The 56,489-nt window shown below is 46.3% G+C and carries 65 protein-coding genes and 1 tRNA gene (2 of these 66 only partly in view); 60 read left to right on the plus strand and 6 right to left on the minus strand.

From position 1 onward, the window contains the following. The 40 genes from HW447_RS08760 to HW447_RS08955 all read left to right on the plus strand — a co-directional run. A protein-coding gene (locus HW447_RS08760; protein WP_176254933.1) for a cell wall-binding protein crosses the window boundary here: on the plus strand, nt 1-1,019 show its 3' portion. 352 nt of this gene lie to the left of the window's left edge; the window shows 1,019 of its 1,371 coding nt (coding positions 353-1,371); its start codon lies off the left edge, out of view; its stop codon occupies nt 1,017-1,019. A gap of 493 nt (nt 1,020-1,512) precedes the next feature. Then, the gene (gene rpsJ, locus HW447_RS08765; RefSeq protein ID WP_002566515.1) at nt 1,513-1,830 is read left to right on the plus strand and encodes a 30S ribosomal protein S10; all 318 of its coding nucleotides are present in this window, start codon (nt 1,513-1,515) and stop codon (nt 1,828-1,830) included. Between the two features lie 184 nt (nt 1,831-2,014). Continuing rightward, a complete protein-coding gene (gene rplC, locus HW447_RS08770) occupies nt 2,015-2,650 on the plus strand; it encodes a 50S ribosomal protein L3 (RefSeq protein WP_176254934.1) in 636 nt (211 codons plus the stop codon). A gap of 28 nt (nt 2,651-2,678) precedes the next feature. Continuing rightward, a complete protein-coding gene (rplD, locus tag HW447_RS08775) occupies nt 2,679-3,299 on the plus strand; it encodes a 50S ribosomal protein L4 (RefSeq protein WP_176254935.1) in 621 nt (206 codons plus the stop codon). Next, nucleotides 3,299-3,598, plus strand: coding sequence for a 50S ribosomal protein L23 (gene rplW / locus HW447_RS08780; RefSeq protein ID WP_176254936.1), 300 nt, complete (start codon nt 3,299-3,301; stop codon nt 3,596-3,598). The genes rplD and rplW overlap by 1 nt, the downstream gene beginning before the upstream one ends. 111 nt (nt 3,599-3,709) lie before the next feature. After that, on the plus strand, nt 3,710-4,555 hold the full coding sequence (rplB, locus tag HW447_RS08785) for a 50S ribosomal protein L2 (RefSeq protein WP_176254937.1): 846 nt from the start codon (nt 3,710-3,712) through the stop codon (nt 4,553-4,555). 19 nt (nt 4,556-4,574) lie between these two features. After that, complete coding sequence (rpsS, locus tag HW447_RS08790; RefSeq protein WP_002566510.1) at nt 4,575-4,859, plus strand: 30S ribosomal protein S19; 285 nt, start codon at nt 4,575-4,577, stop codon at nt 4,857-4,859. A 33-nt stretch (nt 4,860-4,892) separates the two neighbouring features. Beyond that, the gene (gene rplV / locus HW447_RS08795) at nt 4,893-5,279 is read left to right on the plus strand and encodes a 50S ribosomal protein L22 (protein ID WP_176254938.1); all 387 of its coding nucleotides are present in this window, start codon (nt 4,893-4,895) and stop codon (nt 5,277-5,279) included. Nucleotides 5,280-5,288: 9 nt separating this feature from the next. Beyond that, nucleotides 5,289-5,945 carry a 30S ribosomal protein S3 gene (gene rpsC / locus HW447_RS08800; RefSeq protein ID WP_176254939.1) on the plus strand — a complete coding sequence of 219 codons (657 nt, stop codon included), beginning with the start codon at nt 5,289-5,291 and terminating at the stop codon, nt 5,943-5,945. Continuing rightward, entirely contained in the window at nt 5,945-6,382 is a 438-nt protein-coding gene (gene rplP / locus HW447_RS08805) for a 50S ribosomal protein L16 (protein WP_021869425.1), read from the plus strand. Before rpsC ends, rplP begins: the two co-directional genes overlap by 1 nt. Next, nucleotides 6,372-6,575, plus strand: a complete 204-nt coding sequence (gene rpmC / locus HW447_RS08810; protein ID WP_002566506.1) for a 50S ribosomal protein L29 — start codon at nt 6,372-6,374, stop codon at nt 6,573-6,575. The genes rplP and rpmC overlap by 11 nt, the downstream gene beginning before the upstream one ends. A 17-nt stretch (nt 6,576-6,592) precedes the next feature. Next, a complete protein-coding gene (gene rpsQ, locus HW447_RS08815; protein ID WP_279285677.1) occupies nt 6,593-6,847 on the plus strand; it encodes a 30S ribosomal protein S17 in 255 nt (84 codons plus the stop codon). A gap of 21 nt (nt 6,848-6,868) precedes the next feature. Continuing rightward, entirely contained in the window at nt 6,869-7,237 is a 369-nt protein-coding gene (gene rplN / locus HW447_RS08820) for a 50S ribosomal protein L14 (protein ID WP_066550084.1), read from the plus strand. A 14-nt stretch (nt 7,238-7,251) separates the two neighbouring features. Further along, complete coding sequence (rplX, locus tag HW447_RS08825) at nt 7,252-7,557, plus strand: 50S ribosomal protein L24 (RefSeq protein ID WP_176254941.1); 306 nt, start codon at nt 7,252-7,254, stop codon at nt 7,555-7,557. Nucleotides 7,558-7,580: 23 nt separating this feature from the next. Beyond that, a complete protein-coding gene (rplE, locus tag HW447_RS08830) occupies nt 7,581-8,120 on the plus strand; it encodes a 50S ribosomal protein L5 (RefSeq protein ID WP_176254942.1) in 540 nt (179 codons plus the stop codon). Nucleotides 8,121-8,136: 16 nt separating this feature from the next. After that, nucleotides 8,137-8,322, plus strand: a complete 186-nt coding sequence (locus tag HW447_RS08835; RefSeq protein WP_002566501.1) for a type Z 30S ribosomal protein S14 — start codon at nt 8,137-8,139, stop codon at nt 8,320-8,322. Between the two features lie 34 nt (nt 8,323-8,356). Next, on the plus strand, nt 8,357-8,758 hold the full coding sequence (gene rpsH / locus HW447_RS08840; RefSeq protein ID WP_176254943.1) for a 30S ribosomal protein S8: 402 nt from the start codon (nt 8,357-8,359) through the stop codon (nt 8,756-8,758). A gap of 162 nt (nt 8,759-8,920) precedes the next feature. Next, nucleotides 8,921-9,463: a 50S ribosomal protein L6 gene (gene rplF, locus HW447_RS08845; protein ID WP_176254944.1), complete on the plus strand. Its 543-nt coding sequence runs from the start codon at nt 8,921-8,923 to the stop codon at nt 9,461-9,463. Between the two features lie 17 nt (nt 9,464-9,480). After that, nucleotides 9,481-9,849: a 50S ribosomal protein L18 gene (rplR, locus tag HW447_RS08850; protein ID WP_021869277.1), complete on the plus strand. Its 369-nt coding sequence runs from the start codon at nt 9,481-9,483 to the stop codon at nt 9,847-9,849. Between the two features lie 17 nt (nt 9,850-9,866). Then, nucleotides 9,867-10,376, plus strand: a complete 510-nt coding sequence (gene rpsE / locus HW447_RS08855; RefSeq protein ID WP_176254945.1) for a 30S ribosomal protein S5 — start codon at nt 9,867-9,869, stop codon at nt 10,374-10,376. 15 nt (nt 10,377-10,391) lie between these two features. Next, nucleotides 10,392-10,574 (plus strand): 50S ribosomal protein L30, encoded by a 183-nt coding sequence (gene rpmD / locus HW447_RS08860; protein WP_176254946.1) that lies wholly within the window; start codon nt 10,392-10,394, stop codon nt 10,572-10,574. A 27-nt stretch (nt 10,575-10,601) separates the two neighbouring features. After that, entirely contained in the window at nt 10,602-11,042 is a 441-nt protein-coding gene (gene rplO, locus HW447_RS08865) for a 50S ribosomal protein L15 (protein WP_176254947.1), read from the plus strand. Beyond that, complete coding sequence (gene secY, locus HW447_RS08870; protein ID WP_176254948.1) at nt 11,042-12,358, plus strand: preprotein translocase subunit SecY; 1,317 nt, start codon at nt 11,042-11,044, stop codon at nt 12,356-12,358. Before rplO ends, secY begins: the two co-directional genes overlap by 1 nt. Nucleotides 12,359-12,443: 85 nt before the next feature. Next, on the plus strand, nt 12,444-13,088 hold the full coding sequence (locus HW447_RS08875; RefSeq protein ID WP_176254949.1) for an adenylate kinase: 645 nt from the start codon (nt 12,444-12,446) through the stop codon (nt 13,086-13,088). A 3-nt stretch (nt 13,089-13,091) separates the two neighbouring features. Then, nucleotides 13,092-13,838, plus strand: coding sequence for a type I methionyl aminopeptidase (map, locus tag HW447_RS08880; RefSeq protein WP_176254950.1), 747 nt, complete (start codon nt 13,092-13,094; stop codon nt 13,836-13,838). Between the two features lie 12 nt (nt 13,839-13,850). Next, entirely contained in the window at nt 13,851-14,147 is a 297-nt protein-coding gene (locus HW447_RS08885) for a KOW domain-containing RNA-binding protein (RefSeq protein ID WP_176254951.1), read from the plus strand. Further along, nucleotides 14,129-14,347 (plus strand): translation initiation factor IF-1, encoded by a 219-nt coding sequence (infA, locus tag HW447_RS08890; RefSeq protein ID WP_021869270.1) that lies wholly within the window; start codon nt 14,129-14,131, stop codon nt 14,345-14,347. Before HW447_RS08885 ends, infA begins: the two co-directional genes overlap by 19 nt. A 103-nt stretch (nt 14,348-14,450) precedes the next feature. Then, entirely contained in the window at nt 14,451-14,564 is a 114-nt protein-coding gene (gene rpmJ / locus HW447_RS08895) for a 50S ribosomal protein L36 (RefSeq protein ID WP_003497809.1), read from the plus strand. Nucleotides 14,565-14,590: 26 nt separating this feature from the next. Further along, a complete protein-coding gene (gene rpsM, locus HW447_RS08900) occupies nt 14,591-14,959 on the plus strand; it encodes a 30S ribosomal protein S13 (protein WP_176254952.1) in 369 nt (122 codons plus the stop codon). A 91-nt stretch (nt 14,960-15,050) separates the two neighbouring features. Then, entirely contained in the window at nt 15,051-15,455 is a 405-nt protein-coding gene (rpsK, locus tag HW447_RS08905; protein ID WP_176254953.1) for a 30S ribosomal protein S11, read from the plus strand. A 26-nt stretch (nt 15,456-15,481) separates the two neighbouring features. After that, entirely contained in the window at nt 15,482-16,075 is a 594-nt protein-coding gene (gene rpsD, locus HW447_RS08910) for a 30S ribosomal protein S4 (protein WP_176254954.1), read from the plus strand. Nucleotides 16,076-16,231: 156 nt separating this feature from the next. Then, nucleotides 16,232-17,194 (plus strand): DNA-directed RNA polymerase subunit alpha, encoded by a 963-nt coding sequence (locus HW447_RS08915; protein ID WP_176254955.1) that lies wholly within the window; start codon nt 16,232-16,234, stop codon nt 17,192-17,194. Between the two features lie 148 nt (nt 17,195-17,342). Next, a complete protein-coding gene (locus HW447_RS08920) occupies nt 17,343-17,879 on the plus strand; it encodes a bL17 family ribosomal protein (protein WP_176254956.1) in 537 nt (178 codons plus the stop codon). A gap of 241 nt (nt 17,880-18,120) precedes the next feature. Next, nucleotides 18,121-19,380 carry an N-acetylmuramoyl-L-alanine amidase family protein gene (locus HW447_RS08925; RefSeq protein WP_176254957.1) on the plus strand — a complete coding sequence of 420 codons (1,260 nt, stop codon included), beginning with the start codon at nt 18,121-18,123 and terminating at the stop codon, nt 19,378-19,380. Nucleotides 19,381-19,574: 194 nt separating this feature from the next. Continuing rightward, nucleotides 19,575-20,426: an energy-coupling factor transporter ATPase gene (locus HW447_RS08930; RefSeq protein ID WP_176254958.1), complete on the plus strand. Its 852-nt coding sequence runs from the start codon at nt 19,575-19,577 to the stop codon at nt 20,424-20,426. Between the two features lie 68 nt (nt 20,427-20,494). After that, complete coding sequence (locus HW447_RS08935; protein ID WP_176254959.1) at nt 20,495-21,364, plus strand: energy-coupling factor transporter ATPase; 870 nt, start codon at nt 20,495-20,497, stop codon at nt 21,362-21,364. Continuing rightward, nucleotides 21,364-22,164, plus strand: a complete 801-nt coding sequence (locus HW447_RS08940; protein WP_176254960.1) for an energy-coupling factor transporter transmembrane component T family protein — start codon at nt 21,364-21,366, stop codon at nt 22,162-22,164. Before HW447_RS08935 ends, HW447_RS08940 begins: the two co-directional genes overlap by 1 nt. A gap of 12 nt (nt 22,165-22,176) precedes the next feature. Further along, nucleotides 22,177-22,929 carry a tRNA pseudouridine(38-40) synthase TruA gene (gene truA, locus HW447_RS08945; RefSeq protein ID WP_176254961.1) on the plus strand — a complete coding sequence of 251 codons (753 nt, stop codon included), beginning with the start codon at nt 22,177-22,179 and terminating at the stop codon, nt 22,927-22,929. A gap of 183 nt (nt 22,930-23,112) precedes the next feature. After that, the gene (locus tag HW447_RS08950) at nt 23,113-23,754 is read left to right on the plus strand and encodes a TetR/AcrR family transcriptional regulator (RefSeq protein ID WP_176254962.1); all 642 of its coding nucleotides are present in this window, start codon (nt 23,113-23,115) and stop codon (nt 23,752-23,754) included. Nucleotides 23,755-23,799: 45 nt separating this feature from the next. Continuing rightward, nucleotides 23,800-25,032: a cation:proton antiporter gene (locus HW447_RS08955; protein ID WP_176254963.1), complete on the plus strand. Its 1,233-nt coding sequence runs from the start codon at nt 23,800-23,802 to the stop codon at nt 25,030-25,032. 95 nt (nt 25,033-25,127) lie between these two features. On the opposite strand, the gene HW447_RS08960 is transcribed toward HW447_RS08955, so the two are convergent. Then, on the minus strand, nt 25,128-25,580 hold the full coding sequence (locus tag HW447_RS08960; RefSeq protein ID WP_176254964.1) for a hypothetical protein: 453 nt from the start codon (nt 25,578-25,580) through the stop codon (nt 25,128-25,130). Between the two features lie 172 nt (nt 25,581-25,752). After that, entirely contained in the window at nt 25,753-26,484 is a 732-nt protein-coding gene (gene ymfI / locus HW447_RS08965) for an elongation factor P 5-aminopentanone reductase (protein ID WP_176254965.1), read from the minus strand. A 248-nt stretch (nt 26,485-26,732) separates the two neighbouring features. On the opposite strand from ymfI, the gene trxB reads away from it, so the two are divergent. The 7 genes from trxB to HW447_RS09000 all read left to right on the plus strand — a co-directional run bounded on the left by trxB (nt 26,733) and on the right by HW447_RS09000 (nt 34,534). Further along, nucleotides 26,733-27,647, plus strand: a complete 915-nt coding sequence (gene trxB, locus HW447_RS08970) for a thioredoxin-disulfide reductase (RefSeq protein ID WP_176254966.1) — start codon at nt 26,733-26,735, stop codon at nt 27,645-27,647. Between the two features lie 15 nt (nt 27,648-27,662). Next, nucleotides 27,663-28,847, plus strand: a complete 1,185-nt coding sequence (locus HW447_RS08975) for a C40 family peptidase (RefSeq protein ID WP_176254967.1) — start codon at nt 27,663-27,665, stop codon at nt 28,845-28,847. A 444-nt stretch (nt 28,848-29,291) separates the two neighbouring features. Continuing rightward, nucleotides 29,292-30,716: an ABC transporter substrate-binding protein gene (locus HW447_RS08980; protein ID WP_176254968.1), complete on the plus strand. Its 1,425-nt coding sequence runs from the start codon at nt 29,292-29,294 to the stop codon at nt 30,714-30,716. Nucleotides 30,717-30,850: 134 nt separating this feature from the next. Continuing rightward, nucleotides 30,851-31,741, plus strand: a complete 891-nt coding sequence (locus tag HW447_RS08985; RefSeq protein WP_176254969.1) for a carbohydrate ABC transporter permease — start codon at nt 30,851-30,853, stop codon at nt 31,739-31,741. Continuing rightward, nucleotides 31,731-32,555 (plus strand): carbohydrate ABC transporter permease, encoded by an 825-nt coding sequence (locus HW447_RS08990; RefSeq protein WP_176254970.1) that lies wholly within the window; start codon nt 31,731-31,733, stop codon nt 32,553-32,555. Before HW447_RS08985 ends, HW447_RS08990 begins: the two co-directional genes overlap by 11 nt. 40 nt (nt 32,556-32,595) lie before the next feature. Then, entirely contained in the window at nt 32,596-33,774 is a 1,179-nt protein-coding gene (locus tag HW447_RS08995) for an ABC transporter ATP-binding protein (protein ID WP_176254971.1), read from the plus strand. Further along, nucleotides 33,743-34,534, plus strand: a complete 792-nt coding sequence (locus HW447_RS09000; RefSeq protein ID WP_176254972.1) for a sugar phosphate isomerase/epimerase family protein — start codon at nt 33,743-33,745, stop codon at nt 34,532-34,534. Before HW447_RS08995 ends, HW447_RS09000 begins: the two co-directional genes overlap by 32 nt. Before the next feature lie 326 nt (nt 34,535-34,860). Here the strand turns inward: HW447_RS09000 and HW447_RS09005 are convergent. Then, nucleotides 34,861-34,934 (minus strand) — tRNA-Pro (locus HW447_RS09005). A 252-nt stretch (nt 34,935-35,186) separates the two neighbouring features. Between HW447_RS09005 and HW447_RS09010 the strand changes: the two genes are divergently transcribed. The 4 genes from HW447_RS09010 to rlmD all read left to right on the plus strand — a co-directional run bounded on the left by HW447_RS09010 (nt 35,187) and on the right by rlmD (nt 41,141). Beyond that, complete coding sequence (locus HW447_RS09010; protein WP_176254973.1) at nt 35,187-35,978, plus strand: HAD-IIB family hydrolase; 792 nt, start codon at nt 35,187-35,189, stop codon at nt 35,976-35,978. 11 nt (nt 35,979-35,989) lie between these two features. Beyond that, nucleotides 35,990-37,414: a dihydrolipoyl dehydrogenase gene (lpdA, locus tag HW447_RS09015; protein WP_176254974.1), complete on the plus strand. Its 1,425-nt coding sequence runs from the start codon at nt 35,990-35,992 to the stop codon at nt 37,412-37,414. An 87-nt stretch (nt 37,415-37,501) separates the two neighbouring features. Next, nucleotides 37,502-39,295 (plus strand): aminopeptidase P family protein, encoded by a 1,794-nt coding sequence (locus HW447_RS09020; protein ID WP_176254975.1) that lies wholly within the window; start codon nt 37,502-37,504, stop codon nt 39,293-39,295. 415 nt (nt 39,296-39,710) lie between these two features. Continuing rightward, nucleotides 39,711-41,141, plus strand: coding sequence for a 23S rRNA (uracil(1939)-C(5))-methyltransferase RlmD (rlmD, locus tag HW447_RS09025; protein ID WP_176254976.1), 1,431 nt, complete (start codon nt 39,711-39,713; stop codon nt 41,139-41,141). Nucleotides 41,142-41,914: 773 nt separating this feature from the next. Here rlmD and HW447_RS09030 read toward each other — a convergent pair. Beyond that, nucleotides 41,915-43,033, minus strand: coding sequence for an IS110 family RNA-guided transposase (locus HW447_RS09030; protein WP_243176255.1), 1,119 nt, complete (start codon nt 43,031-43,033; stop codon nt 41,915-41,917). A 477-nt stretch (nt 43,034-43,510) separates the two neighbouring features. On the opposite strand from HW447_RS09030, the gene HW447_RS09035 reads away from it, so the two are divergent. From HW447_RS09035 to rpsI, 4 genes are all read left to right on the plus strand, one after another. Next, entirely contained in the window at nt 43,511-44,227 is a 717-nt protein-coding gene (locus HW447_RS09035) for an aminotransferase-like domain-containing protein (protein WP_176254977.1), read from the plus strand. 15 nt (nt 44,228-44,242) lie between these two features. Next, complete coding sequence (locus HW447_RS09040; protein WP_176254978.1) at nt 44,243-45,406, plus strand: ATP-binding protein; 1,164 nt, start codon at nt 44,243-44,245, stop codon at nt 45,404-45,406. Between the two features lie 621 nt (nt 45,407-46,027). Further along, nucleotides 46,028-46,456, plus strand: a complete 429-nt coding sequence (gene rplM / locus HW447_RS09045) for a 50S ribosomal protein L13 (protein WP_176254979.1) — start codon at nt 46,028-46,030, stop codon at nt 46,454-46,456. A gap of 24 nt (nt 46,457-46,480) precedes the next feature. Then, nucleotides 46,481-46,873 carry a 30S ribosomal protein S9 gene (gene rpsI, locus HW447_RS09050; protein ID WP_176254980.1) on the plus strand — a complete coding sequence of 131 codons (393 nt, stop codon included), beginning with the start codon at nt 46,481-46,483 and terminating at the stop codon, nt 46,871-46,873. A 322-nt stretch (nt 46,874-47,195) separates the two neighbouring features. On the opposite strand, the gene hpf is transcribed toward rpsI, so the two are convergent. Next, nucleotides 47,196-47,735 carry a ribosome hibernation-promoting factor, HPF/YfiA family gene (hpf, locus tag HW447_RS09055; protein WP_176254981.1) on the minus strand — a complete coding sequence of 180 codons (540 nt, stop codon included), beginning with the start codon at nt 47,733-47,735 and terminating at the stop codon, nt 47,196-47,198. 911 nt (nt 47,736-48,646) lie between these two features. Between hpf and secA the strand changes: the two genes are divergently transcribed. The 4 genes from secA to HW447_RS09075 all read left to right on the plus strand — a co-directional run bounded on the left by secA (nt 48,647) and on the right by HW447_RS09075 (nt 54,419). Further along, on the plus strand, nt 48,647-51,217 hold the full coding sequence (gene secA / locus HW447_RS09060; RefSeq protein WP_176254982.1) for a preprotein translocase subunit SecA: 2,571 nt from the start codon (nt 48,647-48,649) through the stop codon (nt 51,215-51,217). 48 nt (nt 51,218-51,265) lie between these two features. Continuing rightward, nucleotides 51,266-52,403, plus strand: a protein-coding gene (prfB, locus tag HW447_RS09065; RefSeq protein ID WP_176254983.1) for a peptide chain release factor 2 whose coding sequence is annotated in 2 segments (ribosomal slippage) — nt 51,266-51,340 and nt 51,342-52,403 — 1,137 coding nt in all. Because the reading frame shifts where the segments join, the coding sequence is not laid out codon by codon here. Nucleotides 52,404-52,648: 245 nt separating this feature from the next. After that, on the plus strand, nt 52,649-53,092 hold the full coding sequence (locus HW447_RS09070; protein ID WP_176254984.1) for an ACT domain-containing protein: 444 nt from the start codon (nt 52,649-52,651) through the stop codon (nt 53,090-53,092). An 85-nt stretch (nt 53,093-53,177) separates the two neighbouring features. After that, nucleotides 53,178-54,419, plus strand: a complete 1,242-nt coding sequence (locus HW447_RS09075) for a homoserine dehydrogenase (protein WP_176254985.1) — start codon at nt 53,178-53,180, stop codon at nt 54,417-54,419. Nucleotides 54,420-54,534: 115 nt separating this feature from the next. Here HW447_RS09075 and HW447_RS09080 read toward each other — a convergent pair whose 3' ends face one another. After that, nucleotides 54,535-54,951 carry a DUF4190 domain-containing protein gene (locus HW447_RS09080; protein ID WP_176254986.1) on the minus strand — a complete coding sequence of 139 codons (417 nt, stop codon included), beginning with the start codon at nt 54,949-54,951 and terminating at the stop codon, nt 54,535-54,537. Nucleotides 54,952-55,249: 298 nt separating this feature from the next. Between HW447_RS09080 and HW447_RS09085 the strand changes: the two genes are divergently transcribed. Further along, nucleotides 55,250-56,489, plus strand: the 5' portion of a protein-coding gene (locus HW447_RS09085; RefSeq protein ID WP_176254987.1) for a Tex family protein. The gene runs 917 nt beyond the window's last position; only the first 1,240 of its 2,157 coding nucleotides appear in the window; its start codon is at nt 55,250-55,252; its stop codon lies beyond the right edge, outside the window.

Here is a 56,489-nt window from a genome sequence, read left to right on the forward strand (position 1 = left end):
AGATTTCGGACAAGTGGTATCATTTTGACAGCAATGGAGCCATGGAACGGGGCTGGATTCTGGATGATATGTATTATACTGGTGACGATGGCGTGATGCGTACCGGCTGGCAGAAGCTGATTCCGCCGGAGCAGTATGACGAGGAGATCAACAAGGTGGTGCCGGGGTATGACACGGGCTCCATTGATTACGGGGAGGACGGGTATTACTGGTTCTATTTTGGAACTAACGGTAAGAAATATGTTCCCGGCGATGACAACTCCGGCGACGATTACGGCACCCGCAAGATTGACGGGGACTATTACTGCTTTGATGATGACGGAATCTTGCAGATGGGCTGGAAAAATGTACGCAATAATAACGGCGGCTCCATTCAGGATTATATGTACTTTGGTTCAGACGGCAAGGCGCGGATTGGCTGGTATTCCATTGAACCGCCGGAGGATCTGGAGGGCTATGACGGAGATGTGGAGTGGTTTTATTTCTCCAATAACGGAACGCCCAAGGCTGCCGACTCGGATCGTCTGGATACCCAGGATCTGACCCGGATCAACGGAAAGACATACCTCTTTAATGAAAAGGGAAATCCGCTGTATGGGCTGAGAAAGGTGTATACAGGATCGGGGGATGACAACTGGACAGCGTATTATTTCGGCAATAAGAACCAGAGCTGCGTACAGAAGGGAAAGATGACGGTAGAAGAGGACGGTGGCTCTAAGACAGAATATTATTTCAGCGACAACGGCCGCGGCTATACCGGCGTCCGCGACGGCCGCCTCTATTATAAAGGAAAGCTTCAGAAGGCAACGGATGGACAGAAGTACGTCTGCTACCGGGTAGACGGTGGAAATTATGTGGTAAACAGTTCAGGAAAGGTTATGAAGGATACCACGGTGAAGAACAGCGACGGGGTAAAATTTAAAACCACAGCCTCCGGCACCCTGAGTACGGCAGATGATGATTCTGATATTGACTCTTATGTGACAGCTCCAGAGGAGCCGTTGTGCCTGGAAAGCTGAGGCGCCGGACGGAGGAAGGGTCCCGTTTTGATTTGAAGCTGATAAAGCGCATTATATTATTATAGAAGAAACTCCCTTTCTGGAGAATCGTGTGGCTGAAACAGGTCTCCGGTTTCAAAAGAGGGGAGTTTTTTCTGACATGGAAACGGTGTGTGCTGTAAATTGCAGGACGTAGGGTTCCATATGTACCGATGGAAGAGAGGGATGAGAAAAAATTAAAAAAATACTTGCATTTCCTGCAAACATATGATATTCTTGAAAAGCTGTGACATGATAGCAAAGAAGCGCGAGGTTGCTGCCCACCATAAGGCAGGTTTTCCGTGGAGCGAATGTCAAGTTAGGAAACTGGCGACAAGTCACTGTACCAATTAAAGAAACTGCTGCAAATTTAGCAGAATCAGTGTGGGGTTCCGTGAGGACACACACGGGAACGTGTACAGTCACCGCTTGTCGTACTTGGTTTATAAAGTGCGAAAAGGAGGCGACTTTTTTTATGGCAAGTCAAGTAATGAGAATCACATTAAAAGCTTATGATCATCAGTTAGTAGATCAGTCCGCTGGAAAGATCATCGAGACAGTAAAAAAGACAGGATCTCAGGTGAGCGGACCGGTGCCGTTACCAACAAAGAAAGAGGTTGTAACCATTCTGCGTGCGGTTCATAAGTACAAGGATTCCAGAGAGCAGTTCGAGCAGAGAACTCACAAGAGACTCATCGACATCACTGCTCCAAGCCAGAAGACAGTAGATGCACTGTCCAGACTGGAGATGCCTGCAGGCGTTTACATCGACATCAAGATGAAAACAAAGTAAGGATGCCGAAGGGCTGTTTAAATGATTAAGTTTATATCCTGAAGGGTTTAGATATAAAAGCAACACTACATTCCTGTAGGAATCAACATACCGGAAACGGTTCATAGTGTTCCACCTATATTAGACTGTTCTAGGATGAATGCGAAAGCATTCCGCTGTAGATCAAGAAACAGGAGGTAAGACAATGAAGAAAGCGATTTTAGCAACAAAAGTCGGAATGACCCAGATCTTCAATGAGAATGGTGCGTTAGTTCCGGTAACTGTACTTCAGGCTGGCCCCTGTGTAGTAACACAGGTTAAGACAGAAGAGAACGACGGTTACAAAGCAGTACAGGTTGGTTTCGTTGACAAGAGAGAGAAGTTAGTCAGCAAGCCGGTAAAGGGCCACTTTGACAAGGCCGGCGTATCTTACAAGAGATATGTGAGAGAGTTCAGATTAGAGAATGCGCAGGAGTATTCTGTAAAGGATGAGATCAAGGCAGACATCTTCGCAGCAGGCGATAAGATTGATGCAACCGCTATTTCCAAGGGTAAAGGCTTCCAGGGCGCAATCAAGAGACATGGACAGCACAGAGGACCTATGGCTCATGGTTCCAAGTTCCATCGCCATCAGGGTTCCAATGGTTCCGCTACCACCCCAGGCCGTGTATTCAAGGGCAAGGGAATGCCTGGACAGATGGGTCGCAAGCAGATCACTGTTCAGAATCTTGAGGTAGTTAAGATTGATGCCGAGAACAACCTGATTCTGGTTAAGGGTGCGGTTCCAGGACCAAAGAAGTGCCTGGTTACTGTAAAGGAAACCGTTAAGGTTGAGAGGTAAGCTTTTATAGGAAAGGAGGAATTCACAGATGGCAAACGTATCTGTTTACAATATGGAAGGTAAGGAAGTTGGCACATTAGAACTGAATGATGCAGTGTTCGGCGTAGAAGTAAACGAGCACCTGGTACATCTTGCAGTTGTTGCACAGCTTGCTAATAAGCGTCAGGGAACACAGAAGGCAAAGACACGTTCTGAGGTTTCCGGCGGCGGAAGAAAGCCCTGGAGACAGAAGGGAACCGGTCATGCAAGACAGGGATCCACAAGATCTCCTCAGTGGACAGGCGGCGGCGTAGTATTCGCACCGACTCCAAGGGATTACACTATCACCCTGAACAAGAAGGAGAAGAGAGCAGCTCTTAAGTCCGCTCTGACAAGCCGTGTTCAGGCGAACAAGTTTATCGTGGTTGATGAGCTGAAGTTTGACGAGATCAAGACAAAGAACTTCAAGAATGTTATGAACAACTTAAACGTTTCCAAGGCTCTGGTAGTTCTGGCTGACAATGATCAGAACACTGTATTATCCGCAAGAAACGTTGCTGATGTAAAGACTGCTCAGGTTGGAACCATCAATGTATATGACATTCTGAAGTACAACACTGTAGTTGCTACCAAGGCAGCTGTTGCATCCATCGAGGAGGTGTACGCGTAATGGCAGATATCAGATATTATGACGTCATTTTAAAGCCGGTTATCACCGAGAAGAGCATGAACGCCATGGGTGACAAGAAGTACACATTCATGGTACACGTAGACGCTAACAAGTCTATGATCAAAGAGGCTGTTGAGAAGATGTTTCCGGGCACCAAGGTTGCTTCCGTAAACACCATGAACTACGACGGCAAGACAAAGAGAAGAGGAATGACCTTCGGCAAGACCGCTGCTTCCAAGAAGGCTATTGTTAAGCTGACAGAGGACAGCAAGGATATCGAGGTATTCCAGGGACTGTAAGCCGCAGACGCGTGCAGAGTCCGATTAAATATCACCCGCCGGGCCTGTCCCGGCCGGAGAACTTATACGGCAGCAAGGCCGTGAAAAGAATTTGAAAAGGAGTACAATGTCATGGGAATTAAGAAGTATAATGCCTATACACCTTCCAGAAGACATATGACCGGTTCTGATTTCAAGGAAATCACCAAGAAAACTCCAGAGAAGTCTCTGGTGGTATCTCTTGAGAAGAACGCTGGTCGTAACAATCAGGGTAAGATCACTGTTCGTCACAGAGGCGGCGGCAGCAGAAGAAAATACAGAATCATCGACTTTAAGAGAAACAGCAAGGATGGAATTGCTGCAACTGTTATCGGTATCGAGTACGATCCTAACAGAAGCGCCAACATCGCACTGATCTGCTACGCAGACGGTACAAAGTCCTACATCCTCGCTCCTCAGGGCTTAACTGACGGAATGAAGGTTATGAGCGGCGACACAGCAGAAGCCAAGGTTGGTAACTGTATGCCACTGTATCACATTCCTGTAGGTACACAGGTACACAATATTGAGTTATATCCCGGCAAGGGCGGTCAGCTGGTTCGTTCCGCAGGAAACTCTGCACAGCTGATGGCTAAGGAAGGCAAGTATGCCACCTTACGTTTACCCTCCGGTGAAATGAGAATGGTTCCGATCATCTGCCGCGCAACCATTGGTGTTGTTGGCAATGGCGAACACTCCCTGATCAACATTGGTAAAGCTGGTAGAAAACGTCACATGGGTATCAGACCTACCGTTCGCGGTTCCGTAATGAACCCTAATGATCATCCACACGGTGGTGGTGAGGGCAAGACCGGCATCGGCCGTCCAGGTCCATGCACACCATGGGGCAAGCCTGCTCTGGGTCTTAAGACCAGAAAGAAAAACAAGCAGTCTAACAAGTTGATCGTAAGAAGACGTGATGGCAAAACCATCAAATAATTAAGGAGGTTAAGAACACATGGCTCGTTCACTGAAAAAAGGACCATTTGCAGACGCGCATCTGTTAAAGAAAGTAGACGCTATGAATGCAGCAGGACAGAAGCAGGTAATCAAGACCTGGTCCCGCCGTTCAACAATCTTCCCGCAGATGGTTGGTCATACAATCGCCGTTCATGACGGAAGAAAGCACGTTCCGGTATACGTTACTGAGGATATGGTAGGACATAAACTGGGTGAGTTCGTAGCAACCAGAACCTACAGAGGCCACGGTAAAGACGAGAAGAAGTCCGGCGTTAGAAAGTAATCCACGGGTAAGATTGAAAGGAGGTTTTTACCAATGGCAAAAGGACATAGATCCCAAATCAAGAGAGAAAGAAATGCCCAGAAGGACACAAGACCAAGCGCAACACTGTCTTACGCTAGAGTGTCTGTCCAGAAGGCTTGCTTTGTATTAGATGCCATCAGAGGCAAAGATTTACAGACCGCACTTGGTATTGTAACATACAATCCCAGATATGCTTCCAGCTTAGTTAAGAAGTTACTGGAATCAGCAGCAGCAAACGCTGAGAACAATAACAACATGGATCCCGCAAAACTGTACGTAGAAGAGTGCTACGCAAACCAGGGACCAACTATGAAGAGAGTCAGACCGAGAGCTCAGGGCCGCGCTTACAGAATCGAGAAGAGAATGAGCCACATCACTGTAGTTCTCAATGAAAGATAGGAGGCAAATATGGGACAGAAAGTTAATCCACACGGCTTAAGAGTCGGTGTTATTAAAGACTGGGATTCCAGATGGTATGCAGAAGCTGATTTTGCAGACTGCCTGGTTGAAGACTATAATATCAGAAAGTTCTTAAAGAACAGATTAAAGAATTCCGGTGTTTCCAAGATCGAGATCGAGCGTGCATCTGACCGTGTAAAGGTTATCATCTACACTGCTAAGCCAGGCGTAGTAATCGGCAAGGGCGGCGCTGAGATCGAGAAGCTGAAGGCCGAAGTTCAGAAGATGACATCCAAGAAGCTGTTCGTAGACATCAAAGAGATCAAGAGACCGGACAGAGATGCTCAGCTGGTTGCAGAGTCTATCGCACAGCAGCTGGAGAACCGTGTTTCCTTCCGCCGCGCTATGAAGTCTACCATGGGCAGAACCATGAAGGCTGGCGTTAAGGGTATCAAGACTGCTGTTGCAGGCCGTCTGGGCGGCGCTGACATGGCACGTACCGAGTTCTACAGCGAGGGTACTATCCCGCTTCAGACATTAAGAGCAGATATTGACTATGGTTTCGCAGAGGCAGATACAACCTACGGCAAGATTGGCGTTAAGGTATGGATCTACAAAGGCGAGGTACTTCCTACTAAAGGAAACAAGGAAGGGAGCGATAAATAATGTTAATGCCTAAGAGAGTAAAGCGTCGTAAACAGTTCCGTGGATCTATGGCCGGTAAGGCATTAAGAGGTAATACGATCTCTAACGGTGAGTACGGTTTAGTCGCTACTGAACCATGTTGGATCAAGTCAAACCAGATCGAGGCAGCCCGAGTTGCCATGACACGTTACATCAAGCGTGGCGGTAAGGTTTGGATTAAGATTTTCCCCGATAAACCTGTAACAGCAAAGCCAGCAGAAACCCGTATGGGTTCCGGTAAGGGCGCTCTGGAGTACTGGGTAGCAGTTGTAAAGCCAGGCCGCGTATTATTTGAGATCGCTGGTGTACCAGAGGAAACAGCGAAAGAAGCACTTCGTCTTGCTATGCACAAGCTGCCATGCAAGTGTAAGATTGTTTCTAAAGCAGATTTAGAAGGCGGTGATAACAGTGAAAACTAATAAATTTGTAGAAGAGTTAAAGAATAAGTCAGCAAATGAGCTGAATGAAGAGTTAGTAGCTGCGAAGAAGGAACTGTTCAATTTAAGATTCCAGAATGCGACCAATCAGTTAGACAACACATCCCGGATCAAGGAAGTGCGCAAGAACATTGCACGGATCCAGACTGTTATCACTGAGAAGGCTAATGCTTAATGAAAGGAGAACTTACCGTGGAAAGAAATTTAAGAAAGACCCGTACCGGTAAAGTGGTAAGCAACAAGATGGATAAGACCATCGTTGTAGCAATCGAGGACCACGTAAAACACCCAATGATCGGTAAGATCGTTAAGAAAACCGTTAAGCTGAAGGCTCATGATGAGAACAATGAGTGCGGCATCGGTGATACTGTAAAAGTAATGGAAACAAGACCACTGTCCAAGGATAAGAGATGGAGACTTGTTGAGATTATCGAGAAAGCAAGATAATTCAGGAAGGAGTTAACAGGTATGGTTCAGCAGGAAACAAGACTTAAGGTTGCCGACAATACCGGTGCAAAGGAACTTCTCTGCATCCGCGTTATGGGTGGTTCAACCAGAAGATATGCAAATATCGGCGATATCATCGTTGCTTCCGTTAAAGATGCAACACCAGGCGGTGTTGTAAAGAAGGGCGATGTTGTAAAGGCTGTAGTGGTTCGTTCTGTTAAGGGCGCTCGCCGCAAAGACGGTTCCTACATCAAGTTTGATGAGAACGCTGCAGTAATTATTAAGGATGACAAGACTCCAAGAGGAACTCGTATCTTTGGGCCTGTAGCCAGAGAATTAAGAGACAAGCAGTTCATGAAGATTGTCTCCCTGGCTCCAGAAGTATTATAAGGAGGGTGTCCACTGTGCAGAAAATCAAGAAAGACGATTTAGTAGTTGTAATCGCAGGTAAAGATAAAGACAAACAGGGAAAGGTACTCTCTGTTGATACAAAGAAGAACAAGGTTCTGGTTCAGGGCTGCAATATGATCACAAAGCATACAAAGCAGTCTCCGGCCAACCCACAGGGCGGCATTGTAAATCAGGAAGCTCCCATTGATATCTCCAATGTAATGCTGGTAGTTGACGGCAAGGCAACCAGAGTTGGTTTCGAGGTTAGAGACGGAAAGAAAGTCCGCGTAGCCAAGAAGTCCGGCAAGGTTGTTGACTAATTCAGGAGAGGAGGAAAAAAACGTTGGCTAGATTAAAAGAACAGTATCAGAACGAATTTGTAGACGCTCTGATGAAGAAATTTGGATATAAGAACGTTATGCAGGTGCCGAAGCTTGATAAGATCGTTATCAATATGGGCGTAGGCGAAGCTAAGGAAAATGCCAAGGTTCTGGATTCCGCAGTTCGGGATCTGGAAATCATCTCCGGCCAGAAGGCTGTAACAACAAAGGCTAAGAAGTCTGTTGCAAACTTCAAGATCCGTGAAGGCATGGCAATCGGCTGCAAGGTAACTCTTCGCGGCGAGAGAATGTATGAGTTCCTGGATCGTCTGATCAACCTGGCACTGCCGCGTGTACGTGACTTCAGAGGTGTTAACCCTAACGCATTTGATGGCAGAGGAAACTATGCTCTTGGTATCAAGGAGCAGCTGATCTTCCCTGAGATTGAATACGATAAAGTTGACAAGGTAAGAGGTATGGACATCATCTTCGTTACCACTGCCAATACAGACGAAGAAGCTCGTGAACTTTTGACATTATTCAATATGCCTTTTGCGAAATAGTTAGGAGGAAACTTTCATGGCTAAGACTTCAATGAAGATCAAACAGCAGCGTCCTGCTAAATTCTCTACCAGAGAGTACAATCGCTGCAGAATCTGCGGCCGTCCACACGCTTACCTGAGAAAGTACGGCATCTGCAGAATTTGCTTCCGCGAACTGGCTTATAAGGGTCAGATTCCTGGTGTTAAGAAGGCAAGCTGGTAAGCTTTAGAGAATTTAGAAAAGGAGGCACACAACAATGACAATGAGCGATCCGATTGCAGATATGCTTACAAGAATCCGTAACGCTAACACTGCAAAGCACGATACAGTAGATGTACCTTCATCCAAGATGAAATTAGCTATTGCTGATATTCTGGTAAATGAAGGATATATTGCAAAGTACGACCTGGTAGAGGATGGTGGTTTCCAGATCATCCGCCTTACCTTAAAGTACGGCAAAGACAAGAATGAGAAGATCATTTCCGGTATCAAGAGAATCTCCAAGCCTGGTCTGCGCGTATACGCAAACAAAGAGGAGCTTCCGAAGGTACTTGGCGGACTTGGAACCGCTATCATCTCCACCAACCAGGGCGTGATCACTGACAAGGAAGCACGCAGACTTGGCGTAGGCGGCGAGGTTCTGGCTTTCGTTTGGTAGTAAGGAAACTTCGACAGCACTAAGCTCATTAAAAACCTCGCTAAGTGCTGCGAAGTGCTTTCGCACGTAAGCGCTCACATGACAGGCGCTGAGTGCTCAATGCAACTGAAAACAGAGAGACCGCACAGGTCTCTCCGAGAATTTAAGTAGGAGGTAATAGGCATGTCACGTATCGGTAGAATGCCAGTTGTGATCCCGGCAGGAGTAACTGTTACGATCGCAGAAGGAAACAAAGTGACCGTAAAGGGTCCAAAGGGAACACTTGAGAGAGATCTTGCTCCAGAGATGACCATCGAGGAGAAGGAAGGTCACATTATCGTAAGCAGACCAAACGATTTAAAGAGAATGAAATCCTTACATGGTCTGACCAGAACCCTGATCAACAACATGATCCACGGTGTAACTGAGGGTTATGAGAAAGTTCTGGAAGTAAACGGTGTTGGTTACAGAGCTGCAAAGCAGGGCAAAAAGCTTACTCTGAACCTGGGATACTCTCATCCGGTAGAGATGGAAGATCCTGAGGGCATCGAGACTGTTCTTGATGGACAGAACAAGATCATCGTTAAAGGTATCAGTAAAGAAAAAGTTGGCCAGTACGCTGCTGAGATCAGAGACAAGAGAAGACCTGAGCCTTACAAGGGCAAGGGTATCAAGTACGCTGATGAGGTTATCAGACGTAAAGTTGGTAAGACTGGTAAGAAATAATTAAGGAGAGTGTAAAAATGGTTAACAAACAGTCAAGAAGCGAAATTCGCGTAAAGAAGCACAACAGAATGCGTAACCGTTTTGCTGGCACAGCAGAGAGACCGCGTCTGGCAGTGTTTAGAAGTAATAATCATATGTATGCTCAAATTATCGACGATACGGTTGGTAACACTCTGGTTGCTGCTTCCACAGTTGAGAAAGAGATCAAGGCTGAACTGGAAAAGACAAACGACAAGGCAGCTGCAGCATACGTTGGTACAGTAATTGCAAAGAGAGCCCTTGAAAAAGGTATCAAGGAAGTTGTTTTCGACAGAGGCGGCTTTATATATCAGGGCAAAATTCAGGCATTAGCAGATGCAGCTCGTGAAGCTGGTCTGGATTTCTAATAGAGAGGAGAACAAGCATGAAGCGTACAATTATTGATGCCAGTCAGTTGGAACTGAATGATAGAGTAGTGGCAATCAAGAGAGTATCCAAGACTGTTAAAGGTGGACGTACCATGAGATTTTCCGCTCTGGTAGTAGTTGGTGACGGAAACGGCCATGTAGGCGTTGGTCTTGGCAAGGCAGGAGAGGTTCCGGAAGCAATCCGCAAGGGTAAAGAGGCTGCCGTTAAGAACCTGGTTGAGATCCCGATCGATGAGAACAAGAGCATCCCTCATGACTTTATCGGCAAGTTCGGAAGCGCAAGCGTTCTGTTAAAGAGAGCTCCCGAAGGTACCGGTATCATCGCCGGCGGTCCAGCTCGTGCCGTAGTTGAGTTAGCAGGTATCAAGAATATCCGTACCAAGTCTTTAGGTTCCAACAACAAGACAAACGTAGTTCTTGCAACGGTCACAGGTTTAACCTCTTTAAAGACTCCTGAGGAGTTCGCAAGACTTCGCGGCAAATCTGTTGAAGAGATCGTAGGCTAATAGGAGGAAACAGACATGGCAGAGAAATTAAAAATCACATTAGTCAAGTCCCCTATCGGTGCTATTCCAAAGCAGAGAGCAACTGTTGAGGCACTTGGACTGAACAAAATGCACAAGACAGTTGAAATGCCTGATAATGGCGCTGTCAGAGGCATGATTCAGAATGTTAGACATTTAGTTAAAGTAGAAGAGATCTAATTTTAGATAAAGTAAGGAGGTGCAGTCATGGAGTTATCAAATTTACAGCCTGCTGCAGGTTCAAAGCATAGCGACAATTTCAGAAGAGGCCGCGGCCACGGTTCAGGCAATGGTAAGACCGCTGGTAAGGGCCACAAGGGTCAGAAAGCTCGTTCCGGAGCTCCAAGACCAGGCTTTGAAGGCGGACAGATGCCATTATACAGACGTCTGCCAAAGCGCGGATTCACAAATATGAATTCCAAGCATATTGTTGGCATTAACGTAAGCGCTCTTGAGAGATTCGATAACGACGCCGTAGTTACAGTAGAGACTCTGCTGGAGGCTGGCGTGGTTAAGAACCCAAGAGATGGTGTTAAGATCCTTGGAAATGGAGAATTAACCAAAAAGCTGACCGTTAAGGTGAATGCATTCAGTGAAGGTGCAAAATCTAAAATCGAGGCTTTAGGTGGAACCTGCGAGGTGATCTAATGTTTAAAACGATTAGAAACGCTTTCAAGGTAAAAGAGCTTCGAGGGAAGATACTTTATACCTTTATGATGCTGGTAGTCATTCGTTTTGGCTCCCAGCTTCCCATTCCGGGAATTGAGAGTACGTTCTTTAAGGATTGGTTTGCGAAACAGACGACAGATGTATTCGGCTTTTTTAATGCAATGACAGGTGATTCATTTTCAAATATGTCCATCTTTGCTCTGAGCATTACGCCGTACATTACTTCTTCCATTATTATCCAGCTGCTTACCATTGCGATTCCAAAGCTGGAAGAGCTGCAGAAGGATGGAGAAGAGGGAAGAAAGAAAATTCAGGAATACACCCGATATACAACCGTTGTACTGGCTCTCCTTGAATCAAGCGCCATGGCCATTGGCTTTGGACGTCAGGGACTTCTTCAGGACTATAATGCATGGAACGTGATCATTGCCATCGCTACCATGACAACGGGCAGCTCCCTTCTTATGTGGATCGGTGAGCAGATCACGGATAAGGGTGTAGGAAACGGTATTTCCATCGTACTTCTGTTTAATATCCTGTCCAGTATTCCCGATGACATCAAAAGCCTTTACTATCGTTTTATATTCGGTCAGTCCATTCCCGTAATGGCGGGCGCAGCAATTTTGATCGCACTGGTTATCGTGCTGATGGTTGTCTTTGCGGTTGTTTTAAACAACGCAGAGAGAAGGATTCCGGTACAGTATTCAAAGAAGATGGTGGGCCGCAAGATGGTCGGCGGTCAGGCTTCCAATATTCCGTTGAAGGTCAATACCGCAGGCGTTATGCCGGTTATCTTCGCTTCTTCGATCATGTCCTTCCCGGTCGTGATCGCTCAGTTCTTCCCCGTGGATTATACATCCATCGGCGGTAAGATTCTGACGATGCTCAATTCCGCTTCCTGGTGCAAGCCGTCGCAGCCGATTTATTCTATCGGCCTTGTGATCTATATCGTACTGTTATTCGTATTCGCTTACTTCTATACGACCATTACCTTTAATCCACTGGAAGTGGCAAACAATATGAAGAAGCAGGGCGGTTTCATCCCTGGTATCCGTCCGGGCAAGCCAACCAGCGATTATCTGAATCATATTTTGAGTTATATTGTTTTTATCGGTGCAGTCGGCCTTACAGTGGTAGCGCTTGTTCCGATCATGGCATCCGGTTTGCTTAATGTGAGCCGCATTTCATTCTCAGGAACATCCCTGATCATTATCGTAGGCGTTGTGCTTGAAACGATCAAAGCAGTAGAATCTCAGATGCTTGTGCGTTATTATAAGGGATTTTTGAACGATTAACATAACAGTTGGATCAGTCAATCTGCCTTTGTGGTATTCCACAAGGGCGGATTGATTGCGTTATAGGAAAGAGGAGAGAAATCTCATGAAGATCATCATGTTAGGTGCTCCGGGAGCCGGAAAAGGCACCCAGGCAAAGAAGATCGCAGCTAAATACGGCATACCACATATTTCTACCGGAGACATTTTCCGGGCAAATATCAAGAACGGCACAGAGCTGGGCCTGAAGGCAAAATCTTATATGGACGCAGGCGGCCTGGTTCCCGATGAGATCACCATTGGTATGCTCTTAGACCGGATCCATCAGGCAGACTGTGAAAACGGTTATGTGCTGGACGGTTTTCCAAGAACCATCCCTCAGGCAGAGAGCCTGACAGAGGCGTTAAAAAAGAACGGCGAGTCCATTGACTTCGCGGTCAATGTGGATGTTCCGGATGAGAATATCATCAGCCGTATGTCCGGCCGCCGCGCCTGCTTAAACTGCGGCGCTACCTACCATATCGTATATAATGCTCCAAAGAAAGAGGGCGTATGCGATGCCTGCGGACAGGAGCTGGTATTAAGAGAGGATGACAAGCCCAAGACCGTTAAGAAGCGTCTTGACGTATACCATGACCAGACACAGCCTCTGATCGATTATTATAAGAAGGAAGGCGTTCTGGCTGAGGTTGACGGAACAAAGGACATGGAAGAGGTCTTTCAGAATATTGCAGCAATTTTAGGAGCATAAACCATGGTAACGATTAAATCTGAACGGGAAATTGAATTGATGCGGGAAGCTGGCAGGATTCTTGCAAAGGTCCATGAGGAACTGGGCAGGATCGTAAAGCCGGGAATTTCCACAAAGGAGATCGACCGCATTTGTGAAGAAATGATCCGCAGCCATGGATGCATCCCCTCCTTCCTGAATTACGAAGGATATCCGGCTTCCGTGTGTATTTCCATCAATGATGAGGTAGTGCACGGAATCCCAAGCAAACACCGGTATCTGGAGGAAGGCGATATCGTCAGCCTGGATACAGGTGTAATATGGAAGGGATATCAGTCGGATGCGGCAAGAACCCATATGATCGGCGAGGTCAGTGCCGAGGCGAGAAAGCTGGTGGAGGTAACGCAGCAGAGCTTCTTTGAAGGAATAAAGTTTGCGAAAGCCGGCAATCATCTCAATGATATTTCAAAGGCCATCCAGGAATATACGGAAAGTTTTGGTTTCGGTGTGGTAAGAGATCTGGTGGGACACGGCATCGGCACAGAGATGCATGAGGAGCCGGAAATCCCTAATTTCTCACAGCGTCGAAAAGGCATCCGTCTGGCGCCTGGTATGACCCTTGCCATCGAGCCTATGATCACCGCGGGCCGTTATGATGTGGTATGGATGGATGACGGCTGGACCGTTGCAACAGAGGACGGTTCACTGGCAGCTCATTATGAGAATACCATTCTGATTACCGACGGCGAGCCTGAGATCCTGTCTCTGTAACAGAGGTGGATCATGGCGGAAATGAAAACGGCCTGCCTGGTAAAGAGCCTGGCAGGCCATGACAAAGATGAATATTATATCATAATCCGCGTTCAGGGCGAATATGCTTACCTGTCAGACGGCAGAAAGCATCCGCTGAACCGGCCAAAGCGCAAGAACATAAAACATCTGCAGCCCGTAAATGAGTATGACGGGATACTGAGAGAGAAGCTGACCGGGGGCAGGCCCGCAGAGGATGAAGAGATCGCCCGTTGGATCCGCAGCCGTATAAGCAGTAGGAGGGAAAGAAAATGTCAAAAGCAGACGTAATCGAAATTGAAGGAACCGTAGTTGAGAAGCTGCCGAACGCCATGTTTCAGGTAGAACTGGAGAACGGCCATCAGGTACTGGCTCACATCAGCGGAAAGCTCCGCATGAATTATATCCGTATCCTGCCGGGAGATAAGGTTACACTGGAGATGTCTCCATACGACCTGTCCAAGGGAAGAATTATCTGGAGAGATAAATAAGCAGGGAGCAAATAAAAAACAGACACAAAAAATGCTTGCATTTCCAATAAAATTTTGGTATAATGCTTTAGCAACTTTGTGGTCTATAGAAAGGAGAATTACTGTGAAGGTTAGATCATCCGTAAAGCCGATCTGCGAAAAGTGCAAGATCATTAAGAGAAAAGGCAGTATCAGAGTAATTTGCGAAAATCCAAAGCATAAACAGAGACAAGGTTAATCAATTTTAGGAGGTGTATTACACACATGGCTCGTATTTCAGGTGTTGACTTACCAAGAGAAAAACGTGTTGAGATCGGTCTTACTTACATCTACGGAATCGGTAGAGCAAGCTCCAACCGTATCTTAGCAGAAGCTGGCGTTAATCCGGACACTCGCGTTAAGGATTTAACCGATGATGAGGTAAAGAAGCTGGCTAACATCATTTCCGAGACTCAGACTGTAGAAGGTGATCTGCGCAGAGAGATCGCTATGAATATCAAGAGACTTCAGGAAATCGGTTGCTACAGAGGAATCCGTCACAGAAAGAGCCTGCCGGTTCGCGGACAGAAAACAAAGACCAACGCAAGAACCTGCAAGGGTCCGAGAAAGACAGTAGCAAACAAGAAGAAGTAATTTTTGTAACACCGTAACCGAATTCGGATTTATATGTTTTAAAAACAGGAAGAACGAATTCATAATCAATGAGAAAGTAGGTTAGTTTAAAATGGCTAAAAAAGTGTCCACTACAGCAAAAAAAGTGACAAAAAAGCGTGTAAAGAAAAACGTTGAACGCGGACAGGCACATATCCAGTCATCTTTTAATAACACGATCGTTACATTAACTGATGCGCAGGGTAACGCTTTATCATGGGCAAGTGCCGGTGGTCTGGGATTTAGAGGTTCAAGGAAATCTACTCCTTATGCAGCTCAGATGGCAGCAGAAACTGCTACAAAGGCAGCCCTTATACATGGCTTAAAGTCAGTAGACGTTATGGTTAAAGGTCCTGGTTCAGGACGTGAAGCAGCGATCCGTGCCCTTCAGGCATGTGGTCTGGAAGTAACCAGCATCAAGGACGTAACTCCAGTTCCTCACAATGGATGCCGTCCGCCAAAGCGCAGAAGAGTCTGATGATTTTAATCTAGGAGGTAATTAAAGTGGCAGTAGATAGAGTTCCTGTTCTTAAAAGATGTAGATCCCTTGGACTGGATCCAATCTATTTAGGAATCGATAAAAAGTCTAACAGAGAATCTAAGAGAGCAAACAAGAAGATCAGCGAGTATGGTCTTCAGTTAAGAGAGAAGCAGAAGGCAAAGTTCATTTACGGCGTATTAGAGAAGCCTTTCCGCAACTACTATGCAAAGGCATCCAAGATGAACGGTATGGTTGGTACCAACCTGATGATCCTTCTGGAGTGCAGACTGGATAACGTACTGTTCCGTATGGGCCTTGGACGTACCCGCAAGGAGGCAAGACAGATCGTTGACCACAAGCACGTTTTAGTAAACGGCAAGCAGGTAAACATTCCGTCTTACCAGGTTAAGGCTGGCGATGTGATCGAGATCAAAGAGAAGTTTAAGTCTGCTCAGAGATACAAGGATATCCTGGAAGTAACTGCAGGCCGTATGGTTCCTGCATGGATCGAGGCTGATCAGGAGAACCTGCGCGGCACCGTTAAGGAGCTGCCAACCAGAGACGAGATCGACGTTCCTGTAAACGAGATGCTTATCGTCGAGCTGTACTCCAAATAATCCGTTTGTATATAAAGTATTTATGGTATGCCTGTCTTATTTTTGGACAGGCGTACTTTGCTGGAAAGCACCGGTATGCAGGGACTGCCTCAGAGGCGTTTTCCCTGTGTTAAACCCTCGAGATTTGACAGAGACCCAAAAAAGGAGGGGCTATTAGTGTTCGATTTTGAAAAACCAAACATTGAAATCGCAGAGATTTCAGAAGACAAAAGATACGGCAAGTTTGTAGTTGAACCACTTGAGAGAGGTTACGGTACTACACTGGGCAATTCCTTAAGAAGGATCATGCTTTCTTCTTTACCCGGAGCCGCAGTGAGTCAGGTAAAAATCGATGGTGTCCTGCATGAGTTCAGTTCCATTCCAGGAGTCAAGGAAGATGTAACTGAGATCATTATGAACATCAAAAGCTTAGCGATCAAGAACAACAGCGATACCGATGAGCCGAAAGTTGCATACATTGAATTTGAAGGCGAAGGCGTGATCACTGCTGCTGATATTCAGGCAGATGCTGATATCGAGATCATGAATCCCGATCAGGTGATCGCAACCTTAAGCGGCGGCGCAGACAGCAAGTTCTATATGGAACTTACGATCACGAAGGGCCGCGGCTATGTAAGCGCAGATAAGAATAAAAACGCAGATCTGCCTATCGGCGTGATCGCGGTTGATTCTATTTATACTCCTGTTGAGCGTGTCAATATGGCAGTTGCCAATACCCGTGTGGGCCAGCAGACTGACTATGACAAGCTGACGCTGGAGGTTTACACCAATGGCACATTGGCTCCCGATGAGGCAGTCAGCCTTGCTGCCAAGGTATTAAGCGAGCACTTAAATCTGTTTATCGACCTTTCCGAAGTAGCTGTGGGCGCTGAGATCATGGTTGAGAAGGAAGACAACGAGAAAGAGAAAGTGCTTGAGATGAATATTGACGAACTGGAGCTTTCCGTTCGTTCTTACAACTGTCTGAAGAGAGCTGGAATCAATACCGTAGAAGAGCTGTGCAACCGCACTTCTGAGGATATGATGAAGGTTCGCAACTTAGGCCGCAAGTCCTTAGAGGAAGTGCTGGCTAAGTTAAAGGAGCTGGGCCTGCAGCTAAATCCCAGCGATGAGGCTTAAGACAGATAAACAGACCTTAGCCAGTAAGTCCAAAGAAGCATGGCGCGGGTTGCCACTATAAAATAAACAGGACGGGAGAAAACGCCTTAGCCAGTAAGTCCAAGGAAGCATGGTGCAGGTGTTCCGTCAGATATGGAGGAAATGAATAATGGCAGGATATAGAAAATTAGGAAGAACATCCGATCAGAGAAAGGCTATGATCAGAAGCCAGGTTACGGCTCTGTTATACCATGGCCATATCAAGACAACCGAGACCCGTGCAAAGGAGATCCGCAAGGTCGCTGAGGGCCTGATCGCAATGGCAGTAAGAGAGAAGGATAACTTCGAGACTGTTAAGGTTACCGCTAAGGTTGCCCGCAAGGACAAAGACGGTAAGCGCGTGAAGGAAGTTGTAGACGGCAAGAAGGTTACCGTATATGATGAGGTAGAGAAGGAAATCAAGAAGGATATGCCTTCCAGACTTCATGCAAGAAGACAGATGTTAAAGGTTCTTTACGGCGTAACTGAGGTTCCGGCTCAGGCGGCTGGCAGAAAGAAGAACACCAAGTCTGTCGACCTGGTTGCTAAGTTATTTGATGAGGTTGCTCCCAAGTATGTTGACCGCAATGGTGGATACACCAGAATCGTAAAGATCGGACAGCGTAAGGGCGACGCTGCTATGGAAGTTCTGCTTGAGTTAGTTTAATCAGAATATAGTTATGCAGGCGGCTGCAGATACAGTAAAATGTATCTGCAGCCTTTTTTGATCCTTTGATCCGATGCCAGTCCGCAGGCAGATTCGGGCATTCAAGAAGAGGCTCCATCCTGAATGGTTACGAATTTAGACAGAATAGTCAGAATATCGTAAGTTGACGTTGGCATGGAAGGTGAACTATAATAATAACAGGTGATAGAAGAAAAAGAGATCTGATAAGGAGGTTACTGCGATGAAGGGGATGAAAGGGCTTCTGTGTCTGGCGCTGACAGCCGTCTTATTGACAGCAGCCGTGCCGTATACAGCCCAGGCAGCGGACTATAAGTATATTACAAGCATTTCATTGAAGGTTGAGGTAAATCTGGATGCAGGAGATGAGATCAACAGCGGAGACAGCTTAGGCACCTCAAAGGATGATTCCGGTACAAAAGTGTATACGACGTCGGATAAATATGAAGTGGCATCTGCAGAGTGGAGCAACGATAAAGACGTATCCATCGGCGATACGCCCAAGATTACCGTATGGCTGGAACCAAACTATTCCTCCAGCGGTGAATATGATTATCGTTTCCGCAGCAGCTACAGTTCCGGGAATGTAAGCATCAGCGGAGGCGAATTTGTTTCTGCCAGCAAGAGCGGCAGCGATTTAAAGGTAGTGTTGAGAGTCAACGGTGTCAAGGGTACCTATGAGGCCCCGGAGAATGCCGAGTGGGGCAGCGGAAAAGGAAAGGCTACCTGGGAAGAGCCGGATGATACTTCCGGTTACTATGATGTGATCCTGTACAGAGGATCCACGGTGATGAAGAAGCTGGAGAATTACAAAGGCACATCCTACAATTTTTATCCTTATATGACTAAGGAGGGAGATTATACGTTTAAGGTCCGTACAGTTCCGCATTCTGATACCCAGGAGCGTTACGGCAAGAAGAGTGACTGGACAGAATCCGACAGCAAATACATTGATGAGGACGAGGTTTCCGACGGTACGGGCCAGGACAATGGAAACGGTACTTCAGGCGGCAGCACCACTCCGGGCGGCGGAACCACCGATGTGGGATGGCGTCAGGACGGGAACAGCTGGTATTTTAAATACCCGGACGGGAATTATATCAAGGATAACTGGCTCAAATGGAACGACAAATGGTATCTCTTTGACAGCTCAGGCCGTATGCTTACGGGCTGGCAGAAGAAGAACAACTACTGGTATTATTTCGGCGAAAGCGGCGATATGAAGAAGGGATGGCTCAAGTCAGGAAATGTGTGGTACTACTTAAATCCCAATGACGGCGGACCGGAGGGTTCCATGGTCACAAACAGTTGGCTTACTATCAACGGAAAAACCTATTTTGTCAATGCCTCCGGCGTTATGGTGGAAGGCTGGTATCAGATCGAAGGAAAATATTATTACTTCTATCCTGGAGAAGGTTCCAAGGCTGTAAGCACTTCGATCAGCGGTTTTGTCCTGGACGCCAATGGAGTATGGCAGCATTAGTGCAGGCATTTCCCTGGCAGCCTGTGAAACAGGATCCCTGGAAAGGCATTTTAACCGAATATAAGATACCCTTAAAGGGAGCGGCTGAAAAGGGGCTGCTCCCCTTTTGTATACACGAGGTCTTGACTTATGGTTTGATATCAACTAAAATTGAAAAACGGAACAGATAACGGCATTTTTATGAAAGGAAATCAATGGGAATCGTAAAAACAGCCAGGCTGATATACGAGTATATCAGACATGATGAAGAGGAAAAGATCAAAGAGGTAAAACGCGCCATTGACGGTGTGGATCTGGATATAGAGGATGGCTCATTTACAGCCATCTTAGGACACAATGGATCCGGTAAGTCCACCCTGGCAAAGCACATTAACGGTCTGCTCCTGCCTACGGAGGGCACTGTGTGGGTGGGAGAGATGGATACAAAGGATGATGACCATATCTGGGATGTGCGGAAAACGGCCGGGATGGTCTTTCAGAACCCGGATAACCAGATCATAGGAAATATTGTGGAAGAGGACGTGGGCTTCGGTCCGGAAAATATTGGCATTTCCACAGAGGAGATCTGGAAACGGGTGGACGAGAGTTTAAAGGCAGTGGGAATGACGGCTTATCGGAAGCAGTCTCCCAATAAGCTGTCAGGAGGCCAGAAACAGCGGGTGGCTATTGCTGGCGTTATGGCCATGCGGCCCAGGTGCATTATCCTGGATGAGCCTACGGCTATGCTGGATCCAAACGGCAGAAAAGAGGTGATCCGCACCATCCGCCAGTTAAACCGGTCAGAAGGGATCACGGTTCTTCTGATCACGCATTATATGGAAGAGGCCATTGATGCAGACCGTATTGTGGTGATGGATGACGGCAGGATCGTCATGGACGGCCGGCCGAAGGAAATATTTGCAGGAGTAAAGGAATTAAAAGCCTATGGGCTGGATGTACCTCAGGTTACAGAACTGGCTTTTCAGCTGAAGGAGGCCGGGATGCCCCTGCCGGATGGCATACTTGGCCGGGAGGAACTGATGAAGGAGCTATTACCCCTTTTATAGAGAAAATGTGCGTCTGCTGCTTACAGTGAGGCACAGACGCCATCAGATAACGGTTAGGAGAATAGACCATGTCGATAAAAGCAGTTGATTTAAATTATGTATATGGAGGCGGGACTGCCTTTGAGCAGCACGCACTCTTTGATGTGAATTTCGAGATCCAGGATGGGGAATTTGTGGGGATTATCGGCCATACCGGTTCCGGAAAATCCACCCTGATCCAGCATTTAAACGGCCTTATGAGGGCCAGCTCCGGTGCTCTTTATTATAATGGAACGAACATTTACGAGGACGGCTATGATATGAAACAGCTGCGTACCAGGGTGGGACTGGTATTTCAGTACCCGGAGCACCAGCTGTTTGAGATCGATGTATTGACGGATGTGTGTTTCGGCCCCAAAAACCAGGGACTTTCTAAGGAAGAGGCAGAAGTCCGGGCAAAGGAGGCGCTGCGTCTGGCGGGGCTTGATGAAACGTATTACAGGCGGTCTCCGTTTGAACTTTCGGGAGGCCAGAAACGCCGCGTGGCTATTGCGGGAGTGCTGGCCATGGAGCCGGAGGTGCTGATCTTAGATGAGCCTACGGCGGGGCTTGACCCCAGAGGAAGGGATGAGATCCTGGATCAGATTGCAAGACTCCATACAGAACGCCATATGACCATCATCCTTGTATCCCACAGTATGGAGGACGTGGCCCGGTATGCAGACCGCCTGTTAGTAATGAACCATGGGAAAAAAGTCTTTGACGGCGCCCCCAGAGAAGTATTTTCCCATTATAAGGAACTGGAAGCCATGGGCCTTGCGGCCCCCCAGGTCACCTATCTGGTTCATGACTTAAAAGACAGAGGGATTCCCATTGATGAATCTATCACCACTGTGGAAGAGGCAAGAGAAGCGATCCTGTCTCTGTGGCGCAAAAAAGCGGAAAAGGAGGGAAAATAATGCTGAGAGAACTAACTTTAGGACAGTATTATCCCGCAGATTCCATTGTCCATCTCTTAGATCCCAGGACGAAACTGTTTGGGACCATGGTATTTATTGCCTCCCTTTTTATTGCTGATAATATCTGGGGCTACCTTATCGCTACCGCTGTGCTGGCCGCTGTGATCCGGCTGACTCAGGTGCCCGTCCGCTTTATCCTGAGAGGCTTAAAGGCTATCGTGATCCTGCTTCTGATCAGTGTCAGCTTTAATTTATTCCTGACGCCGGGAGAGGCGATTTTCCAGCTGTGGATTTTTAAGATTACGAAAGAGGGCGTCCGCCTGGCGTCTTTTATGGCAGTGCGTCTGATCTATCTGGTGATTGGCTCCTCGCTGATGACACTGACCACGACTCCCAACCAGCTGACCGACGGACTGGAAAAGGGGCTGGGCTGTTTAAAAGCAGTGAAGATCCCGGTTCATGAGATTGCCATGATGATGTCCATCGCTCTGCGCTTTATTCCTATTCTGGTAGAGGAGACTGACAAGATCATGAAGGCTCAGATGGCACGGGGGGCTGACTTTGAGACAGGAAACCTGATCCAGAAGGCAAAAGCCATGGTTCCCCTTCTGGTGCCGCTGTTTATCTCTGCCTTCCGCCGCGCCACAGACCTTGCCATGGCAATGGAAGCCAGATGCTACCGGGGAGGTGAAGGAAGAACCAAGATGAAACCTCTGCGGTACAGTCAGAGAGATCATGATGCGTATATGATCTTTGCATTGTATTTTGTGGTGATGATTGCATCCAGAGTATACCTGTAGGAGGAAAATGACATGACAAAGCGGATCCGCCTGCGGGTGGCATACGACGGCACCGCCTACCACGGCTGGCAGCTGCAGCCGGGAGCCGTCACCATTGAGCAGATCTTAAATGAAAAACTGACAGAGTTGCTGGGGGAACCCATTGAGGTGATCGGGGCCAGCCGTACCGACTCCGGCGTCCATGCCAGAGGAAATGTGGCTGTCTTTGACACCTGCCACCGTATGCCGGCAGATCGGATCTGTCTGGCCTTAAATCAGCGCCTTCCAGGGGATATCCGCGTTCAGTCCTCAGAGGAAGTGCCGCCTGACTGGCATCCCAGACGGTGCAGCTGCATAAAAACATATGAGTATAAAATCTTAAACCGAAAAATTGAAATGCCCATGGAGCGCCTCTACGCCCATTTCTGTTATTTTGATCTGGATCTTGGAAAAATGGAGCAGGCGGCGGCTCTCTTGGTGGGGCAGCACGATTTTAAGAGTTTCTGCAATGTCCGAACCCAGGTAAAGGATACGGTACGGACCATCTATGAACTTCGTCTGATCCGTCAGGGCGATGGAATAATCACCATCTGTATTCGTGGAAACGGTTTTCTCTACAATATGGTGCGGATCATTGCAGGAACCCTTATAAGCGTGGGAATGGGCCAGATTCCGCCGGAAAAGATCACAGAGATCCTGGAAGCGAAAGACCGGGCGGCAGCCGGCCCGACTGCTCCGGCCAAAGGGCTGACCCTGGTCGGAATGGAGTATGAAGAAATGATATGAACCTATGGACATCGTTCAGTGTCAGACACTGGAAGATGTCTTTTTTATGCGTCAGCTGTAAGATGAATATTGACTATGTGGTCTATAAATGGTAATATACACTTATTGACTATATAGTCAATAAGTGTTGGCTGATATTAAAGAGGGAGTCAGCCGCTCAAAAAAGAGAGGGGAGATGCCTATATGCGGAAAGAGGAAAAGACCAGACGTACCTATGAAAGAATCATGGCCGCCGCAATGGAAGAATTTGGAACAAAAAGCTATGATAATGCATCAATAACCACACTTTGTAATGAGAAACAGATTTCAAAAGGTCTTGTATATCACAATTTTAAGAACAAGGATGAGCTATATCTCAAGTGTGTGGAAGAATGTTTTGATGAAATGACAGAATACTTTAAAAATCAGGAGTATAAAGCAGACGGTATTCAGGAAAGCCTGCAGAACCTGTTCCATATGCGGCAGCAGTTTTTCAGGGAACATCCCTGCTGCTGCAATCTGTTTTTTTATACCGTTGTACAGCCTCCGGAGCATCTTCGCAGAAAAATACACGCCCTCCGGCAGAAATATGATGATTTTTTCATAAATTGCTTCAGGGAGTTATTACAGCAGACAGAGATGCGGGATGGGATAACCGAAGCTGCGGCGATGGAGTATTTTATGATTTTTCTTGAAATGTTCAACGGATATTTTCAAAGCAGGTCCTGCGAGAAAGAGGATATCCATGCATTGGCAGAATACCATGAAGAAAATCTTTCTAAAATTTTGGATATAATGCTTTATGGGGTCGCAAAAAAGAATCGTGGAGAACGGACGGAAAAATAAGGCCGCAATAAAAACTATAATAAAATGACAGGGAGGAAGAGAAAATTGATCATTCTGTTTATAAGGCTGCTGGCAGCGGTTATACTTGCATTTCTGGCGGGTAAGCTCATATCAAAATTTAAACTGCCGTCTATTCTGGGATGGCTGATTGCGGGGATGGTTTTGGGGCCTCATGCACTTTCGCTCATGGATCATCAGATCCTGGATGCTCAGTGGTATCAGACCATCGTGCATATTTTAGAATGTGCCGTGGGTCTTATGATTGGTACTGAGCTTGTGTGGAGCAAGATAAAGCGTTCGGGCAAGGCGATTGTGATTACAACATTTACACAATCCATTGGAACCTTCCTGTTCGTATCTCTTGTATTCGGAATCGTATTTTATCTTCAGGATATTCCGCTGTATCTGGCCTTTTTGTTTGGCGGCATTGCCCTGGCAACGGCTCCTGCTCCGGCATTGTCTATTGTGCGGGAGTTTAAGGCGGACGGGCCGGTGACGAATACCCTGATTCCCATGGCGGCGCTGGACGATATTGTGGGCTGCATCGTTTTTTTTACGACGGTGGCGATTGTTGCAGGAAACCTTTCCGCCGGAGAGCTTCCGGCATATATGATCGCCCTGGTTGTAATACTGCCTTTGGTTATAGGGGCTGCAGCCGGGCTGTTAGCAGGCTTGTTCCTGAAAAAAGAGAGAAGCTCCAGGGGTACGCTTTTGCTCCTGATACTGAATATTCTGATTGCGTCAGGCGTGGGATTTATATTTAATGATCTGGTGATGCCAAAGCCGGTTTTAAATTTTATGCTGATCGGTATGGCATTTTCTGCCGCGTTTTCCAATATGGTTACAGAGGAAAGGCTGGAAGAGATCATGCGCGTTTTTAATCCGTTTCTTGGAATATCCATGATTCTTGTGATTCTGAATCTGGGCGCTCCGCTGGATTACCATTTAATTATGGGAGCCGGCCTTTTTACAGTGATCTATATTGTGGCGAGAGCACTGGGAAAATATTGCGGAGCGTATTTTGGCGCAGGCATCACAAAATCACCTGAGACCGTTAAAAAATTTCTGGGATTTACACTCCTGCCTCATTCGGGTGTTTCGCTTGTTTTTACCGGGATTGCTGTTTCTGTACTGAGCGCACCTGCTCCTGAGTGTGCCAGAATCATTCAGGGGACGATCGCGGCTGCGGCTGTGATCAATGAAATCCTGGCTGTGATTCTTGCGAAAAAGGGCTTTGAATGGGCTGGTGAACTGAAAAGCAATTCTGCTGGAAAATAAAAAATCCCCGCCTGGGTACCGGAATATATCACAGGGTATTTCCCGGTCCCCAGGCGGGGATTTTGTCTATGCGGATGATGGATCGTTACATAATATTAACGAACGCCGTACTTGGTTCCTCTGCGGATGGATCCGTCGCTGTTCCACTCGGTATAAACATATGGACCGCCATCGGTGGTTCCATTTTCTGTAAATTCATGGTTTTGGCCGTTGATTTCACGGACACCGGTCTGCATCTTGCAGCTGTTGCTGTCAAAGTAATATACGTTGCCGTTGATCTTCATCAGGCCGCCCTGGAGTTCGCCTGTATTTGCTGCATAGTACCAAGTGCCGTCTCTCTGGATCCAGCCAGTACGCATCAGCTGGTCGTTGCCAAAGTAAAACCAGTGATTTTTGTACTGTACCCAGTTGTTGGTGCAGTAGGAACCGTCGCCCCACTGATATTTCACACCCTGGGGGGTGCCGACAAAACCTGCTGCCAGAGATGTCATGGCGCTGCCTGCTGTAAGAGCAAGGGACAGAGCCGCAATAGCAAAACGCTTCTTCATAGATTCATTCCTCCTGATTCTTATGATTACAGCTGCCAGTCTGTAAAACCGGAACTGCGGATCAATTCCTTATGCCAAAAGTGTATACCCTGAAGTAACTCCAAGGTCAATAGATGTAAACCTTTTGTAAACTTTTGTAAGGAAAATGAAATGGGAGAAAGTGGAAAAACAATCAGATCCAGCCGCCGTCAAGACCGATGACCTGACCGGTGAGATAGGAGTCTTTATAGCTGAGATGATAGACCAGGTCAGCTACCTCCTCGGCACGCCCCAGGCGGCCTGCGGGGATTTCATCCACCAGGGAAATCAGTTCCTCCTCTTCCAGCCACTGATTCATCTCTGTGTCAATGGCTCCGCAGGCTACGGCGTTTACCTGGATGCCGCTGGGAGCCAGTTCCTTTGCCAGGGCCTTTGTCAGGGCGTTGATGCCGCCCTTGGTGGCTGAGTAGGCTGCCTCGCAGGATGCGCCTGCCACGCCCCAGACGGAGGAAATATTGACGATCTTGCCCTGCTTCTGGCGTACCATATAGGGGATGGCCAGCTTGCAGCAGTTAAAAACAGAGGTCAGATTGACATGAAGCATTTTTTCCCAGTCGTCAGAGCTCATATCCTGAAGAAGGCCGATGTAGGCAATGCCGGCGTTATTGACCAGTACGTCAGCCCCGCCAAACTGCTTTTTTACCTGCTCAAACCATTCCTCACAGCATTTCATATTGCCCATATCGCCCATATAAGCCAGACAGGGAACCTGATAGCTCTGGATCTCCTTCTGGGTCTGTAAGAGACGATCCCTGCTGTGCACACAGCTGATGGCCACATTATATCCTTTTTTTGCAAATTTTACTGCGATTGCCTTTCCGATACCGCGGGAGGCGCCAGTGACTAATACTGTTTTTCTTGCCATATGCAAAACCATCCTTTCCGGATCCCGCCTTTGAAAACAGCGGGCCTTTCAAGACTATTATAGCATATTTTGATCGGTAAAACCATGTCCGGGCATCTGCAAACATATTTATAAAGGGGAGTGCGGGAGGCGTCAGAATCGTAAGAATTTTTTTTGTAACAAATTTGTAATCTGTGTTATAATAAAAGAGAATATGTAAAAAATTGTCCAACAACAAATCAATCATATAGAGATAAGGAATAGAATTTATGACTCAACCATACGATCTGATCATCATCGGTTCCGGTCCTGCGGGACTGGCAGCAGCCGTATATGCCCAGAGGGCAAGGCTGAATACACTTATTTTAGAAAAGGCCATGGTAAGCGGCGGACAGGTACTGACGACCTATGAGGTAGACAACTACCCTGGACTTCCAGGCATCGGCGGATATGATCTGGGACTGAAGCTCAGAGAGCATGCGGACCGTCTGGGCGCTGAATTTAAAGAAGAAGAGGTGCTTTCCATACAGGACGGACCAGTAAAAAGGGTTATCTGCCAGGGAAATACCTATGAGACAAAGACACTTATTCTTGCTACGGGAGCCATCCACAGAAAGCTGGGGATTCCAGGTGAGGAGAAGTTTGCAGGAACAGGTGTTTCCTACTGCGCTACCTGCGACGGCGCTTTCTTCCGCAATAAGACAGCTGCTGTCATCGGCGGAGGAGATGTTGCCGTAGAGGACGCCATTTTCCTGGCAAGAATGTGCAGCAAGGTATATCTGATCCACAGAAGAGATGAACTGCGGGCGGCAAAGAGTCTTCAGGAAAGCCTGTTTGCTCTTGAAAATGTGGAGGTTCTCTGGGATACAGTAGCAGATTCCATCGAAGGAGGAAACGCCGTAGAAAAGCTGAAGCTGACAAATGTAAAAACCGGCGAACAGCGTGAACTGCCTCTCCAGGGTGTATTTATTGCTGTGGGAATCTCGCCGGAGAGCGGGGCTTTTGCAAGGCTGGTTGATATGGAGCATGGATACATTAAGGCGGGTGAGGACGGCGTTACCTCTGCTCCGGGTATTTTTGCGGCAGGAGATGTGAGAACAAAGGGACTCAGACAGATCATCACAGCCGCTGCAGACGGGGCCAATGCGGTGACCAGCGCAGAGCGCTATCTTGCAGCCCATTAGGAGGATAAAAATCAGATGAAAACATGGAAGAAGGTACTGATCATCGGCAGTCTGTGCACGCTGGCAGGCGCATTTACCGCGCTGGGAGCTCCGGGATATGAAAATATTGCTGTTTCCAGGGTAAGCGGTTCTGTTAATATCCGCACAGAGGCCAATACCTCCAGCACTGTTGTGGGCAAGATCAACAATGACTGTGCGGCTGAGATTTTGGAAACCGTGGAGGGGGAGGGCGGACAGTGGTATAAGATCCGTTCCGGCTCTGTTACCGGCTATATCAAGGCCGAGTATTTCGTTACAGGAGAGGCAGCCGCTGCAAAAGCAAAAGAGGTGGGGCACACCTACGGCACCATAAAAGGCGCGACGACTGTACGTCTGCGGGAAACTCCTGATTTAAACGGAAGGACACTGACCCTTTTATCTCAGGGCGCCATATGCTCAGTTACGGGACAGGAAGGGGATTTTTATAAGGTAGCTGTGGACACGGATCTGGAGGGGTATGTGTCCAAAGAGTACATAGAAACAGAAACCGAGTTTAAGGAGGCTGTATCCACGGAAGAAGAGCAGGCTCAGGCAGAGGAAAAGGCTCAGGCCCAGAAAGAGGCTGACGCGGCGATCCAGGCTCTGGAGCAGGCAAAGGCCCAGCAGCAGGACAGCGGATTTTCCTCCGCTTCCAAAAAGACCAGCTCCGGGATCCCGGTTATTGAGGCCAACCCGGAAAAGGGCACTCAGGAAAATGTAGCCGCTCCTGTTGTTTCAAAGCCTGAAGATGTAGCAAAGAATACTCAGACCGATTCCAATGGCCCGTCAGCAGGGAATGAGGACAGCTCCAAGGTAGTATCCGCCTCACGCAACGCCGTGGTGGCATATGCCAAACAGTTTTTGGGCAATCCTTATGTATATGGCGGGACAAGCCTTACAAACGGAGCGGATTGTTCCGGTTTCGTTATGAGCGTATTTTCCCATTTTGGCATCAGCACCGGGAGAAGTTCGCGGGAACAGGCAGGAAAGGGAAAAACCATCTCTGTGAACGAGGTACAGCCGGGAGATCTGCTCTTTTATGCCGGCGGCGACTACATCAACCATGTGGGGATTTATGTGGGGGACGGAAAGATTATCCATGCCAGCAACCCCGCGACCGGTATCTGCTACGCGCCGGCCAATTACAGAACACCCTGCAAGGCGATCAGCTTTTTTGACTAAAAGAGAATGATACGGAGTCGGGATTGATGGGATGAGAGAATGTCAGTTTGCATGGCGGCTTGAGATGGATGGAATCTGGAAAACAAAATAAGGAGGAGTTTTCCTGTAAATACAGCGACAAGCGGGAAAATTCTGTGAAAAGAGGCTGCGGCTGGCGCATTTATGCGTCGGCCGCAGCTTTTGACTGTGAGAAAATAAAAATATAATCAGGGGAAATAATCAGTTGATGCTGTTGATTAAACTGCATTTCAATCCGTTTGTACATAAGAAGAACGTCATACATATCCGACGCACTTAGGGATATTCAGCCAACAGGATACGATCAGATTTATTTTTGGTACTTTACAAATTCCTGCAAAGATTTTACGAAATTCATCTTCCGAAATTTACATTTATTCTTTAAGATTAAAGAACATACTTAGAATGATTAGGAGGAATGGAGTAATGAAAAGAAGTGTAAAATCTTTGATGGCGTTGGCCATGGCAGTTTCAATGGCTATATTATCAGGCTGCGGTGCGGCTGCGCCAGGAAACAGCATCCAGGATACTGCAGGTTTATCTAAGGGACAGACCAGTGTGGAGGGGGAAAACCAGACAGGAAATAAGGCAGAGAACAATACAGAAGCAAATGCGGAAGTAAACAGTTCAACTGGAGAGAAAACAGTAATCGAATATTGGCATTGTAATGCGGAAACACAGGGAGGATTGGTGGTAGACGAGCTGGTTAGGCAATTTAACGAAAGTAATGACCACATCCAGGTAGTGGCAAAATATAACCCGGATATGTATAAGGGGCTGATGCAGAATCTTCAGGCAGAGGCGGCAGCCGGCAATTCTCCGGCTCTGGTGCAGATTGGATGGGCATTCCTGGATTATTTTTCTAATAACTTCTCCTATGTGCCCCCTCAGGAAGCGATTGACAAGTTTGACAAGGAGGAAGCAAGTTTCCTTCAAGACAAATTTCTTCCCAATATCCTTGAACTGGCTGTAAACAGTGAGGGTTCACAGGTGGGCATCCCATATTCATTAAGTAATCCAGTCCTTTACATCAATAAGGACATTTTAAGAGAGGCAGGACTTCCTGAAAATGGCCCCACCACCTGGCAGGAGGTCAGTGAGTTTGCAAAGATCATTAAGGAAAAAACTGGAAAATATGGATTTTATATGCAGGAGCCAGCGGATTTCTGGGCACAGCAGGGTTTGATTGAAAGCAGCGGCGCTAAGATGCTGACCACCAATGGGGAAGGTAAAAAAGAGGCTTCCTTTGCTACGGAGGATGGAATTGCAGCCATGCAATTGCTGGCTGATATGGTAAAGGATCAGACTGCTTTACATATTTCTTGGGAGGAAGGCTGCCAGAGCTTTATTGATGGTAACTGCGCCATGCTTTACACCACCATTGCCAGAAGGGCTTCCGTACAGAAGGGGGCGCAGTTTGATGTGGCAACTGTAAAATCTCCTCTGTGGAATGACAAGGAGCGCATGGTTCCAGCAGGCGGATGTTTTCTGGCTATCACGGCTCAGGGTGACGATCAGATCAAGGCGGCATGGGAATTTGAAAAGTTCCTTTACAGTGTGGAATCCATGGCAGCTTGGACAGAAGGAACTGGCTATGTTCCTCCAAGAAAAGATGTGGCCGGAGCTGAGAACGGACTTAAGACATTTCTTGCTGAGAACAAGATGATGAACGCAGCTATCGAGCAAATGGACGGAGTTGTTCCGTGGACGGCGTTCCCAGGAGATGCAGGCCTTCAGGCAGAGCAGATGCTTTTAGATATGAGGGATCAGATTTTGGGCGGACAGGTCACTGCAGAGTATGGAATGAAGGCAACACAGGATGCCATCAACCAACTGCTGTCAGCACAGTAACTGGTTGGAGGCGGCACAGTACCTGGCTTGTAATTTGAATGGGAACTACAATAGCCGCAGTCCTTACAATAAACTGGAGCGGGTATCTCTGGAATATATGGGGGTATCTGCCCCTTTATGGAGGTAAAATTAGATTGAATCAGGAAGAAAAAAAGCAGACATTGCTGGGATACCTGTTTCTTGTGCCATCCCTGGCAGTGTTTGCAGTGTTCATGTTTTATCCTTTGTTTTATACAGTTTATCTCAGCTTTTTTGAGTGGAATATGGTTAAACCGGTAAAAAAGTTTGTGGGTCTGGCTAATTATACGGCTATTTTTAAGGATCCGAATTCCTGGAAGATTGCAGGCAATACGGTTGTGTATATTCTTGTGCTTTTAGTGCTGAATTTTGTGTTGCCCTATATCCTTTCTTTTATTCTGTCAGCTGTGATCAAGAGGGGAAAGGGGGTTTATAAAGCGCTTTTTTTTCTGCCCAGTGTTATATCCCTGGTGGTGGGATCCATCCTGTATATTTGGATTTTGAATCCGATTTCCGGTCCAGTGGCCATTATATTAAAGCATTTTGGCCTGACACTTCCCTTTTGGTCCAAGGCGGAGGGATGGGTAATCGCAGTGCTGAGTGTAATTACCTCATGGAAGGTATTTGGCTATAATTTCATCATCATATTGGCAGGTGTATCCGGTGTATCCACAGAAGTAATTGAGGTAGCCAGACTGGACAACATTCCTTTGTGGAAAATATTTCGCGACATGGTGGTTCCCATGAGTTCGGCTACGGGAATCTACGTGTTTATAATTACCATTGTACAGGGACTTCAGTATGTATTTACACCCATCAAAGTGGTGACTCAGGGTGGCCCAAACTACGCCAGTTCAAACTTAATATATATGTCTTACCATGAGGCATTTACCCTGTACCGTACGGGCACTTCATCAGCCGTATCAGTGATTACCATGGTGCTGTTTATCGCGCTGTTGTTGCTGGAATTCAGGTTTGTGGAAAAGGGGGTATATTATGAAAATTAAAGAAATGCAGCTGGGATGGCACCTTCTTCTTTTGTGTGCTGTGTTTCTCATGCTGATCCCCATTGTGTTTGCTGTGTCCAATTCCTTTAAATCCATGCAGGATGCCTTCAATACAGTATTTGAGATTATCCCGGCTAGGCCCACAGTGGAGAACTATCTCCATGTATTTAGTAAGCTCCCCTTTTTGAGGATTACACTGAATACATTTTTGATTGTTGCCACTGTAACTATTTTTAAGACGGTTACCAGCCTGTTTGCTGCGTATTCCTTTGTTTATTTCGATTTTAAGGGGAAGGGAATTCTGTACTTTATCATGCTGTCTACTATGTTCATACCATTTACCGTTACAATGATTCCCAACTATCTTATGATTTCCAAAATCGGTCTTAGTGACAAAATATGGGGTGTTGCTCTGCCCCAGTTGGCCGATGTGCTGGGAATATTTCTCCTGCGCCAATCCATGCGGGGAATTCCCAGGGCTCTTATTGAAGCGGCAAAGATGGAAAATGTGAAGAATCTGAAAATCATGAAGGATATCATTATACCATTGGTACGGCCCTCCATTATTTCCACGGGAATCATTTTTTTCATCAATTCCTGGAACGAGTATGTGTGGCCGGTTCTTATACTGAAAAGCAAGGAGAATTACACTCTGTCGTTGGCCTTGCAGATGTATATAAGTGCAGAGGGAGGAACAGAGTTTACCATAGCAATGGCTGTTTCGGTTATGACCATGATTGTTCCGCTGACATTGTATATCCTCTTTCAGAGATATATCATCAATACCTTTGCCATGTCGGGCATTAAGGGGTAAGGGGAATTTGCAGTTTTGGAAGTCTGATAAGGAGAAATAAATGAAAAACATAGTATTTGACCATGTAGTAAAGGCTTATGACAGTAATGTAATCGTTAAGGATCTGAGTATGGAAATCAGGGAAGGAGAGCGTCTGATTCTATTGGGACCTTCCGGGTGCGGCAAATCAACCACCCTGCGAATGATTGCGGGTTTAGAGAAACTTAGCGGGGGAAATCTCTATATGAATGACAGATTGGTAAACAATGTACCTTGTGGGGAGAGGAATGTGTCCATGGTATTTCAAAATTATGCTTTGTTCCCTCATATGACAGTGCAGAATAATATCATTTATGGCTTAAAAGCCCACAAGATGGATCCATCAGAGATAAAGTCTCGGCTTTTAGAGGTTCTGGATATGCTGGACTTGAAGGGCTTGGAGGATCGTAAACCCAAGGATCTCTCAGGCGGCCAGCGCCAGAGGGTAGCGCTGGCCAGGGCAGTGGTGAAACGTTCGGATTATTTCCTTCTGGACGAACCACTTTCCAACCTAGATGCCCAGCTTAGGCTGCGGGCACGGAAAGAGCTGGTGAAAATCCATGAGAGGTATCATCAGACCCTTGTATATGTAACCCATGATCAGATTGAGGCCATGACCGTGGGACAGCGCATTGCTCTTATGTACGAGGGGAAAATGCAGATGCTGGATACTCCCTCTAATGTATATAACCGTCCCGCAAATGTATTTACTGCAAAGTTCATTGGATCCCCTTCCATGAATATTGTAGAGGCATCCTATACCAAGGGAACACTGGTGATTGGAAAACAGGTAATCTGTCTGCCGGATATGTGGTCCAGATTAGCTTCACATAATGAGTCTGATCGTTTGTTCCTGGGAATCCGTCCAGAGCACATGGTTTTGCTGCGTAGGCATCAGGATAATACTCTGGAGGGAATTGTAAAATATGTGGAGGATTATGGTAACCGGTACGGTGTGTATGTACATATGGATAATATGGAGTTGATCGCAGTGAGTGACGGAGATATCCCGGCTCCGGGAGAAAGAATATTCATTCAATTGGATTTTGACAAAATGCATCTCTTTGACAGGGATACCCAGATTTCTCTGGGTTATCCTGAGCAGTTAAGGGCCGCCAAGGAGCCGTATATAGTTCAGAATGGGGTCAGGAAGAAGGGAGAAAAGGACAATGGCTTTGCTCATCAGTACCAATATGTATAAGGCGGAGGAATTTAAGAGAGTCCTGTCATATGTGGCTAAATGGAAGGGACAGGTGGGGGTGGAAGTATTTCCTATGTTCCATCAGCAGATATTTGCCTCCCTACTAGAGGGGAGCATGGACATTCTGAGCCATGTTCCCATTAGTTTTCACGGTCCCTATTACAAGGCAGAGCATTCAGCACTTCAGGGATCCGCAGAGTATGAATATACTATGGAGCTGGTGGTGCAGACACTTCAATATTCAGAGAGGCTTAATAGCCGTTATATGGTTTTCCATCACAATAACTGCGTTGTCAGGGATAAGGAGAGGATGATCAGGGATTCCTGCATGAATTACCGCAGGGTGGAGGAACTGTTTCGCCCCTCTGGAATACCGGTGGCCGTGGAGAATGCAGGGGTCATGGATCGGAATAATATGCTGCTGGACGAGAATGAGTTTGTTTCTTTGTGCCAGACGGAAAAGTACCCGGTGCTCATAGACATCGGACATACCCACGCCAATGGGTGGAACCTGTGTAATGTTATGGAACGTCTTCGGGGACAGATTGTGGCGTACCATCTTCACAATAATGACGGAGTTCATGATAATCACAGGCGAATTGAGGACGGAACCTTGGATTTTGGCAGCTTCCTGACCTGGTTTAGGAAATATACCCCTCAGGCCGACCTGGTAGTGGAATACGGCATGGAGACAGCGGATGACTGTGAGGGCATTGCGGAGGATGTGGAGTGGCTACTGGCCTTTGAAAACAGTTTGTAGTGGTTTGAAAAATGTAAGTTAATGAGTGAAAGCACGGATTAAACAGTTGTTCGTGCTTTTTTTGTCACGGTTATGATGGCAAGTGTTCATTTGTGGGTTTGTCATGGGTTCCATGATGGAAATGTTGCAATCTCTTGAGGCTCATGGTAAGATAGATATGCTGTATTTACAGGAACCGTATGAAAATATGATACGAGAAGAAATAGCGCGGCAGCATACAGGTAAGAAACCGGGGAGGGATGGTAATCAAAAAGAAAAAGGTAATCGTCAGTAAACAAAAAGTTTCTGGTGAAATGAAACACCAGAAACCCTTGATTTAATAAAAATCGGAGTAACAGGATTTGAACCTGCGACCTCTCGGCCCCCAGCCGAGCGCGCTACCAAGCTACGCCATACTCCGTTGTTGAACTAACTATTGTAGTATAGCATAATTTTTTTGTTTTGAAAAGCCCTATTTTGAAAAAAATTGAAATTATTGTAATTATTCAGCTATATGTCAATTTGTAGAGAAATTTACTTATGCAAGCCAGCTTACAGCACATATTGACGCATGGCTGAATAGTTACAAATTATTTCAAAAACAGTATGTTTAACGGGGGATGATGAAACAGGCACGGCATAAGGAGGCCTGAAGTGGGAAAGGACATTTAAGATGGAAAGAGAGAAGAAAAGAATTGTCAGCTTTGATCTTGATATGACGCTTTTGGATCATAAGACGTGGAAGATACCAGAGAGCGCTATGGAGGCGGTAGAACTTTTGCGGCGGGACAGTGTGATCGTGGTGGGCAGCGGACGCAACATGGATCTGGCGTTAAGTGTGGAGTACAGGGATCAGATCCGGCCGGATGCAATCATCCATATGAATGGCACCAGGGTAACTGTCAAGGGAAAGACACTGTATGAGCATATTATGGACAAAGAACGTCTGCGCCGCCTTCTGGCCTATGGTGAGGAACGGGGAATTGCTCTTGGAGTAAGTATGGAGAACGGCGATTACTATACTGCGCCTGAGGTTGTGGAGCGGATGGATCTGCTCCGCTGGGGAGAGACCAGCCGGCGCTTTGAGGATCCGTGGAAACTGATGGAAATGCCGGTGCGTACCCTGGTATATGTGGGCGGACCGGAGAATGTGGCGGAACTGGAAGCCCATTTTCCTGAATTTAAGTTTCCCTTGTTTTCCGGGAAAATGGGGGCCGATGTGGTGGAAAAGGAAGCCTCCAAGGCAGAGGGGCTAAAGAGGCTCTGTCAATACTATGGAATGGAGCTGGGGCAGACGGCAGCATTTGGAGACAGCATGAATGATTATGAGATTGTTTCGCTGGCAGGAACCGGGATTGCAATGGGAAATGCGGTGGAGGAATTAAAGACAATAGCGGATTATGTGACAGATGCGGTGGATCAGGACGGCGTGTGGAACGCCTGCCGTCATTTTGGGTGGATATAGGGAGAAGAGCAATGGCCAAAAAACTGGATGTGGTAGTGATCGGAGCAGGGCCTGGAGGATATACAGCGGCCCTCAAGGCGGCGAAACTGGGGCTTAAGGTGGCTGTAATTGAGGAAAAAAGGGTGGGAGGAACCTGTGTAAACCGAGGTTGTATTCCTGCCAAGGCGCTGCTTTATGCTTCAGGGATGTTCCGCATGATGCAGAACTGCGGTGAATTTGGCGTGTCTGCGGATGGTATTTTCTTTGATTTTGGGAAAATGCAGTCTTATAAGAAGACAGCTGTGGATAAGTACCGGAATGGTATTGAGAGGCTGTTTGAAACCTGCAAAGTAGAAGTCATCTATGGGAAGGGAACGCTGCGCAGGGATCGGACGGTAGAAGTAGAACTGGCAGAAGGGGGAAGGGAGTTCTATGAGGGAAAGAACGTGATCCTGGCGGCGGGAGCAGCACCGGTGATGAGTTCTATTCCTGGCGCGGATCTGCCGGGGGTGTGGAACAGTGATCGGCTGCTGGCCGCTCAAAGCTGGAATTTTGACCGGCTGACGGTAATGGGCGGCGGAGTGATCGCTGTGGAGTTTGCCACTCTGTTTAATAACTTATGCTCTCATGTGACCATTGTGGAGAAGAAAAAACATCTGATGGCCCCTATGGATGATGTGATGTCTGCTGCCCTGGAACGTGTGCTTTGCAGAAAAGGAATTCACGTCTACTGTGATTCTACGGTGACAGAACTGACCCAGGGGGAGAATGGACTGAATTGTGTGATCACCCCCAATGACGGCAGTGAACCAGTGCGTACAAGGGCCGGGCAGGTGCTGATGGCCATTGGACGGCGGCCGGATACAGAGGGGTTATGCGGCACGGATGTGAACCTTGAAAAGAAGGATGGAAGGATTGCCGTATCTGCGGATTTTGAGACGAGCGAGCCGGGAGTCTATGCTATCGGTGATGTGTGCGCAGAAATTCAGCTGGCCCATGTGGCAGCAGCCCAGGGAACCTATGTGGTAGAAAAAATTGCCGGACGGCCTCATTCCATACAGCTGCAGGCAGTACCCACCGGGATGTTTGTTCCCCTTCCCATTGTGCCTAACTGTATTTATACAGATCCAGAGATAGCGACGGTGGGACTGACAGAGGAAGAGGCAGGAAAGCGGGGGCTTAAAGTGCGCTGCGGCCATTTTTCCATGGAGGAAAATGGACGGTCTATCATTTCCGGAGAACAGGACGGCTTTATTCAGCTGGTGTTTGAGGCCTACAGTAATACTATTGTGGGCGCTCAGATGATGTGTCCCCGTGCGACGGATATGATTGGAGAAATTGCAACGGCAATTGCAAATGGTCTGACAGCGGAGCAGATGTCATTTGCAATGCGGGCTCAACCGACGTATAATGAAGGAATCGGCGCGGCCATTGCGGATGCGCTGAGAAAGGCGTAATATCGGTGCAGATCAGAACGCAGGCGGCAGAAAACGGCTGCAAAGATGAAAAATACTGATATTATACGCAGCAGAGGAGGAAGAAAAATGCATATAATTGATGAGAGAATGGAACATTTACGCGAAAAAATGAGAGAGCGCCAGATGGATGCATATCTTGTTCCTACAGCGGATTTTCATGAATCTGAATATGTGGGAGATCATTTTACCTGCAGAAAGTTTCTCACCGGTTTTACGGGTTCTGCGGGTACGGCAGTTGTTACCATGGATGAGGCTTGCCTGTGGGTGGACGGCCGGTATTTTGTTCAGGCAGCTGCACAGCTAAAGGGAACGCAGGTGAAAATGATGAAAATGGGGCAGGAGGGTGTACCTTCCGTTTCTGAATATCTGGAAACTCATGTGCCCAGGGGCGGCTGCCTGGGCTTTGACGGCCGAGTAGTGAATTCCCGGACAGGGCTGGGACTGGAAAAGAGTCTAAAGGATAAAAATGCCCGTATCGCCTGCACCGAGGATCTGGTGGGAATGATCTGGGAGGATCGTCCGGAATTGTCCGCAGAGCCAGCCTGGGTACTGGAGGAAAAATACGCCGGAAAAGCAGCGGCAGATAAAATTGCAAAGCTGAGAAAAACAATGGAGAAGGTTCATGCCACCGTTCATGTTCTGACTTCACTGGATGATATCGCATGGCTTTTAAACATCCGGGGAAATGATATTGCCTACAATCCGGTGGTTCTGTCCTATGTGATGGTGACTATGGACGAGGTAAGGCTGTTTATCAATGAGAAGGTGCTGGACGGCCGTATCCGGGAATACCTGAATGGCTTGGGTGTGAAGGTTCTGCCTTATAATGATATTTATAAGGAGGCAGGAGCGCTTCAGGGAGAGAAGGTACTGTTTGAGAAGGAGCGGGGAAATTATGCGCTGTACCAGGCCATGGACGGGAAGAATGAAATCATTGACCAGATGAATCCCACCTCTCAGGCGAAAGCGGAAAAGAATCCCGTGGAAGTGGAGAATGAGAAAAAGGCCCATATCAAGGATGGAGTGGCTGTGACCCGGTTTATTTATTGGCTGAAGCATCAGATAGGGAAGGAGCCTGTCAGTGAGATCAGCGCCCAGGAGAAGCTGGAAAGTTTCAGAAAGGAACAGGAGGGATATCTGGAGCCCAGCTTTGGCACCATTTCTGCTTACGGCTCCAATGCGGCCATGTGCCATTATTCGGCTACAGAGGAGAGCAACACCATGTTAGAGCCAAGGAGCTTTTATCTGGTAGATTCCGGCGGTCAGTATTATGAGGGAACTACGGACATTACCAGAACCATTTCTCTGGGAGAACTTACAGAAGAGGAAAAAGAGCACTTTACCCTGGTGCTTATCAGTATGCTGCGGCTGCAGGCGGTGAGATTCTTATATGGCTGTCGGGGCCTGAGCCTGGATTATGTGGCAAGAGAGCCGTTCTGGAGCCGGGGACTGAACTTTGACCATGGAACAGGGCATGGTGTGGGATATCTGCTGAATGTCCATGAGCGTCCCAACGGCATCCGCTATAAAATGGTGCCGGAGCGTCATGACAATGGTATTTTGGAGGAAGGAATGATTACCTCTGATGAGCCGGGGCTTTATATTGAAGGTAAGCATGGAATCCGGACGGAAAATCTGATCCTCTGTGTAAAGGATGAGAAAAATGAGTATGGTCAGTTTATGAAATTTGAGTTCCTGACATTTGTCCCCATTGATGTAGATGCAGTAGATAAGAGCCTTATGACAGAGAGGGATGTGGAACTGTTTAACACATACCACGCACAGGTGTATGAGAAAATCAGCCCTTATCTGGAAGGGGATGAGAAGGAGTGGCTTAAGAAGGTAACAGCTGCGATCTAAAGAGGCAGGGGGCTGCAGATGCAGAGGGATGCGTCTTGCACTGGCAGCCGTAACCATCGCCGGCATTTGCCTTGAAAGGTCATAATGGACCATAGATGATAAGAATAAAAGAGGTGTTTTTCGGGCTTGTGAAACAGACGGAAAACACCTTTTTTGCAGCATTGCTCTGCCGCAAAATGGTGACAGAGCAAGAGCCGGATCCACGCATCAGATCTGTAAATACTGGCTTCTGACAGGCCTTTAGCGGCGGAAGGTACGCGGCGGTCATTACGTTTTATTACACTTTATAAGGGATTTGTGGTAAAATGTTGATAGCCGATTGGGAAAACTCAGTAAGATTCAAAGATACAGAACAGTATGGGTGAAAATTGTATACAGTAACATATTTCTGCAGATAAGGAGAGAGTTATAATATATGGAAAAGACGAGAAGACCAGATGGTACAGGCCGGAAAAAGGGGAACGGAAACCGTTCGATATACGCAGAAAAAAAGCAGGAGAGAAAAAAACAGGAGGCCATTGGAGAAAGAAAGACTGGCAGAGGAAGGGGCACAGTCGGAAAAACAGAAATTGCCGGTAAAAAGGAAACCTTCATTCAACAAAAGACATTTCTGGGGAATAAAGGAGAGGGGGCCGTGGCAAAACCAGAGAGAGAGGGAGATAAAAGAGAATATAATAAGAAAAAAAGGAGTCTCTGTCCTGTGAACCGGAAGTGCGGAGGCTGTCAGTTTTTGGATTTGTCTTACGGTGAGCAGCTGAAAATGAAAAAGAAACAGCTGGATGAACTGTTAAAGGGGATAGCCAGGGTTGAGACTGTAATTGGAATGGAAGAACCATTTCATTACAGAAATAAAGTTCACGCCGTTTTTGACCGTGACCGCAGAGGCAATATTATTTCCGGAATCTATCAGGAAAACAGTCACATCGTAGTGCCGGTAGAGACCTGTCTGATCGAGGATGAAAAAGCGGATGAGATCATTGGCACTATCCGCAGTATGCTGAAATCTTTTAAAATCCGTACCTATGATGAGGATACCGGCTACGGTCTGCTGCGCCATGTTCTGGTTCGCCGCGGCTTTCAGTCCGGGGATATTATGATAGTGCTGGTTACTGCATCGCCTGTATTTCCCTCTAAGAATAATTTTGTCAGGGCGCTCAGACAGAAGCATCCGGAGATTACAACCATTATTCAGAATATCAACGGACGGGGAACCAGCATGGTGCTGGGAGACAGGGAAAATATTCTTTATGGAAAAGGTTATATTACAGATCAGCTCTGCGGATGTACCTTCCGCATTTCCTCACGGTCATTTTATCAGGTGAATGCGGTACAGACGGAGAAACTTTATTTAAAGGCATTAGAACTGGCCGGACTTACTGGCCGGGAAACGGTGTTGGATGCTTACTGCGGGATCGGAACTATTGGCATCATAGCCAGCCGCCATGCCGGTCAGGTCATCGGAGTGGAACTGAATGAGGATGCCGTCAGGGATGCGGTGAATAATGCAAAATTGAATCAGGTATCTAATATACGTTTTTACTGTAATGATGCGGGACGTTTTATGGTGAATATGGCACAACGGGGAGAGAAAGCAGACGTCGTTATCATGGATCCGCCACGAAGCGGAAGTACAGAGGAATTTATGGATTCCATAAAAAAAATGGGTGCAGAAAAGGTAGTGTACGTTTCCTGCAATCCAGAGACCTTGGCCAGGGATCTTAAATATATGAAAAAGCTGGGATATAGGGCTGGAGAGGCTTGGGGGGTGGATATGTTTCCGATGACTGGGCACGTAGAGACGTGTGTTTTATTAACCAAAAAAGAAAAAGAGAGGACTATCGGTTAGAAATAGAAGTACCGATTGAAATTGATGGAGACAAGTCATACAAAGAGGATAAGTCCACATATAGCAACATAAAGAAATATATTTTCGACCAATATGGGATAGGGATTCATACAAAGGATATAGCAGAGGTCAAGAGGGAGTGCGGTGTAGAAATGAGGTTGAACTACAACCTATCGAAGAAAGAAAATCCGGTGGCAAGGCACTGTGTACCGCAGAAGAGGGAGTAAATCATAGAGGCTCTAAAGTATTACAGGGTTATTTAGGTGTAGGGCACTTGGAGAAATTCAAGTGCCATTTTTTTATCTTGACTGCTTGGTCAGAGGGAAAACATAGTTGTGCAAAAAGACATTGTATAATAGTCTAATATGCTGTAAAGTAATGATTAGGGGCATAGAGAGAAGAAAAAGTCAGTAAGTGCAAAAATTCATTGTATCATAGTATGACTTGCAAGTTCATGCCGGAAATATGAACAAAAAGGGCTTGTGAAAATGTGTAAAAAGATATTGTATAATATAGTCCAGCGGTGTGATGTCAAGTGAGAAATGAATAATAAATCAAATATCTTTCATATATCTCACGGTAGACAAAAAACACCCACCTAAGCCCTGTCGACCATGTTTTTTGAAAATGAGCAGGGCGTAGCTCATCAGCAAGTAGAAGTTATTCTGCTTTGCTGGACGATATAGGCGATTGTCTTTGAGCAGTACAAAGACTAACCGCACAAATTTACGATCAGTTAATGCGAGTGCACGTTTGTGTTGATATCTGTTTAACTATTTGTATTTGAGGTGGTAGAAGTCGCTGTATTCCTTGTCGCATCTTACAAGAGAGAAAGCTGCTTCACACAGATAATACTTTAAAAAGCGGTTACCGGAATTTATAAGCCTTGTTGTCTGGGCTTCAAAACCTTCGGACTGATGTTGTTTCCATGCAAGCCCTGCATATTTAGCAAGCTGAGCATGGTTTCCGAAACGATTGATATCTCCGATTTCAGCCATGATACCGGCTGAGAATACAGGACCAATACCAGGAATGGATGTCAATACGTTGGGTAAGAGTTCCATTTGAGCAGCGATGGCTTTGTCGAACTCTTTAATCTGAGATTCCAATGCCTTCATGGAGGTTATGGATATAGAAAGCACCTGATTGACGGAGTCATTTACCGTCTTGGGCAAACGGTAAGAACTTCTGGCGGCTTTCTGAATGGCTTTGGCTGCTGAATCGGGATCAGGAAAGCGATTTTTTCCTTTTTCCATAATGAAATCAGTAAGTGCTTGTAAGTCCATTTTGGCTAATGCTTCTGCGGATTCGAATTCTTCGTAGACAGAAAGAGCCGTAGTGCTGAAATTATCAGAGAATACTTTCTCCTGCGTCATCGTGGAATACTTCTTAAAAAGTACGTTCATAAAGCGTTGTTTTTCTTTAACGAGGTTGCAGACAGCGTAGTAACGTGCCCGAGTGAGGTTTTTGAGAGCTAAGTAGCGATAGTCTCCCAGATACACCTCTTTGTTGATTCTACCAAAGCGCAGGCAGTCAGCAATGACAAAAGAGTCCACGTAATCATTTTTAGGCAGGTCATTATAAGATTCCTTGAACTTATTTACCTGCTTAGGATTGATGACATGAATCTTTCTGTTAAATGGATCCAGAGTGGCATCTTCCCTTAGAAAGTACACGAGATTGTCTCCATAAACAGAGGTTGCTTCGAGCCCGATCAGAACGGTATCAAGGGAATGAGAAGTCAAAGCAGAAAGGATTCGTTTTACAAGCTGAGAAGAACCATCCTGTGAGTTTTTTAATTCAAAGTTACTGAGCTTATCTCCGTTAGGAAGCATAAGATAAACGACATTGGATTTGCTGCTTACATCAATACCGACGTAAAGTGGGTTCATAAAAAACACCTTCTTTCGTAATAAGATTTGAGTGTTCAATCGGCTTGGTAAAACCTATGAACATGGAGCATCGACACCCTCGCATATAAGAATCCAGCTTAAGATGGACAGATGCGAAACCACACTGCAAGATGGTTATCCATGCACTTAAGCAAACAGCCAGCCGGTTTGAAGCTAACTTCCATGTCAGGGGAACAGACTATCTTATGAAGCAACCATTACTGGTTCAACAGGGGGAAACAGAACTATTACCTGATTGACACTGGTACAATTATATCATGGGCTTTAACTAAGCCTATTGAACAAATATTTATTAAGTTTTTAAGGTACATTTATGTATCTAAAAGATATTATACGAGGGGGAAGTGAAGAGTTAAATTGGATTGATGAGCAGGCAGTAATGGAGATAGACTGTATGATAGGATTGAATAGGCATAGATTAGTTTACAGGTAAAGTGATAAGAGACATATCAGGAAATGAGTACCGACATATCATCCCCCTCTCACCAGTTTCCAACAGGAAAGATTACACCAATCAGCAGAAGGTACGAGCTTCTGGGCTGGGCATCAAAAGCTGGGGACAGATATATCGTAGAGGACGATTATGACAGTGAGTTCAGAATGACCGGTAAACCAATACCGGCTCTTAAGAGCATTGATGTAAATGAGAAGGTCATCTATCTAAATACGTTTTCAAAGTCAATATCTAATACAATACGAGTCAGTTATATGATATTGCCGAAGCATCTGATGAAGCTGTATTACAAGAGGCTTTCCTTCTATTCGTGCCCTGTTACAACAATCATTCAAATGACTGTGTCCAGATTCATAAGTGAAGGCTTCTTTGAAAAACATATTAACCGTATGCGAAATTACTACAGACAGCAAAGAGACTTTCTTGTAAATACAATCGAGAATAGTAAGATGGCATCCTATGTGAAAATAATGGAAGCAGATGCCGGGCTTCATTTTATTATCCACCTGGATGTTCCGTGTAGTGATGAAGAATTTGTTGGAATCATGGAACGAAAAAAGATTAAACTATGTGCTTTATCCGAGTATTATCAGAGAACCGAAAACAGAAGTGAACATGAGTTTGTTATCAATTACTCATCGCTGTCTGAGGAGCAGATAAAAGAAGCCATTGATTTCATGAGCAAAGAGGTTGTCAGGCTGGCCTTAAAAAATTATTAAATTTGGAGTAAAAAAATGCAAATAGAGATTCAGCTAAGTGAAATAGAAGAGAAAATAAGAAATGGATATGTTTTGATTGATATGCGGGATGAAGTGAGCATTCAATACGGAATGATTCCCGGTGCGGTTCCTCTGCGTATGGAGAATCTGCTTCAAAATGCAGGACAATTTCGTCAGCATCCCGGAGTGATCATCTATTGTACAAGAGGAGAAAACAGCATTTATGCAGCGGAGGAACTGAGAGAAGAGAATATTCCTGCATATAGTCTGGCGGGTGGATATAATGCCTGGCTGAGAGAGCGAATGCAGCAGGAAATCGATACGAATTCTGTCAAGAAAGAAGAAATTGAAAGAGGTATTCAAAAAAGGTGGCATAAAAAACTGTTCTCTCCATTTGCAAAAGCTGTGAAAACCTATGATATGCTTCAGGATGGGGACAAGATTGCCGTATGTATTTCCGGTGGAAAAGATTCCATGCTTATGGCAAAGCTTTTTCAGGAACTGCAGAAGCATAAACAAAAGAATTTCAATTTGGTATTCCTGGTTATGGATCCCGGGTATAGTCCGGAAAACAGAAGGGTAATTGAGCATAATGCAAAATTGCTTGGAATACCGATTACGATATTTGAATCAGATATTTTCGATTCTGTTTTGGGTATCGAAAAGTCACCATGTTACATTTGCGCCAGAATGAGAAGAGGACACCTTTACAGTAAAGCCAGAGAACTTGGCTGCAACAAGATCGCTTTAGGGCATCATTATGATGATGTGATTGAAACTATACTTATGGGAATGCTTTATGGAGGCCAGATGCAATCCATGATGCCAAAGCTGCATAGCACAAACTTTGAAGGAATGGAATTAATCAGGCCGATGTATTTGATAAGGGAAGATGATATCAAAGCATGGAGAGATGCCAATGATTTGTATTTTCTGCAATGTGCCTGCAAATTTACAGATACCTGTTCTTCCTGTCAGGAGGACGGACAGAGTAATTCAAAGAGGCTGGAAACGAAAAAGCTGATTGCAGAGTTAAAGAAAACGAATCCATTTATCGAGGGAAACATATTTAAGAGTGTAGAAAACGTTATGCTGGATACGATGATAGCTTATAAACAGGACGGTATCCGGCATCATTTTCTGGATGAGTATGATAAAAAAGAAAAATATACTCCTTAGCCTGCATGATAAGGAGTATATGGATAGTCTTAAATGTTATAAGTGAATTCAGAAACCTGACGGTTGATACTGTCTTCTAAGGCAATACTGTCAAAATATTTTGTGACAACATCGTACAGGCCTTCGTAAATTGGTAAAGTAACACAGTCCGCACCCCCGAACGGTGTGCCACTCTTTTACGCTGTGAGTTATAAAAGCTTTCATAGATTTGCAAATAAATATTATTTTTTGTTTTGGTTTTCTTAAAAAATAAGCCATAAAATCACCCTTTTCCAGTACAGCACTATATAAGCAAGAAGAAAATAAAAATTTTGTCAAGTCTTTAAAAATCAAAAAAAAGCCAGCAGTTATGTGGGCTTGAATGAAAAGGGAACTGGAATTACTCCAAAAGAATATAGTGCTAACTCTCAAAGACGGGTTTTATGCCCTAAAAACCTGCAAAAAGCGGTTGACACAGGTGGGCAGATATTATATAATAAGAAACTGTGACATTAAGAGTAAATGCTCATCCAAAGCCCCGGAGCGGAGCATTTCATTGATAAATACTTCCCATATTTATCACATATAGCGGGCGCAGAGCGCCAGATGCATAACAGGTTGAGATTAACAGGAGGTTGACCAATGAAGAGTTTTATGGCTAGTCCAGCAACAATTGAGAGAAAATGGTATGTAGTTGATGCTACAGGATATACATTAGGACGTTTATCATCTGAGATCGCTAAAGTATTAAGAGGAAAAAATAAGCCGATCTTTACACCGCACATGGACTGCGGCGATTATGTAATCGTAGTAAACGCTGATAAGGTAAAGGTTACAGGCAAGAAGTTAGATCAGAAGATCTACTACAATCACTCTGACTATGTAGGCGGTATGAGAGAAACTACTCTTCGCGAGATGATGGCTAAGAAACCTGAGAGGGTTGTAGAGTTAGCGGTTAAGGGTATGCTTCCAAAGGGACCTCTGGGAAGAAGTATGTTTACAAAGCTTCATGTATATGCAGGCCCGAACCACGAGCAGGCAGCACAGAAACCAGAAGTTTTAACATTTTAATGAGGATTGGAGGAAGAAAGTATCATGGCTAACGCAAAATTTTACGGAACAGGCAGAAGAAAAAAATCCATCGCCAGAGTATATTTAGTACCAGGTACAGGCAAGATTACAATCAACAAGAGAGATATTGAAGAGTATCTTGGTCTTGAGACTTTAAAGCTGATCGTTCGTCAGCCGTTAGTTGCTACAGAGACAACAGAGAAGTTTGATGTATTAGTAAATGTTCGCGGCGGCGGTACAACTGGACAGGCTGGTGCTATCCGTCACGGCATTTCCAGAGCGCTGCTTCAGGCAGATGCTGATTACAGACCGGTTCTGAAGAAGGCGGGATTCTTAACAAGAGATCCGAGAATGAAGGAAAGAAAGAAGTACGGTCTCAAGGCAGCTCGTCGCGCACCTCAGTTCAGCAAGAGATAATCGACAACCTAAGAGTATTGAAAAGTTCGGAAAACTGCGGTTTTTCGAACTTTTTTGGTGTATCCGCCAGCACACACTTCTGATGGATAAAGATTTTCGCAGACACAGCCGCCAATGTGTTACAGGAGACAAAACAGCTGTATTTTACCATAATAAGAAAGAGGATTTTCGACTCACGAACGTGAATTGAAAATCCTCTTTTTATTCAGAATGCCTTCCTCTATTTGATATTCTTCAGAGAATCAAGGGCATTTATGTTCCATAGGAAATGGATTTGGATTCCTATTCCTGTATATGCAATAGCGGAATTACACATTTGTTTTTAGAATTCTGGTTCAATCAGTCCATATGTACCATTTTTTCGTTTGTAGACTACATTTACCTGATCTGTATCAGAATTTAAGAATACATAAAAGTTATGTCCCAGCATCTCCATCTGGAGGCAAGCCTCTTCTGGATTCACCGGCTTAACGGCAAATCTTTTTGTCTTGACAATCAGGATCTCGTCGTCGTAGGAAGTTTCATCCTCCTCACCCTCATCAATAAAATTCTGGGAGAAGGAGAGAGCTGCCTGTTTCTTGTCAATGAGTTTTTTTCTATATCTGCGGATCTGGCGTTCAATGATTTCCTCTACCAGATCAATGGATACATACATATCGGTACTGGATTCTTCTGCCCGGATGGTATTTCCCTTCACGGGGATCGTGACCTCAATTTTCTGCATATCCTTCTGTGCGCTGAGCGCTACGAACACTTCGGTATCAGGAGTAAAGAAGTGTTCCAACTTGCCGATCTTCTTTTCGACGGCAGCTTTCAAGCCTGGAGTTACCTCGATGTTTCTTCCTGTAATGGTATAACGCATAAAAATCAACTCCTTTTTCTGAGATATGCATAGTATACCACATTTGTTGCGAAATTACAATTAAAAAACAATAAATTGACTAATAATTTGTGTGAATTTTTTATGAAAAATGTTTTCAAAAGCCGTAATATGTATATTGAATCACTAATAATCAGCATTCCAAAATGTCAATAGGTAAAAGCAAAAATCTGTAAAAAATAAGTAAATTTATCAGATCTGTACAAAAAAATAACAGCACTGTTCACGGAGAAAAGCAGAAAAAACGAGAGTTATAAACTTGTGGATAATGTGGATAAGTCGGTGTATAAGTCGAAAATGCCGAAAAATCATAATAAAGATGGTGTGGATAACTTTGGGGGAAACGAAAGTGGAAAACTGTGGAAACTGTGGACAGATACCTGTCCGAACGTGTGGTTTGTGCATATTGTTAAACATCGGGCAAAGAGTGAAAGGTTCTCCGCGTTTCTGTCTGAAAAAGATACATGATATGAGTCGAAAGATATGTTTTTGTTTGCCAGAAACGGCAGCCTGAGGACTATCGGGAAAGCAGCTATTCAGCCATGCCATTTTCTGTTTTCAGAAAGCATGAAAACAAGGCGCTTGGACTGTTCGTCATATGTCAATTTGTTCAGAAATATACTTATGCAAGCCAACTTGCAACACGTATTTCCGCACAAATTGCCGCATGGCTGAATAGTTACCCGGGAAATGTAAATTTTTTATGAACAAGTTGAATAAATTCGTCTCAGGTGCTACAATGTATTAGATTGTACCATAGCATACTGCGTGCATTTACAGGGAATAAGGAGCATTTTTCAGACAGATACTAACAGACAGCAGCTCCCCGGCATGGCAGCCGCAGTTTGAATAAAATAGAGTTTATATAAAGGAAGAAGTTAGGAGAGTAAACCATGAACGTAATTGAGAAACTGTTCGGGACTCACAGTGAAAGAGAACTTAAGATGATCCGGCCCATCGTTGCCAAGATCGAGAGCCTGCGTCCGGAGATGATGGCAAAGTCAGACGAGGAACTGCGCGATCAGACCAGGATCTTCAGGGAGAGGCTGGCAAAGGGTGAGACGCTGGATGACCTTCTGCCGGAGGCATTTGCCACCGTTCGGGAAGCTGCAAAGAGATCGCTCAATATGGAGCATTTCCCGGTACAGCTGATCGGCGGTATTGTGCTTCATCAGGGACGTATCGCTGAGATGCGTACCGGTGAAGGTAAGACGCTGGTATCTACCTGTCCCGCATACCTGAATGCCCTGGCAGGAAAAGGCGTACAGATCGTTACGGTCAATGACTATCTGGCAAAGCGCGATGCGGAGTGGATGGGACAGGTACACCGTTTCCTTGGACTGACGGTAGGTGTTGTTTTAAATGACATGAACAGCGCGCAGCGTAAGGAGGCATATGCCTGTGATATTACGTATGTTACCAACAATGAGTTGGGCTTTGATTATCTGCGAGACAACATGGCGATTTATAAAGAGCAGCTGGTGCTGCGTGATCTGGACTACTGTATCATCGATGAGGTAGACTCTGTGCTGATTGATGAGGCGAGAACCCCTCTGATCATTTCCGGACAGAGCGGAAAGTCCACCAAGCTTTACGAGGTCTGCGATGTACTGGCCCGCCAGTTAGAGCGCGGTACGGTTTCCAAGGAATTTTCCAAGATCGATGCCATCATGGGTGAGGAGATTGAGGAAACTGGTGATTTTGTAGTAGATGAAAAAGACAAGGTGGTAAACCTGACAGAACAGGGTGTTAAGAAGGTGGAGGAGTATTTCCATATCGACAACCTGGCAGATCCGGAGAATCTGGAGATTCAGCACAATATTATCCTGGCTCTGCGGGCCAATAACCTCATGTTCCGCGACAAGGATTATGTGGTAAAGGATGACGAAGTTCTGATCGTAGACGAATTTACCGGACGTATCATGCCGGGCCGCCGCTACTCTGACGGTCTCCACCAGGCGATTGAGGCGAAGGAGCACGTCAATGTCCGCCGTGAAAGCCGCACTCTGGCGACCATCACATTCCAGAATTTCTTTAATAAGTTCAAAAAGAAGGCTGGCATGACGGGTACCGCTCTGACAGAGGAGAAGGAGTTCCGTAATACCTATGGCATGGATGCTATTGCGATCCCTACCAATCGTCCTATCCTTCGTAAGGATCTCAATGACGCTGTCTACAAGACAAAGGATGAAAAGTACAAAGCAGTGGTGGATGAAGTGGTAAAAGCCCATGAAAAGGGGCAGCCTGTTCTGGTAGGCACCATTACCATTGAGACTTCTGAGCTTTTAAGCAAGATGCTCACAAAGAAAGGCATTCCTCATAAGGTGCTTAACGCCAAGTTCCATGAGTTAGAGGCTGAGATTGTAGCAGATGCAGGTATCCATGGCTCCGTAACCATCGCTACCAATATGGCAGGACGTGGTACGGATATCAAGCTGGATGACGAATCAAAAGCATTAGGCGGCTTAAAGATCATTGGTACGGAGCGTCACGAATCCCGCCGCATTGATAATCAGCTGCGCGGCCGTTCCGGCCGTCAGGGCGATCCAGGTGAGTCCAGATTTTATCTGTCTCTGGAGGATGATCTGCTGCGCCTTTTCGGCTCTGAGCGCCTCATGCATATGTTTGAGGCCATGGGCGTGCCCGAGGGCGAGCAGATCGAGCACAAGATGCTGTCAAATGCCATCGAGAAGGCACAGATGAAGATCGAGGGCAACAACTATGGTATCCGCGAGCAGCTGTTAAAGTTCGATGAGGTAAACAATGAGCAGCGAGAGGTGATTTACGAGGAGCGCCGTAAGGTGCTGGACGGCGACAATATGCGCGACCTGGTGCTTAAGATGATCACAGATATCGTGGAGAACGCAGTGGATATGTCCATCGCTGATGATCAGACCTCTGATAAATGGGATCTGAAGGAGTTAAACACTCTCCTGCTTCCTATCATCCCCTTAAAGCCGGTGATGCTTACGGATGAGCAGAAGAAGTCCATGAAGAAGAATGAGTTAAAGCACAGCATTAAAGAGGCTGCCATTAAGCTTTATGAGACAAAAGAGGCGGAGTATCCTGATGCAGAGCAGATCCGCGAGATCGAGCGCGTGGTTCTGCTGAAGGTAATTGACAACAAGTGGATGGCTCATCTGGATGATATGGATGCGCTGCGCGAGGGAATTGGGCTTCAGGCGTACGGCCAGAGAGATCCGGTGGTAGAGTACAAGATGCAGGGCTATGAGATGTACGAGGCAATGATGGCTTCCATCCAGGAAGAGACGGTTCGTATCCTGTTCCATATTCGCGTTGAGCAGAAGGTAGAACGTGAATCTGCCGTTAAGGTAACAGGCACTAACAAGGATGCGACTCCGGTAGCTCCACAGAAGAGAGCCGAGCAGAAGGTCTACCCGAATGATCCCTGTCCCTGTGGTTCAGGTAAGAAGTATAAGCAGTGCTGCGGCCGAATCAAATAGGCTGTATAAAAATAATAAAAATCTTATGAAAAGAAAGTGGGTGAAGCTGTGGTTGAGTTAGATAATTTTAAATATACGTTATCAACGTATGACAAACCATTAGTGGAAGTGAGGGATTCACTTTGACCTGGACAACAAGGTCAGACGAATCAACGAATTAGACCGGTCAATGGAGGAGCCGGGGTTCTGGGATGATCCAGACCGTTCCACCAGACTGGTGAGAGAAGCGAAACATTTGAAGGATGAGGTGGGCACCTTCAGAGAGCTGGAGCAGGAGTATGAGGATATCCAGGTGATGATACAGATGGGGTATGAGGAAAATGACCCTTCCGTGATTCCGGATATCCAGGAGATGCTGGATCATTTTACAGAGACTCTGGAAAAAATGCGCATGAAACTCCTTCTCTCTGGTGAGTATGATGCATATGATGCCATCCTCCGCTTAAACGCCGGAGCCGGCGGCACGGAGTCCTGCGACTGGTGCAGTATGCTCTACCGTATGTACTGCCGCTGGGCAGAAAAGAAGGGCTTTAAGGTGGAAGTCCTGGACTATCTGGATGGTGATGAGGCGGGAATTAAATCCGTTACCATTCAGATCAGCGGAGACAATGCCTATGGTTATCTGCGTTCCGAGCATGGTGTGCATCGTCTGGTGCGCATCTCGCCTTTTAACGCTGCCGGCAAGCGCCAGACATCGTTTGTATCCTGTGATGTGATGCCGGATATCAAAGAGGATATCGATATCGAAATCAATCCCGATGATATCCGTATTGATACCTACCGCTCCAGCGGTGCCGGCGGACAGCATATCAACAAGACGTCTTCTGCCATCCGCATTACCCATTATCCCACAGGGATCGTGGTGACCTGCCAGAATGAGCGCTCCCAGTTCCAGAATAAGGATAAGGCCATGCAGATGCTGAAGGCAAAGCTGTATATGCTCCGTCAGGAAGAACAGGCGGCCAAGGCTGCGGGTATCCGCGGGGATGTAAAGGATAACGGCTGGGGCAGCCAGATCCGTTCCTATGTTCTGCAGCCCTACACCATGGTAAAAGATCTTCGCACCGGAGAGGAGACTGGCAATGTAGACGCTGTCCTAGACGGCGGACTGGATTCCTTCATCAGCGCATATCTGCGCTGGATGAGTCTGGGATGCCCGGATCGCAACTCACGGTCAGAGGATTGATCCTGAAAATGGGGATGTCTCCTTCAATAAGAAACTGGAAAAAGCCGGATTAAGTTCCCGGCTTTTTTCGCGTCTGTCCAGTTCTCGCCTTTGGGTATAATTTCTCTTGGCAGTGAAAAATAGATGAAGAGTCTATTTTCCTGTGAAAAATGGTTGCATTTCCGCGGAAAATATGTTACCATCTTCCACATGGGTACAGATGTATTTCTGATACGGACATGATAAGGAAGGAAGAAAAAGGCTAGATGGAAGACAAAAGCAAGTATTTTGTGGTGAAGCAGAAAGCGGTTCCGGAAGTTCTTCTGAAGGTGGTAGAGGCCAAAAAGCTCCTTGAAAGCGAACGTGCGATTACGGTACAGGAAGCAACAGACAAGGTAGGAATCAGCCGCAGCTCCTTCTACAAGTACAAGGATGACATTTTCCCCTTTTATGATAATACAAAAGGAAAGACCGTTACCCTGGTGGTGCAGATGGATGATGAGCAGGGGCTTTTAAGCGATCTGCTCCATGTAGTGGCTGTTTACAGGGCTAATATTCTGACCATCCATCAGAGTATTCCGGTCAACGGCGTAGCCACGCTGACGCTCAGTGTGGAGATACGGGAAAACACGGAAAATGTTTCCGGCATGATTGAGGAACTGGAGAATCTGAATGGGATCCATTATGTGAAGATATTGGCCAGAGAATAAAGGGTCAGGCCGGACTGGGGTATGTGTCCCCTTATCTACCGATGGTAAAGAGTATACAGTATAAAAAAGCAGGGAGCAGAGGATTATGATCAAGACAGCAGTAATGGGATATGGAACCATTGGTTCCGGAGTGGCAGAGATCCTGGAAGAAAACCGGGATGTGATCGCCGGTCAGGCCGGTCAGGAAGTGGAACTGAAATATGTGCTGGATCTCAGGGAATTTCCCGACAGCCCGGTAGCCGATAAGATCATCCATGACTTCAAGATCCTTGAGGAGGATCCGGAGATTCAGATCGTAGTGGAGACTATGGGCGGTTTAAACCCGGCCTATCCCTTTGTAAAAGCCTGCCTGATGGCGGGAAAACACGTCGTTACCTCTAACAAGGCCCTGGTGGCTGCCCATGGCACAGAGTTGCTGGCCATTGCCAGGAAGAAGAAGGTCAATTTCCTCTTTGAAGCCAGTGTTGGAGGCGGTATTCCCATTATCCGCCCTCTGTACCGCTGTCTCATGGGTGAGCGCATTGAGGAGATTACGGGCATATTAAACGGAACCACCAATTATATCCTTACAAAGATGGACAAAGAGGGAGAGACTTTTGAAAATGCTTTAAAAGAGGCTCAGAACTTAGGCTATGCCGAGCGAAATCCGGAGGCGGACGTAGAAGGTCACGATACCTGCCGCAAGATTGCCATCCTCACAGCCATGGCTACAGGAAAAGAGGTCAACTATGAGGATATATATACAGAGGGTATCACAGGAATTACAGATATCGACTTTAAATATGCTGAAAAAATGGGAGCGTCTGTGAAACTGTTCGGCACCAGCCGCATGAAGGATGGGAAGGTAAATGCTTATGTAGCGCCTGTGATGATCGGAAACAGCCATCCTCTCTGCTCAGTGAACGACGTGTTCAACGGCATTATGGTTCGGGGAAATATGCTGGGGGTATCCATGTTTTACGGCAGCGGCGCAGGTAAGCTTCCGACAGCCAGCGCTGTGATTGCAGATATCATCGAGGCGGCTCAAAACCTAAAGAAGAATGTTCCCATGGGCTGGAGCAGTGAGAGACAGACCGTAGAGCCTATGGAAAAAACGCGTTTCCGCTATTTTGTACGCTTTGCGGGATCCTTCCGCAATAAGGAGCAGGAAGTAAAGAGTATTTTTGGAAAGGCCGAGGTTATTGAACTGTACGGTATGGACGAATTTGCCATTCTTACTGCAGAGATGGAAGAAGGGGCGTTTAAGACAGCTGCAGCCGCTTACAACGAAAAGGCCGAAGCCCAGTCAGATTATGGGATCAAGCAGACGATCCGGGCTATGATGTAGAAATGTGAGAAAGCCGGTATTTGTATAAAATTAAGAGGTGTTTTCCTGACTGGTCAAGCCAGTGGAAAACACCTCTTTTGCGTAGCGTTATTTATGAAGGGGAATCTTCAGTATTCTAGTGAACCGGTGTATTCACCTGAAGCTGCTCCATCATTCGCTGCTGAAGCTGGTAAAGAAATTGATTGATCTGAGGGCCTTTTACCGGATCGCGCAGCAGATCGTAAAACTGGATCAGCTGAGAGAAGAAGAAAAAGGTCAAAAGAATGGAAAAACAGCTTAGCAGAAAGCCAATCATGGCTTTGGTGGGAATAGATCTGCGGGAGGATGAATCTGAATTCCGGGCCATAAGAGCAAGGACAATACCGCCCGCTCCGCAGATCAGCCCTGCTGGATAGTTTCCGCCGATCAAAAGGGATACAGGCAGATACAGCAGGCTGAGAAACACGCTGATAATGCCGCAGATGAGAGAACAAACGGCATATTTTTCCGAGGAAACCAGAGGATTCTTTTGTTTTTTATAAATACTGCTCATAGCGTTAAATAAGATCGCCTTTCTTTGATAATGTATGGGTCAATGTGCGACAGACAGGCTCCCTTTTTAGAACCTATCAATAAACAAGGCCTATTCTAACATGAAAACGTCTGCCTGTCCAGTGCGTCCGGGGAAGATTCATAAGGCCCGATATGGGGAAATGGAAGCACAGGGCTTTGGCAATAAAATCAGGCTCTCCGGCTTTTAATGCCCGTTTGTAAGGGGAGTCTTGCATAAGCCTGTCCGATGAATTATAATAAAACAGTTACCGAATGAATAAAGACAGTGAGGAAAATTCATGGATATTATTAAAACACTGGCCGACGAATTAAGCATCGGCCGCCATCAGGCAGAGGCTGCCGTAAAGCTGATCGATGAGGGAAATACTATTCCGTTCATCGCCAGATACCGCAAAGAAGCCACAGGTTCATTAAATGACGAGGTTCTGCGTACACTGGATGAACGTTTAAAATATCTCCGCGGCCTGCAAGACCGCAAAAAACAGGTCATTGCAACGATTACTGACCAGGGAAAGATGACGGCCGAGCTGGAGCGTCAGATTCTCAGCGCCGCCACGTTGGTTGCTGTAGAGGATCTTTACCGTCCCTATAAGCCAAAACGCCGCACAAGGGCCGCCATTGCCCATGAAAAGGGATTGGAGCCGCTGGCAGACCTGATCCTCCTTCAGGCGGTAAAAGAGCCTGTGGAACAGGCGGCGGCCAGTTATATTTCCGGGGAAAAGGGCGTAGAGACGGCTGAGGATGCCGTTCAGGGAGCCATGGATATCCTGGCAGAGAGGATTTCTGACAACGCAGTTTACCGCACCTGGATCCGCAATATGACGATGAACAAGGGACTGCTCCAGTCTGCTGCCAAGGATGAGAGCGTAAAATCTGTTTACGAAACCTACTATAATTACGAGGAACCGGTTAAAAAAGCTGCAGGACACAGAATCCTTGCCCTAAATCGGGGCGAGGGCGAGAAGATCCTGAGTGTAAAGGTGGTTCCTTTGGTGGATCAGATTGTGGGATATCTGGAAAAGCAGGTAATTACAAGGGATAATCCATATACATCTCCGGTGCTTAAAACCGTAGTAAAAGACAGCTACGACCGTCTCATCGGGCCTTCTGTGGAGCGGGAGATACGGAGTGAGATCACAGAAAAGGCAGAGGAAGGAGCTATCCGTGTATTTGGAAAGAATTTAGAGCAGCTTTTGATGCAGCCTCCTATTAGCGGACGGGTGGTTTTAGGCTGGGATCCCGCCTTCCGCACGGGATGCAAGCTGGCCGTGGTAGACAGCACAGGAAAGGTTCTTGATACTGTGGTTATCTACCCCACTGCTCCCCAGAATAAGGTGGCAGAATCAAAAAAAATCTTAAAGGACATGATTCACAGATATAACATTTCCCTGATTTCCGTGGGAAACGGCACTGCCTCCAGAGAGTCAGAGCAGATCATTGTGGAGCTTTTAAAGGAAATAAAAGAACCAGTGCAGTATGTGATCGTAAATGAGGCAGGCGCCTCCGTCTATTCCGCCA

Origin of the sequence: Enterocloster alcoholdehydrogenati (assembly GCF_013282095.1) — a bacterium.
In the GTDB taxonomy this organism is placed as follows: Bacteria; Bacillota; Clostridia; order Lachnospirales; family Lachnospiraceae; genus Enterocloster; species Enterocloster alcoholdehydrogenati.

Bases quoted from the DNA above. Each gene is read 5' to 3' on its own strand.
- rpsJ (WP_002566515.1), top strand. From the start codon at position 1,513: ATGGCAAGTCAAGTAATGAGAATCACATTAAAAGCTTATGATCATCAG.
- rplC (WP_176254934.1), top strand. From the start codon at position 2,015: ATGAAGAAAGCGATTTTAGCAACAAAAGTCGGAATGACCCAGATCTTC.
- rplD (WP_176254935.1), top strand. From the start codon at position 2,679: ATGGCAAACGTATCTGTTTACAATATGGAAGGTAAGGAAGTTGGCACA.
- rplW (WP_176254936.1), top strand. From the start codon at position 3,299: ATGGCAGATATCAGATATTATGACGTCATTTTAAAGCCGGTTATCACC.
- rplB (WP_176254937.1), top strand. From the start codon at position 3,710: ATGGGAATTAAGAAGTATAATGCCTATACACCTTCCAGAAGACATATG.
- rpsS (WP_002566510.1), top strand. From the start codon at position 4,575: ATGGCTCGTTCACTGAAAAAAGGACCATTTGCAGACGCGCATCTGTTA.
- rplV (WP_176254938.1), top strand. From the start codon at position 4,893: ATGGCAAAAGGACATAGATCCCAAATCAAGAGAGAAAGAAATGCCCAG.
- rpsC (WP_176254939.1), top strand. From the start codon at position 5,289: ATGGGACAGAAAGTTAATCCACACGGCTTAAGAGTCGGTGTTATTAAA.
- rplP (WP_021869425.1), top strand. From the start codon at position 5,945: ATGTTAATGCCTAAGAGAGTAAAGCGTCGTAAACAGTTCCGTGGATCT.
- rplN (WP_066550084.1), top strand. From the start codon at position 6,869: ATGGTTCAGCAGGAAACAAGACTTAAGGTTGCCGACAATACCGGTGCA.
- HW447_RS08835 (WP_002566501.1), top strand. From the start codon at position 8,137: ATGGCTAAGACTTCAATGAAGATCAAACAGCAGCGTCCTGCTAAATTC.
- rpsH (WP_176254943.1), top strand. From the start codon at position 8,357: ATGACAATGAGCGATCCGATTGCAGATATGCTTACAAGAATCCGTAAC.
- rplF (WP_176254944.1), top strand. From the start codon at position 8,921: ATGTCACGTATCGGTAGAATGCCAGTTGTGATCCCGGCAGGAGTAACT.
- rplR (WP_021869277.1), top strand. From the start codon at position 9,481: ATGGTTAACAAACAGTCAAGAAGCGAAATTCGCGTAAAGAAGCACAAC.
- rpsE (WP_176254945.1), top strand. From the start codon at position 9,867: ATGAAGCGTACAATTATTGATGCCAGTCAGTTGGAACTGAATGATAGA.
- rpmD (WP_176254946.1), top strand. From the start codon at position 10,392: ATGGCAGAGAAATTAAAAATCACATTAGTCAAGTCCCCTATCGGTGCT.
- rplO (WP_176254947.1), top strand. From the start codon at position 10,602: ATGGAGTTATCAAATTTACAGCCTGCTGCAGGTTCAAAGCATAGCGAC.
- secY (WP_176254948.1), top strand. From the start codon at position 11,042: ATGTTTAAAACGATTAGAAACGCTTTCAAGGTAAAAGAGCTTCGAGGG.
- HW447_RS08875 (WP_176254949.1), top strand. From the start codon at position 12,444: ATGAAGATCATCATGTTAGGTGCTCCGGGAGCCGGAAAAGGCACCCAG.
- map (WP_176254950.1), top strand. From the start codon at position 13,092: ATGGTAACGATTAAATCTGAACGGGAAATTGAATTGATGCGGGAAGCT.
- HW447_RS08885 (WP_176254951.1), top strand. From the start codon at position 13,851: ATGGCGGAAATGAAAACGGCCTGCCTGGTAAAGAGCCTGGCAGGCCAT.
- infA (WP_021869270.1), top strand. From the start codon at position 14,129: ATGTCAAAAGCAGACGTAATCGAAATTGAAGGAACCGTAGTTGAGAAG.
- rpsM (WP_176254952.1), top strand. From the start codon at position 14,591: ATGGCTCGTATTTCAGGTGTTGACTTACCAAGAGAAAAACGTGTTGAG.
- rpsK (WP_176254953.1), top strand. From the start codon at position 15,051: ATGGCTAAAAAAGTGTCCACTACAGCAAAAAAAGTGACAAAAAAGCGT.
- HW447_RS08920 (WP_176254956.1), top strand. From the start codon at position 17,343: ATGGCAGGATATAGAAAATTAGGAAGAACATCCGATCAGAGAAAGGCT.
- HW447_RS08925 (WP_176254957.1), top strand. From the start codon at position 18,121: ATGAAGGGGATGAAAGGGCTTCTGTGTCTGGCGCTGACAGCCGTCTTA.
- HW447_RS08930 (WP_176254958.1), top strand. From the start codon at position 19,575: ATGGGAATCGTAAAAACAGCCAGGCTGATATACGAGTATATCAGACAT.
- HW447_RS08935 (WP_176254959.1), top strand. From the start codon at position 20,495: ATGTCGATAAAAGCAGTTGATTTAAATTATGTATATGGAGGCGGGACT.
- HW447_RS08940 (WP_176254960.1), top strand. From the start codon at position 21,364: ATGCTGAGAGAACTAACTTTAGGACAGTATTATCCCGCAGATTCCATT.
- truA (WP_176254961.1), top strand. From the start codon at position 22,177: ATGACAAAGCGGATCCGCCTGCGGGTGGCATACGACGGCACCGCCTAC.
- HW447_RS08950 (WP_176254962.1), top strand. From the start codon at position 23,113: ATGCGGAAAGAGGAAAAGACCAGACGTACCTATGAAAGAATCATGGCC.
- HW447_RS08960 (WP_176254964.1), bottom strand. From the start codon at position 25,580: ATGAAGAAGCGTTTTGCTATTGCGGCTCTGTCCCTTGCTCTTACAGCA.
- ymfI (WP_176254965.1), bottom strand. From the start codon at position 26,484: ATGGCAAGAAAAACAGTATTAGTCACTGGCGCCTCCCGCGGTATCGGA.
- trxB (WP_176254966.1), top strand. From the start codon at position 26,733: ATGACTCAACCATACGATCTGATCATCATCGGTTCCGGTCCTGCGGGA.
- HW447_RS08975 (WP_176254967.1), top strand. From the start codon at position 27,663: ATGAAAACATGGAAGAAGGTACTGATCATCGGCAGTCTGTGCACGCTG.
- HW447_RS08980 (WP_176254968.1), top strand. From the start codon at position 29,292: ATGAAAAGAAGTGTAAAATCTTTGATGGCGTTGGCCATGGCAGTTTCA.
- HW447_RS08990 (WP_176254970.1), top strand. From the start codon at position 31,731: ATGAAAATTAAAGAAATGCAGCTGGGATGGCACCTTCTTCTTTTGTGT.
- HW447_RS08995 (WP_176254971.1), top strand. From the start codon at position 32,596: ATGAAAAACATAGTATTTGACCATGTAGTAAAGGCTTATGACAGTAAT.
- HW447_RS09000 (WP_176254972.1), top strand. From the start codon at position 33,743: ATGGCTTTGCTCATCAGTACCAATATGTATAAGGCGGAGGAATTTAAG.
- HW447_RS09010 (WP_176254973.1), top strand. From the start codon at position 35,187: ATGGAAAGAGAGAAGAAAAGAATTGTCAGCTTTGATCTTGATATGACG.
- lpdA (WP_176254974.1), top strand. From the start codon at position 35,990: ATGGCCAAAAAACTGGATGTGGTAGTGATCGGAGCAGGGCCTGGAGGA.
- HW447_RS09020 (WP_176254975.1), top strand. From the start codon at position 37,502: ATGCATATAATTGATGAGAGAATGGAACATTTACGCGAAAAAATGAGA.
- rlmD (WP_176254976.1), top strand. From the start codon at position 39,711: ATGGAAAAGACGAGAAGACCAGATGGTACAGGCCGGAAAAAGGGGAAC.
- HW447_RS09030 (WP_243176255.1), bottom strand. From the start codon at position 43,033: ATGAACCCACTTTACGTCGGTATTGATGTAAGCAGCAAATCCAATGTC.
- HW447_RS09035 (WP_176254977.1), top strand. From the start codon at position 43,511: ATGAGTACCGACATATCATCCCCCTCTCACCAGTTTCCAACAGGAAAG.
- HW447_RS09040 (WP_176254978.1), top strand. From the start codon at position 44,243: ATGCAAATAGAGATTCAGCTAAGTGAAATAGAAGAGAAAATAAGAAAT.
- rplM (WP_176254979.1), top strand. From the start codon at position 46,028: ATGAAGAGTTTTATGGCTAGTCCAGCAACAATTGAGAGAAAATGGTAT.
- rpsI (WP_176254980.1), top strand. From the start codon at position 46,481: ATGGCTAACGCAAAATTTTACGGAACAGGCAGAAGAAAAAAATCCATC.
- hpf (WP_176254981.1), bottom strand. From the start codon at position 47,735: ATGCGTTATACCATTACAGGAAGAAACATCGAGGTAACTCCAGGCTTG.
- secA (WP_176254982.1), top strand. From the start codon at position 48,647: ATGAACGTAATTGAGAAACTGTTCGGGACTCACAGTGAAAGAGAACTT.
- HW447_RS09070 (WP_176254984.1), top strand. From the start codon at position 52,649: ATGGAAGACAAAAGCAAGTATTTTGTGGTGAAGCAGAAAGCGGTTCCG.
- HW447_RS09075 (WP_176254985.1), top strand. From the start codon at position 53,178: ATGATCAAGACAGCAGTAATGGGATATGGAACCATTGGTTCCGGAGTG.
- HW447_RS09080 (WP_176254986.1), bottom strand. From the start codon at position 54,951: ATGAGCAGTATTTATAAAAAACAAAAGAATCCTCTGGTTTCCTCGGAA.